Genomic DNA, 57,671 nt, shown 5'->3' with positions numbered 1-57,671 from the left:
GGAAACTGGACTTCACGTTTCTAATTTAATTTTCAAGGGGTTAGACGAATATGTAAATCCGAAAGAAAATGTTCGATATATGGTATTCAATTATTGGACAGATTCGTTTGATGGTGAACTTCTTATAAACCCTCCTGAGGGCGAATTATTATGGGTGCCAATTGATGAGGCACTAAATCTTCCTATGCAAAATTGGTTTAAAGAGAGATTCCCATTATTTTTTGAAAAAGGTACGTTTGAAATTCAACGTGTTTGGGATCGGGACTTAGATAAACAAGTTGCTATGACAATTACGCATACGTAAAAAAGCTTGGTATCTCTCCAAGCTTTTTTTACTTTCCTTCTATTTTCTTAATCTCATAATCAATTTCTAAAAACTTAACTCCAAATATCCACATTCTATGGTTAGCTTTTAATATGTGATTCGTGTTCTCTTTTATAATAAAAGTCTCTGCTAACGGTAAACGAATTGTAAAGAAACGAGTATGTAAATAAATCCCCTCATCTCCTTTACCGTTTCTTCTCAGCTTACTAGTAATGATTAAATCATTACTCTTATTACATAATTTTAAAACCCCCGTCATATTCGAATATGGTAAAGGTAATGCAATATTCATATATGTCTCGCTCTTATATGTGTGCTTTGAGTAAAGAGCTACAAAAATAGATTCTCCTGCTTCATTTTTTCTTAGCCAAGCCCTTACATTCTCCCTTCCATCTTTCTCATCTATTATCCCAACGATAGAGCCATGCATCGTTTCCCACTTACCGCCCATTCCTAAATGTATTTGTCCTACACGCTTACTCATTTTCTCATAGCAAAATGCAACCGGACGAAACCAACGAGCCCACTTAATATGCGATTGTAACTCATACTCTTTTGTATTTTCATAAAAACGAGTAATACTTAAAGGAATCTTTGCCATGTCAAATCCCTCACTATGAAAATCGTTCATATTATCAACTAAACCTTTGTATTCCTTGCTATCTATTAAACTTCTGTTATGTAAAAATGCTTCACCAACTGTCGTATTTCCTCTTAACCTGCTCATTGGTTTCCCGTAATATTTATAATTCGGAGCAGTCTTTTCAATCATCCAGCCGACAAATGCGGGTAACGCTACTCCAATTCCATTGGCAACACCGTGAATCCAAACCATTTGAGCAATTGTAATCGTCAGTACATGTTTCAAATTCCCATATGAATATATAAGCGAAAACATAATTGTTACCATGAGTGTACTAGACGATATGATCAGAAGAACCTTTGCACTAATAGCATTAAATGTCGTACGCCAAACATAAATCCCATAACTATAAATAGCGCATAAATATAGGAACACTGCAAAAAATTCAAATACTCTTGAGTACGTAATTCCTATTGCAACTGTCATAGGTGAAATGACGATGACAAACATAATAGCATCATATACTTTACTTCTCTTTTCTCTTTTCCTACCAATTAAACCAGCTGATAACGGCAATAGAAATGCCGAATAATGAAAGTGTGCAGCTGTAAGCAAAACAATGTCGGAACTAAAGTGCATAATGGAAAGCTTTGCTACAGAAGCAAAAAACCAGAAACCACCTAAAAACAAATACATAAACGCACTATCGATAGCTGTCTCCTCTAACGGTTTCCATCCTCTTTCTAGCACTCTACTTACATCGAATAACGCAACGATTCCTGTATATACAAACCAAAGTAATGCAAAGAAATAGTGATTTGTTACGAAAGCTAACATTGCACTAATTGCTGCGATTGGATATAAAAGCGATACTAGTTTATAAAAGGATACATATGATCCACTTCTTGTCTTTTTATCAAGAATGCAAAATGACATCGGTATAAATAACAAAATAGATAATAAAATAATTGCTTCAACTGGGTTTACATTTGTCCACTCACATATTAGAAAAACAATATAACAAGCAAGCCCAACTATTATATTTTTCATATCATTTATTTCCTCTCCACAAATGTTCCCTTATATGAAAATAATGAACCGATTAACGGATTGCGTACTTGTACATGAATTCGAAAGCATTGTCGTGTTTCATCATAACTTTCTACAATGTTGGCCTCTCCGTATAAGAATCTAGGTAACGGGACTTTTCTGCCAAACATGTAAAACCATTGTTTCTTTGAGGAAATATGCATTGCCCCCACCTCATCAATATGAAAATTCAATGTAGAAACAAGTATGTGTGGTTCACCAAAACAATCTACAATTTCATTATTCTCTTCATCCAACTGCATAACGGCGTTAAAATATCTTTTCTTATTGTGAAAATAAAAAGTACGATTCCACCGCACAAGTTCATGTCCATGTTCATCCCGCTCAGCGGTATTATGTATTGTAAATGGCACTTCCTTCCCCCGCTCAGAGAAAAACATACGGAACTTTGATGCAATTTTTAATATGAATTTTACGAAAAAAGAACCACCATAAATCTCATCCATCTTTCCTTCTCCAGTAAAACTATTTTCTTCTGTAATTTCATAGCGTTTCTGTAATTTTGGATGTAGTTTTTTATAAGAATCCCCTAATAGTCTTTCATACATATTAGCCATACATTATCCCTTTCTCTTCCTCTTGCAATTTTTTGAGCTTGGCAAGTTCGTGCTATTTATATAACCGACAATTGATAATCCCATGATTAGAACGTTTAATGTAATTGGATTAAACGGCTCTGTAAAACTTGCAATATTCGTAATCCCTGCCGCTATCGTTAAGGCTATTAACATAAAAATATGTACGATAAATACTTTTCGTTTTGGAAATGGCAACAGCCATATGACACCAAAAATAATTTCTAACAATCCAATTATTCTAAGTACAAAAATACTATGTTCAGTTGAACCAATTATCACAGATAGCATTTTTACTTCTTCTGAATGAGTAAACACTAGTTTCGGTACTATTCCTTGATACATCCATACAAATGCAAATAAAAAACATACGAGCCAATATGTCATTGTTCTTCTAATTAGTAACTTAGGATGAAGTCCCTTTTCTATCCATAATTTTAACGCATCAAAACTCCAAGCAGTCGCCCAGCCTAATAAAGGCCGAAACATATAGAAATCTATTACATTTCCTATACGACCAAACCTCGTATCATAATCATATTGTGTCTCAAAATAAATGTGTTCTTCACGCGGTGTATACTTCCAATAACCACGCCCTATTTGAATAAGTGATAATTTATTATCCGTCCAAAATTTTAAAGAAGAAATACGTTCACCCGTTTCTTTTCTTATTTCACCTATCGATTCTCCTTCCCCAGCTATTTCAAGTCCAAATCCGATCTTTGTTTTATATAAAAACTTCTGTGGTTCTCCTTCTTTTTTCTCTAAATATGAAATTTCAGTAAAGCGAGTATCCCATTCTGTATGTATATGTGGTTCTTGCGTGTATTCCCATAATTTCTCCATTGTTGTGTTCATTTCTGCCGAAACATAAATAGGCTTTTTCCCCTTCATTCTTCCACCTCCAATGCACTATAATTTTAATGTACATGCAATGAATTTATTTTGCTACATTTTTCACAAACTTTCTCAGAAACAGAAAGAATTTTTAAAATATATATAAAACACTTGATTCCCCGAAAAATTTAAATTATTATAAAACAAATGTTACCAACAACTTCATAAATCAAACACTCTCGCCTAAAACGTGAGATAGAGGTTGCGATACTTATGAGTATTCTAATGGAGACACAGAGATGTCTATGAAATTAGATGAAAGGAAGTATTGCCGAAATCGATACATTTCTCTGCATTTATCGATTGGGGCTGTTTTCGAATAGAAACAGAACTGTCATATGTACAGACGTGTATGTATGAAGAGCTATCTACAAAAAAGAGATATCATTTTTATGGTATTCCTTTTTTGGCGGTTTTTTTATTAGCTCCGTTTTCTGTTTCCCTTTTCCTGTAACAGCACCATCCTCACTTATTTGAGATGGTGTTTTTTGTTTTTTCTCTGGTAACTACAGGAATATTGGGATCTATATATGTCCTAATCTATTCTTAAAAATGGATGAAAGAAGGAATTCGTAATGGAAACGATTGTACAAAAATTTGGTGGCACTTCTGTTGGAAGCGTTGAGCGCATTCAACATGTAGCAAATTTAATTATTGAAGAATATGAACGAGGACATAGCATCGTCTCTGTCGTTTCAGCAATGGGAAAAAGCACAGATGAACTCGTAGCACTTGCTAACGCGATTTCAGAAAATCCGAGTAAACGCGAAATGGATATGCTTCTATCAACAGGAGAGCAAGTGACTATTTCATTATTAACGATGGCACTACAAGCAAAAGGCTATAACGCGACTTCATTAACTGGATGGCAAGCTGGTATTACGACAGAATCTGTACATAGTAGTGCACGGATTACTGAAATTAATACTGATCGAATTCAGTCTTATCTTACTGAAGGCACGATTGTTATTGTAGCTGGCTTCCAAGGAGTTAGTGAAAAGCATGAAATTACAACACTTGGCCGCGGTGGTTCTGATACAACTGCTGTTGCATTAGCTGCTGCACTGAAAGCAAAAAAATGTGATATTTACACGGATGTGACCGGTGTTTATTCGACGGACCCACGAGTTGTAAAAAATGCTTATAAATTAGATGAAATTTCTTATGATGAAATGTTGGAACTTGCAAATCTCGGTGCTGGTGTATTACATCCGCGTGCTGTTGAGTTTGCTAAAAATCACAATGTCATGTTAGAAGTTCGCTCAAGTATGGAACGAGAAAACGGAACAATTGTAAAAGGAGAATGTAACATGGAACAACAATCAATCGTTAAAGGTATTGCATTTGAAGATAATATTACACGCGTCACAATGAAAGGATTAGAACAAGGTGCACTTTCAACAGTTTTCTCTTCATTAGCAGCGGCACATATTAATGTAGATATCATCATTCAAAGTATTACAAATGAAGGAACTGTTCACCTCTCCTTCTCAATCCATTCTAATGATTTAAAAGAAACATTAGAGGTATTGGAACAAAATCAAGAAACACTTCACTATGAATCTGTAGAATATGAAAATCATTTAGCAAAAGTATCCATTGTAGGATCTGGTATGGTCTCTAATCCAGGTGTTGCTGCAAATATGTTCACTACTTTAAAAGAAGAAGATATTCATATTAAAATGGTAAGTACATCAGAAATTAAAGTGTCTGTCGTTATTGACCGCCTTCATTTAGTAATAGGTGTCGAGGCGCTTCATCAATCATTTATGGCGAAAATTGAGCCTTTAGTGCAGATGAGTTAATTTCCACCAGTAAAACTTAAAATAAATTATATAAATCTATTTCCTTCCTATATTAATAGCAATAGGGTCGGAATATTTTGCGGGCAAGTCGAAGTTATATTATCGAATAGAAACTACATTATTGAATTCTTAAAATGATAGCATTCTCGAAATAAAGTTCGCGCATATTTCAATAGTAGAGGGTTTAAAAAGTGTTGTTCGTTAACAAAATGTTTTATACTATACCCGAAAACACCTTGTCACATTTTCCTACACTGTGACAAGATGTTTTTTGTTTAGAAGAGATTTTAGTATAATTATGAGGATAATTAAATAATAAATTTATACATAAAAGGAGATAAAAACTATGGCAAACAACCGATTACTACGAATGGACAATGTCAGCATCGTTGTAGAATCACTTGATAACGCAATCTCTTTCTTCGAGGAGATTGGCTTGAATCTCGAAGGGCGAGCTACTGTTGAAGGTGAATGGGCTGGTCGCGTAACTGGACTCGGTTCTCAGTGCGTAGAGATTGCTATGATGGTTACGCCAGATGGCCATAGCCGAATTGAACTTTCGCGATTTCTCACCCCACCTACTATAGCAGATCACCGGACAGCTCCTGTAAATGCCCTCGGTTATTTGCGCGTCATGTTCACCGTTGAAGACATTGACGAAATGGTATCGAGACTTACAAAGCATGGTGCTCAGCTCGTTGGCGAAGTAGTTCAGTACGAGGACTCATATCGACTCTGCTACATTCGTGGAACCGAAGGTATTTTAATCGGTTTGGCGGAAGAACTCGGTAACAAATAAGTAATGTTTTATATGAAGTCTTTGCCGAAGTAAAAATACTTGAAAGAACTTTACGCTTAATAAAACTTAGATTTTGAACCCCGTCCTAGCTTTAGAACGGGGTTATACTTGTTTGAGCTTTTTAACATACTATCAACATCCCGAAATCATTATAAAACAATTCAATTACTTGTTATACTCTTTCCTAGGAAATATAACGGACTCTTCTCACTTCTTATCATATATATCTTTTCTTTAAAAAAATGATCTGAACTCATTCAAAATAACTTTCTTCACGTCAGAGTAAAAAACCATCATGAATAGTGCAATTCCTAATAAAATCTCTTGCATTCCTTCATAATCAAGGAAAGCACTCACAATTAGCAAACCACATCCAATGTAGAAACCAAATTCATTCTCTTTCTCAAAATCTTCATCAATATGTATTTTCTCTTTTAAATTTTGGTTCCCTTTTATTAGCTCATCGAGCGTAACATTATACATTTCACTCAATAAGATCAAATTTTCAATATCAGGGCAACTTTTATCATTTTCCCACTTATATACCGCTTGCCGCGTTACACCAATTTTCTTAGCAACATCTTCCTGTGAAAACCCTTTTGACTCTCGTAATCTTTTAAGTTGTTGTCCTAAGCTCATAACGTCCCCTCCTTTAACAAATTATTACATAAAAGGATCCAAAAAAGAAAGAAACCATTAGTAAAACTCACTGTAAACCATTCGTTTACACAATAAAAAAGAGAGAATAACTCTTTGAGTTATTCTCTCTCCCTTCTATTAAAACAGATGAATGTTTTCTTTCTTGCAAGCTTCACGTAAATCGTCAGGCCATACAGAAGATTGAACTTCACCAATATGTGCTTTACGTAAGAAGTACATGCACATTCTTGATTGTCCAATACCACCGCCAATTGTTAACGGTAGTACGTCTTCTAAAATACCTTTATGGAAATCGTACTCACGTTTGAAGTCTTCACCTGTTTTCGTTAACTGCTCATCAAGTGATTTACTATCAACACGAATTCCCATTGATGATAATTCGAATGAAGATTGTAATACTGGGTGCCAGAATAAAATGTCACCGTTTAATTTCCAATCATCATAATCAGCTGCGCGTCCATCATGCTTTTCACCTGAACGAAGTGCATCACCAATTCCGATAATGAAGACTGCACCGTGTTCTTTCGCAATTGCATGTTCACGATCTTTCGGTGTTAATTCTGGATATTTATCTTCTAGTTCTTGGGAAGTGATGAAAACAATTTCTTCTGGTAAATACTTTCCAAGGAACGGATACTTTTCAAATAAGTGGTCTTCTAAATCTTTGAATATTCCATAAATTGTTTGTACTGTTTCTTGCAAGTAATCTACAGTACGCCATTCTTTTTGAACGATTTTTTCCCAATCCCATTGGTCAACGTAAATGGAATGTGTTGCATCAAGTTCTTCATCACGACGTATCGCGTTCATGTTTGTATATAAACCTTCACCAGCTTCATATCCGTATTCATGTAATGCGAATCTTTTCCACTTCGCTAGTGAGTGAACAATTTCTAATTCTTCTCCTGAATGTAGCATATCAAATTCAATTGGACGTTCTACACCGTTTAAATGATCGTTTAATCCTGATTTTTTCGTTACGAATAATGGTGCAGATACGCGGAATAGTTCAAGGCGTTTTGCTAATTGATCCTCGAAAAATGTTTTAACTTCCTTAATTGCGATTTGAGTCTCTCTTACTGTCATTAATGATTGATACATGGTGGTTTCCTCCTAAAATGTTTGGATGTTGTGAAAAGAAGCCAACAAAAAAAGCCCTTCTTTCCCAAAAAACTGGGACGAAAGACTTTGGTTCCGCGGTACCACCCAAATTAGCAACAGAGGTTGCTCACTTATACAATACGGAGATGAAATATCTCGATACTGTTCTTCTTGTAACGGCGAAGTTCCCGGCTAAGTCTACTTTCCTGTAAAGGATTTCGGTTAGCAACTCCAGGAGGTTCTTCATAATAGGCTTCGTATCAGGCTCACACCACCCCTGACTCGCTTAAACTACTTCCTACTACTACTCGTCCTTTCATAGTCGTTTTGTTGTCACATCTCTGAAACATTTTATTAATGATTATTCTATACAAAAAATAAAGAAAGTCAACAAAATTTTAAAAATATTTTTCAATTCTTTATTTTACGGCTTTATTGATTGTTTTCAATATAACGTCTTCACTTCTTTTGTCTTGTCAATCCAAAAAACGTTTCACTAACCGAAACTAACATATACACAACAAGTAATGTAATCGTTCGAAATATAGAATCCGCAGTATTTCGTATTATTTTCATTTTCTTTGTAATTCCTTTCAGTTTACTTGCAAATTCGTGTTATACTATAACATTCAAGCAGTTTATTTTTACTTAAAGCAATCATAGTCATTTATAAAGAGTATGTTCTAAATCATTGACTATTATCAAATAAGATTTTTATATAACGGAGTGATCATATGAGTAAAACGAAAGCAAAACCGAAAAAAGGTGTAGGGCAAGGTACAGGAAGTAAAGGATGGAATCGTTGGCAATCAAGTGCAAAGAAAAAGGCAGCTGCCAAGCCATATAAAAGTAAAGGGACTAAAAAATAAATTCTGTATTATCTCTTTACTTTGTTCAAAACAAATTATAATTATTACACTAAAAAAGCTATGCTCTCATACATGTGAAAGCATAGCTTTTTATATTAAATCATTAAAATATCTCGTATTTCTTCCTCCGTGATTGATGATAATTTCTCTTCTCCTGGCTCAATCACTTCAGCGATTAAATTTTTCTTACTCTCTTGCAGTTCATGCATTTTTTCCTCAATTGTTCCGTGGGCTACTAATTTTATAACTTGTACTGTATTTTTTTGTCCCATTCGATATGCTCTATCAGCTGCTTGTTGTTCAACAGCTGGATTCCACCATAAATCGTATAATATAACCGTATCGGCACCCGTTAAGTTAAGACCCGTACCACCAGCTTTTAAAGAAATGAGAAATAGATTCCCTTCCCCCTCGTTAAACCGATTACATAGCTCTACACGTTCTTGTGATGGTGTACTCCCGTCTAAATAAAAGTATGGAATCGCTTGACGATTTAACTCACGACCAATAATAGACAGCATCTTCGTAAATTGAGAAAAGATTAAAATTCTCTTACCAGTACTTCTGCATTCCTCTAGTATCTCTAATAGTTGTTCAAATTTAGCTGAACTACCCTTATAATCATCAACGAATAAAGCCGGATGATTACAGATTTGGCGCAGTCTTGTTAAGCCAGCTAAAATTCTAATTTTATTTTTACGTAACGTATCTTTATCTAAATGTTTTAACGTTTCTTCCCTTAATTTCGCTAAATAAGCAGCATAAAGTCTCTTTTGATCTGGTAATAACTCCGATGACTGTAAGTGCTCTATTTTATCTGGAAGCTCCTGTAATACGTCTTCTTTTAATCGTCTTAATACGAAAGGTTTTACGCGCTTCGCTATATCTTCGCGCCTTAAATCACCGAATTCTTTTCTTCCTGGTAATAATTCCGGAAATACAACATGGAAGATAGACCATAGCTCTTCTAATGAATTTTCTACTGGCGTTCCCGTTAGCCCGAAACGAAATTCAGCTTGAATTGTTTTCACTGCTTTTGCAGTTTGGGTTGTAGGATTTTTAAACGCCTGTGCTTCATCAAGAAACAGTGTATGAAACGGCCTCGCATACGATCTTATATCTCTTCTCAGTAATGGATATGACGTAATTACGACATCAAATTCCACTATGTCTTTTAATATTTTTCGCCGCTCTGTTTGATTTCCATCTGCAATAACCGCTCTAATATGCGGGGCGAATTTTTTCAATTCACTAAACCAATTGTAAACGAGAGAGGACGGTGAAACGACTAATATAGGTAGTTTCTTTTCTCGAATTTCAGGCAACACAGAATCTATGTAAGCAATACTTTGCAGCGTTTTTCCAAGTCCCATATCATCTGCTAAAATACCACCAAAACGGTAATAGGCGAGTGTTTTCATCCACTCAAATCCGTATACTTGATACTCTCTCATTACAGCATTTAAAGTTTGCGGCACTGTAAACTTTAATTTTTTCGGATTTTGAATGCTTTCTACTAAATCTTGAACAGACTCATCTAAACTTAAAACATTACCTTCGTGAAATCCGTTCATCCATTTTACACTCCGGATAAGCGGAACGTTCACTTCTTCTCCGTGTAAAAACTCTTTCCGAATACCCGATTCTTTTACAAACTGATTAATTTCATTAAATTCTTTGCTCTCTAGTGATAATAAAGAACCATTCGCTAATCGGTAATATTTGCGTTTCTCTTCCAGAGCCACTAATACACCTTTAATTTCTGCTTCCGGTATTCCTTTTATATCAAAACGAAATGATAACCAATCAATTCTTTCTTTTCTTCTCACTCTAATAAGTGGTGCTGTATCCCCTTTATGAATACGTAATTTAATTGCTGTCGTCGCATAAATATCAACTAAGCCTTTTAACGACGGAACGACGTGATATAAAAAGTTATACTCAGCCTCTTCATTATGCATAAAGTAACCACCTTCTGTTTTCGCGAAGGCACTTTCACTCATAATGTCTAAAATCTCTTTTTCCTTTTTCTCATCACGATTAAAAACAGACGGCTGTCCGTCTTCTTCTAATGGATTGATCATGACGTTTCCATAATGAAATTCAAGACCTGCTAACAAACGATTTTTCACTCGATCTAAATACAGTTTTGCTTTTAGCGACGGCGTTTCAACACGATCTGATATTACTTCATCAATGCGTACGGTTCCCAGTTTCATTAATCCTGGCACAACTTTCGCTACAAAATGTTCCATCTTACTTTCAGGAATATAAAACTGATTGCTATTTGAGCGACTCATCATCTTTTGCAATTCAATAAGTCGCATACAATCTTCCATAGGTAAATGATATAATTTCCCATCGTAAAGAGCGTTGTTATACATTTCCATCACTTGAACACGATTTAGGCCGTCTATATGAAGTGTGAATCCACCATTATTTCCTTTCGTAAACTCAAAATGTAATGGCAATAAACCGTTTGAAATTTGTAAGCCCTGAAACTGTTGTTCATTTTGTTTCAGCTGTACATACTCAACTTTAGAAAGTGAAGAGAGCATATCTTTCCACGAAGCTGGCGGTATGAATATCATACTTTCATCTTGTTTCGCATGTACTTCTAACGCATCTTCATACATTTTTTCATTATGATACATTTTAATAAGCTTCTGAATAACCGCATCTGTTTCTTGCCTGAAGCTATGTACATCTGGTGTGTATGTAAATTCATTAGAACAATGAAAAGTCTCTCTTTTCTCCACTTTAGAAAGAAATTCTCTAATATGCTTTATAAAATATGTTTGCGCAAGTTTTAACTGAATTCCAAGAAGGGCCCCACCACTTTTCGTATCCACTGGTGAACATATAAAAGCCACATCTAATATTTCACGTGTATCAAAACGGTGTTGTTTACTTTTTGGCCTAAGTGGTTTGTCTGCAAACAACTGAAACATCCCGCTCGTTAATTGATCATTTCCGCTCATATTTTCGGACATGCCGCCCGTTTGCTGGTTATAATTTATTTGTATTAGTACGGCTGCAACATGTTGACAATACGTTTGAAAAGACGCTAATGAAGGACAACTACATCTCGCAACTACATCACCTTTTTTAGCTTTTTCTACTGTAACATGAAAATCCTCATTCCCTTTTACCGTCGCCTCACAAATTTCTTTCGTTTCATCATAATGATTCACGATTACTTTATTTGCTTTATAATAAGCTTCGCCTCTTTTATATGAGGTCTCTCCGCATACTTCTTTTATAATCGATTTATTTAATGTAAAACTCATTGTTTTGACACTTCCTTAATGTAAAACCATTTTCTCTTACTTAACATTTTACATGCTCTACGAGAAAATATAAAATATTGATTGAACAAAAAAAGATGCTTATTTATAAGCACCTTCTTCACTCTATCTCCATCAACCGTTTCGCCTCAAAATATAACACTTGAATAAATTTTTTCGTATTAATTCGTATATGGCCAGAAGTTGCTACTTCATCCTTTGTCATTTCTGTCATCCGTTTTCTAACTACAGTGAAATCAAAAAACTTCGGAGCATAGCTTTCAAATTTTGGATTTGAAAAGTCTGTTAGTCCGAGGGAGGCTAAATGATTCAATGATTGATAAATTGCTCTGCGCACTCTTTGTTCAGATGCTTTTTTCTCTTTATCAATATCCGTATGTAAAGCTTCATCCCCTAATTTTTTTATCGTAATATAGTGAAAAATATCTTTTAACGCAGGAAAGCCAAATTCAAATGTTTGCGCCTTTTCTTGTCCGTATAAATATTCCAGCATACTAAGTAAATCTTTACTTCCGTTCTCTCCCGCAATACCAAGCTCTGCTAGTAAGAAGCGTCCTGAATCTGATATCTTTTTTCCTTCTTGTACTGTTTCACTACGCATTGGCGGCTTTTCCCACTGAAACACATTATTTAATGATTTTTGAATGTCATGTATAGAACGTTCCAAACGAATACGCTCCATCACTTTTCGTACAACAGATACTACTTCTATTTTATTTAGTGGTTTTGTAATATAATATTCCACACCAAGTGTATACGCCTCACCAATGAGCTGTTTCGATTCAACTTGGGAAATCATAATAATTTTCCCAGTAAATGAAGACGCTATATGACGAACTGTTTCAATGCCGTCTCTCATCGGCATTAGTAAATCAATAAATAAAATATCTACTTTTTTATAATTTAGCTGTTCTGCTTCAATAAACGCTCCATCTTCCGATTCTCCAATTACTTCCCCAAGATCGCCATCCTCAATAATTTGCGAAAGCATTGAACGGAAAACTTCATCATCATCTACAATATAATAAAACAAACCTATTCCCCTTCCCGCTTTAAACTGCACTCCGGTAAACAAACGATAAACTTACACCCTTTTTCAGTTTCATTGTCTTCTAACCTTACTTCTCCGCCGAGCTCTGTTACCATTTCGTGTATGTAAGAAAGTCCAATACCTGTTGACGGTGTTCCTGTTTGATCATACTTGGAAGTAAACCCTGGCTTAAATACTAATTTCTTATACTTTTGTGCAATACCAGGGCCATCGTCAATTACTTCAAAGATTACATGTTGCTCTCGTTTATATAACTTAATACGAATGAGACCTCTATCTTCAATTGCTTCCACTGCATTGGCAACTAAGTTATTAAAGATTGATAGCACTGTATACACGTGATATGCAGCGTGTTCACCTTCTATATGTTTTGAAAAACGTATATCTTTCCCTAGCATTTCAGCATATTTCTCATTTATTCTTACGATCATTTCTGTAAGCTCATGTCCTTCTACATACTCAGTCACATTTTTATCTAATAACAGTTTAGATAATCCTGCAAAAATCCTTTGATTATCCTTTTTTATTTCGTGCACTTCTCCTGCTATTTTCAATGCTGTTTTACTACTGGAATCATCGTCTGTCTGTAAATTTCGATATAGTTGATATGCTTCTTGTGTAATCAATTCTGCATTTTGTAACGTTTTTTTCAAGTGAACAGATTCTACATATAAATTTGAAAGGTGCATGAACATTTTTTCATTTTCTTTTCGGACTTGTGACTCTTTTAATTTCGTTTCATATAAAATCATCATATTTAAAAAGCCAAGTGCAAAGAAACTACGAAAAATAGCAATAATAATTAATTTATTCACTTCAGAAACTGTTATTGTTGTACCGAGTACTACCATATGATAAATCGCAAGTTCTGACATACTTGCGATAATTTCAATTGTAATTCCAAGGCACCCAATAACGATTGGTTTCTGATGAAACTTATTCACCCTACAAAGTGAAAAAAGACTTCCATAAATAAAATAATAAAAGAACACAGGATAGCGCAAATAAAATGATTCCGTCATATGAAATGAACCTTGCATGATCCAATCAAGGCATACACGGAATAAAACGACACATATACCGACAAGAATACCTGCAGCCGCTGCTGGTATTCTTCTTAAAAATAATAATAAAAAGAAGAAAAGCGGTGTCCCAAAGCTAACGCGAAACGTATCGTTAAAAGGATGAAAATTAAGCTCTCCAGCAATCGGAACAACAACCATTAATATAATTAAAAGGGATATATCTTTCTTCCATAATTGATTCCAATTCAAAGGTGCCACTTCCTATACTTTTTTCGGTAATAAAAGTGAAAGCCCGCTTATTTTTATAAACGGGCTTTATTTCTATATTCTAACCTTTTCTACCGCTTTTATTTGGCGATACTCTGGTTCCCAGATTGCTTCTTTCACTACAATCTTAATATCGTTATCACTTAAGTTCTCTCTAGCAACACCTTCTGCAACGGCAACTTTCGCTACTTCAATTGCAACCATTTCCGAGATATTACGTAACTCTTCAACCTCTGGCAAAATAGGTGCTCCTGGCTGACTTGTGTCTACCATGCTTGCAACTGCTTCAGCAGCTGCTGCGAACATTCCATCCGTCATGACGCTTGCACGTACAACAATTGTTCCAAGACCAAGACCTGGGAAAATAAGTGCGTTATTTGATTGTCCAATCACATACGTTACACCGTTGTATGTAACTGGTTCAAATGGACTTCCTGTTGCAACTAATGCTCTTCCTTCTGTCCACTCGATTAAATCAGCTGGTTTTGCTTCAGCAAGTGGCGTCGGATTCGACATCGGTAAAATAATTGGTCTTTCTACGTGAGAAGCCATTTCTTTAATAATCTCTTCTTTGAATGCTCCTGCAACAGTTGATGTACCGATTAAAATTGTCGGTTTTACATGCTTCACAACTTCAGCAAGTCCGATCACATCATTTTGTTTCCACTCACTTACTTCCGCTTCTTTTCTTGCATATGGAATTTGGAAATCAAGAAGATCTTCCATATTATCTGTAACTAACCCGTTACGATCAATACACCAGAAACGCTTATATGATTCTTCTTCTGATACGCCAACGCGGACCATTGCATCTCTAACTTGATCTGCGATACCGATTCCAGCCGTACCAGCACCAAACACAACAACGCGGTGTTCACTTAAAGGTACACCCGAAACTTTCACTGCCGATAACACAGCAGCAAGTGAAACTGCACCTGTACCTTGAATATCATCATTAAATGTACAAATATCATGACGATATTTATCTAAAATTTTTCGTGCATTTCGAGAGCTAAAGTCTTCCCAATGTAAAAGTGCTTTCGGGAATTGTTTATTCACTGCTTGTACAAATGTATCAATAAATTCATCGTAAGCTTCACCAGTTATACGAGGGTGACGATTTCCAATATAAAATGGATTGTTTAATAGTTCCTCACGATTTGTACCCACATCTAAAATTACCGGTAATACACGGCTAGGATCGATACCAACTGCGGCCGTATAAACAGCTAATTTCCCGATTGCGATGTTTATACCACCAACACCCCAGTCACCAATTCCAAGTATGCCTTCTCCATCTGTTACAACGACTAAATCAATGTTTTCAGCTGTTGCACCGATATTCGCAAATGCTTCTTCAATACCCGACGGATCGTTAATTGATAAATACACACCACGCGGTTTACGATATTCATGACTATATCTTTGAATCGCTACACCAACAGTTGGTGTATATACGATTGGTAACATTTCACGTAAATGATTTGTTAATATACGATAAAATAACACTTCGTTTCGATCATGTAACGCTGTTAAGTATACATTCTTTAATAAATCGTCCGGCTGAGAACAAAATTGTTCATACGCTCGGCGTGCTTGTTCTTCTAATGTTAAAACCGCTGGCGGTAATAACCCTTTTAAACCTAATTCTTCTCTCTCTTCTTGCGTGAAAGCGACCCCTTTATTTAAAAGTGGTGTTGATAATACTTCTACTCCTCTTAATGTCGTTTCTAATGAACCATTAGAAGCTACTGTAAACTTACTCATAACATCCCTACCTCTATTCATATATAGCATTTCTATATTGTAAACAAAAAAGAGGGGATTGTCCCCCCTCTTCTTTTAATTTTTCTTTAAAAGAGTTGCTCCTGCAATCCCTGGGTGTGTCATTTCGAATGGATCTAGAATTAACTCTAAGTCTTCTTGTGACAGTACACCGTTTTTCACACAAAGTTCTCGAACGGATTGACCTGTTGCAATTGCTTCTTTCGCAACGCGAGCTGCTGCTTCATAACCGATATGAGGGTTCACGGCTGTAATAATTCCTACACTCTTCTCAACATACTCTTTTAAGCGATCTTCATTCGCTTCAATTCCTTTTAAGCAATTATCTGTAAAGGCACGGAAACCGTTATTCATAATGCTAATAGATTGAAGTAAGTTGAAAACAAGTACTGGTTCCATAACGTTTAATTCTAATTGTCCTGCTTCTGAAGCAAGGCAAATTGTATGGTCGTTACCAATTACTTGGAACGCAATTTGATTAATTACTTCTGGCATAACAGGGTTTACTTTCCCTGGCATAATAGAAGAACCTGGTTGACGAGCTGGTAACATAATTTCTGCTAAACCAACACGCGGACCTGATGCCATTAGACGAAGGTCATTCGCAATTTTAGACATATTCATCATACATACTTTAAGTGCTGCTGATACTTCTGTGTATGCATCCGTATTTTGCGTTGCATCTACTAAGTCTTCTGCACCAACAAGTGGTAATTCACTGATTGCAGCTAAATGTTTTACAACTGCTTCAATATATTCTGGATCTGCATTTAAGCCTGTACCAACTGCAGTTGCTCCCATATTTACTTCATATAGATGTTGACGTGATTGCTTGATACGTTTCATATCACGTTCAAGTACGCGGGAATACGCTTTAAATTCTTGTCCAAGACGAATTGGCACAGCGTCTTGTAAATGTGTACGACCCATTTTAATAACATGATCGAACTGCTCTGCTTTTAATTCAAATACATCATGCATATACCCCATCGTTTGTAATAAACCTTCTAATGCGTTTAATGTTGCGATATGAATCGCCGTTGGGAATGCATCGTTTGTTGATTGCGCCATGTTTACATGACTATTTGGACTAATATAATGATAGTCTCCCTTTTCCATTCCTAATAATTCAAGAGCACGATTGGCCATGACTTCATTTGCGTTCATATTCATTGAAGTACCTGCTCCGCCTTGGATTGGATCTACGATGAAATGATCATGCCATTTTCCATCAAGAATTTCTTGAGCAGCTTCTGCGATCGCGCCGCCCTTGCTCAATTCCAATCTTCCTACATCTGTATTAGCAAGCGCTGCAGCTTTTTTTACAATTGCGAACGCTCTAATTAAACCTTCATGGATTTTATATCCTGTAATTGGGAAGTTTTCAACTGCACGCATTGTTTGTACGCCGTAGTATGCATAATTCGGTACTTCTTTTTCACCTAAAAAATCTTTTTCAATTCGAACACCATTTTTAACTTCAGTTAATGTTGCCATGATTATTCACTCCTTAACGATTTCTTATGCTGCTTTTGTTTCTTTGACTGTTTCTACATATTGTTTTGCTTTCTCATCATCGAATTCGCCTTCCCACTTCGACATAACAATGGCCGCTAATGCATTTCCTAATACATTGACAGATGAGCGAATCATATCTAAAATGCGGTCAATTCCCGCAATTAACGCGATACCTTCTAGTGGTAACCCCATTGAACCTAACGTTGCTAATACAACAACGAACGATGCACCTGGAACTCCCGCCATACCCTTGGATGTTAACATGAGAACGAATAATAACGTTATTTGCTCTGTCAGTGACATGTGCACACCGTACATTTGTGCAACAAACAATGCCGCTAACGCTTGATAAATAGCCGATCCAGTCAAGTTAAATGTATAACCTGTCGGAATTACGAAAGAGGCAACTGCCTTTGGACAACCGAATTCTTCCATTTTTCTCATTATATTAGGTAAAACAGCTTCTGAACTTGCTGTCGTAAATGAAAGAATGAGTTCTTCTTTTAAAATTTTCATTAATGTAAAAATGTTTACGCCAACCATTCGTGCATTAATACCTAATACAATCACAACGAATAGTATAACAGTTACGTATACAGCTAGCACTAGTTTTCCTAAAGGAAGTAGTGTTGCTACACCAAATTTTGCAACCGTAACCGCAATTAATGCGAATACACCAAATGGTGCAAATTTCATAACTTGATTTGTAACCCAAAACATCGCTTCGAGTACACCTTCAAAGAAGTTAAAGACAGGCTTCCCTTTTTCCCCAATTGCCGCAACTCCTAAACCGAATAATACGGAGAAGAAAATAATCGGTAATAAGTCACCTTGTGAAATCGATTCAAATACGTTTTTCGGTACAATATGAACAATCGTCTCAGCGAATCCTTTCTTCTCTGTAGCATCTGCCGTTTGTTTATAAGAAGAAATATCACTTTGCTGTAAATTACTCATATCAACGCCAGTACCTGGTTGGAATATATTCGCCGCAAGTAATCCCATTAAAATAGCAATCGTCGTAATAATTTCGAAATAAAGAATTGTCTTACCACCCAGTTTCCCAAGCTTCTTCATATCTCCTACACCAGCTACTGCAACAATTAATGCTGAAATAACAATCGGTACTACAATCATTTTAATTAAGTGAATAAATATATCCCCAATTGGTGTGATATAAGAAATCGCCGTTTTATTGCCATAAAAGACTGCCCCTACTACAATCCCTAAAACAAGCGCGACAAAAATTTGTGTTGCCAATCCGAATTTTTTCATTTATGTTCATCCCCTTCATGCGAACGCTTTCAATTTGAATTTATAAAAGCTACTCACACATCTTATAAGCGAACCTACAAAATCATACAAAAACCTACAAGTTCGTCACAAAAAATTCGAAAATTTTTCTTTTCTTTTTCATTGACACCTTTTTATTAAAAAGAGATACAATATACTTGATAAGTAATCAGATTGTTTCGTATAATCAAAAAGATATACACTTACAATAAATCGAAATGAAAAGGAGTGGATGGTATGAAAAATTATGTACAAAAATTCGTCCTATCTTCTTCTTTTCTTTTTCATTTTCTTAAAAAGGAACAAAGGCATTTGCCTTTGTTCCTTTTTTATTGCGATCTATATAGGGGGAATTGTTATGAAGCCATATAAAAGAGTCTTAATTAAATTAAGCGGCGGCGCACTTGCTGATCAATCCGGAAATAGCTTTAACTCCAAAAGATTAGAACATATCGCAAACGAAATTATATCCATTATTGACTTAGGTATCGAAGTATCCATTGTCATCGGCGGCGGTAACATTTTCAGAGGTCATCTAGCTGAAGAATGGGGCATTGATCGAGTAGAAGCTGATAATATCGGTACGTTAGGTACAATCATTAACAGCTTAATGCTTCGCGGCGTCTTAACAAGTAAAACAAATAAAGAAGTACGCGTTATGACTTCCATCCCGTTTAATGCAGTAGCAGAGCCTTATATTCGCCTCAGAGCAGTACATCATTTAGATAACGGTTATGTTGTCATTTTTGGCGGCGGTAACGGGCAGCCGTTCGTTACGACAGATTATCCAAGTGTTCAAAGAGCCATTGAAATGAATAGTGACGCAATATTAGTCGCAAAACAAGGAGTAGATGGCGTCTTTACTAGTGATCCAAAACATAATAAATCAGCAAAAATGTACAGAAAACTAAACTATAACGATGTTGTTAGGCAAAACATTCAAGTCATGGATCAAGCCGCTTTATTACTTGCTCGTGATTACAATTTACCAGCACACGTCTTTAACTTTGATGAGCCTGGTGTAATGAAAAGAATTTGCTTAGGGGAGCATGTGGGGACATTGATTAATGATGATGCTTCATTGCTTGTGCATGAAAACTAATTATCTCTCATTAAAAAAGGGTGTCTATAAAAGACATCCTTTTTCATTAACCTTTATAAATAAAAATCCACTAATCCTGCCACTTTCTCCTTACAACGCTCCCAAAACGATAACTTCTCAAAAAATTGTTTCGTCATCTCTTTCGAATCACGAAAATCTTTTGTTAATGCCTCATTCACTTCTGATATGATAGTCCCACCGTGAATATACAAATTCATCTCATCATTCATATAAAAGCTACGTGCAGTCATGTTCGTTGTACCGATAACAGTTAGTTCATTATCAATTATCATTAACTTCCCATGAAACATTCCTTTTTTATAACCATATACTTTAATTCCATTATTAACAGCTTGACGAATATAAGGATACGCTGCCTCTTTAATGAGAGGAATATCTGGTTTATATGACCAAAGTATTTTCACTGTAACACCACGTTTTTGCGCTTCAATTAAAGCATTCATAAATTCTTTATTTTTCGCTATAAAATAAGGTGTTGTAATTACGATTGAATGCTTCGCTTGTTTTATTAATTCGATATACTTTTCAGCGACGTAATGTCCATTGTAGCTGGTCATCGTATGTAATGTATTCCCTTTACTAGCTTTATTCGTACTTCTTTTTATATTTTCTTTCGTATCTCGTTTCCAATCTGAAGCGAATTGCTCTTCTAAATCTTTTGCTCCTTCTCCTCTTATCCGCACATGATAGTCACGCCAATATCCAAAATGCTTATCTTTCCCTAAATACTCATCTCCTATATTAAAACCACCTGTATAGCCAATCTCCCCATCAATCGTCGTAATACGGCGATGATTACGATGGTGAAGTGAATAAAATCCGAATGGCAATTCAGGTTTTCTACTATATGTAAAATGTACACCACTTTCCCGCAATTCACTTATCATCTTGCTTTCAAATGATAAATCATTAATGCGATCAACGGATAAATAGACGTTTACTCCTTCTTTTGCCTTCTCTTTTAATAAGTTTAAAAAAGTATGGCTACTTTTATCATCCGACAAAATAAAAAAGTACGTGTAAATAGATTGCTTCGCTTCCCTTATATCAGTAAATAACTGTTTATAAAATGACTTTCCTTCTACAAATAATTGAAAATCACTATAATGAGGTGCATACTCTGTCGGCATGTTTTTCCCAGCTTCCATTTTCCTACCTAAAGTAACATCGATATGCATCCAAATTAAAATAAAAACAACAATAGCAATAATAATAGAAGTAACTCGCAATATTTTTTTAATCATTTTGATTTCCTTCCGCTCATTTTCTTTCTACCCTTCTATTTTGTCATTCCAATTTAGATTTCATGCTTCATACAAAAAAGGATGTGACTTAACGTCACACCCTTTTCATATTAAACAAAGTTTCTCGCATCATTATTTCTTCCAAACTTATAAATAGCAATTAAGAAGAATGCTACCGCAAAGGCAATTAAGATTAATATATTTAAATACAAATCTGAAATCGAAATTCCTTGTTGTAGTTTTGATACCGTATCTAATAGCCATCTTTGCGGAAGAAAATCAGCTACTTTTTGCACTGCTTTCGGCATAATGTCATACGGAAAATAGCATCCAGCGAGTAAACATGTCGGTACAATGATCATATTTTGCAGTGCATTTGCCGATGCTGAGTTTTTCGAAAAAGCGACAAGCACTAACGATATTCCAATCGCTATTAAAGCAAATAGCATGAGTACGCCAAGCATCACTATGAAAGGCATGTTGATATTCGTATGAAAAACATTCGTTAGGAATAGGATTGTAATCAGAATTTGTACTGTTAATATCATCATATTTACCCCGACATTAGATAATATGAATTTCTTCCCATCTATTGGCGTTGATAAGAGTCTAAAATACGTTCTATTTTCTTTTTCTTTTAAAATATAACCTGATAAGTTCGCTGCTGAAAATAGCATAAACATAATAAGATAACCCATCGTTTGGTTTGTCATATCTTTATTTTTCGAAGTATCTTCTAGCGTCTCAGTTTTCATTTTAAATGAACCTTTTTGATATCCTGCGTACATACTATCAAATGCACTTTGATCTGTTCCTGCTACTTTACTAATAGCTGCTACATTATCAATATAATTGTATAAATATGATTTTATAAATCCTGTTACTTGATCACCTTTAATCGATGAAATTTCAATATGATTTGGTTTCCCTTCTCGAACACTTTTTGAAAAACCAGATTCTAATGTAATAACTCCATCAAGTTTTTTGGAAGTAAGTTTATCTTCTACTTCAGATTCTTTAATTTTACTTACCTTTACATGATTTAATCCTTCTAAAAATTTCACCGTATCATTTGCTATAGATTGATTTTCTTTATTTATAACCCCGATATTTAACGTCCCTTGCCCGACATTCCCATACATTGAGAAGGAGATTAATGTTCCAATTATCGGCAAACTAATAATAATGAATAACCCTTTTTTATTTTTCAAAAGTACAGATAACGTTTTTTGTATGAGCCATAAAATATCTTTCATACTATAGCCCCTCCCGTCTACGTAATGCAATAATTGCAATTAATAAAAAGAGTGCCGAAATGCCAAGATTTAAACATATTACTGGCAGCGCTGCTCCTACATCATTTGCATAAATAATTTTCATAACAGCTGTGTTTGCCCACGTTAATGGTGATAAATTCGTAACGAAATTTTCTTCTATTACGAAATATGCACCACCAAAAATAGAGGCTAATTGCACAACTACAAGAATAATCGCTCTCGATGATTCAGCTGTTTTCGTAATATATCCAATCCCTAAACCGAAGCTAATTGCTAGAAAGATTTGTGTTAATAAAATAATAAATATGATTCCAAGATGTTCGCCCCAATTCGCTTGAAAGACAAATTTACTAAATAACATGACAAGTAATACGCAAAGAGCATTTGCTACTAGGCTACCAAGTACTTTTCCAATGAATATTTCAGCCTTACTTATAGGCGCAGCAATGAGGCGATCTCCTGTTTTACGTATTCGTTCTCCACGAATTAAAGAACTCGCTCCCATCGCAGCATATAGTGCAATCATCGTCGTCATTACAACCGCATAGTAATCCATAGAACCTGGCTTTTTCGCAGCTTGTAAAGATGTTTCTTTTATATAATCATTATGATTTCCGCTTGAAATAACCGCGCTCACCTTACTAGGATCAACTTTTGCAACTTCGGCCGCTACATTGTACTTATCAATAAATGTTGTAAGCATGCCTTCCACAATACTTCCCTCAATACTACTTTTGTCACTTCCGTAAAATTTCGCACCATCTTTATTTAATTCTACATAAGCAGCATATTTATTTTGCTTCACTTCTTCTTTCCCATCTATACTGCCTGAAGCTTTTTTAAAATGAATACCCGATTTATCGACTTCTTTCGTAAATGCTTCGAACGTTTGAGAAAATGTGCTACTTGCTTCATCTTTGTAGAGCACTTGTATATCTTTAATCGCTTGACTATCGCTATCAAATGCATTCGTTAACGCTGTTCCTAACACAAGCATTAGTACAATCGGAAATGCTAACATAAAAACTAAAGTTCTTACGTCTCTGAAATCTCTTTTAATATGCATAACTGCAATATTGAAGATGTTCAATTGATGAACCTCCCTTTACCTTTTCTTCATTTACCTTTTATTTATCTCGTAAGTTTCTTCCAGTCAACGTAAGGAATACTGTTTCTAAGTTCGGGGCCTGCTCCTCTAATGAACGAATTTCAATGTCATGATTAATGAAATGCTGAATAATTTTATTTAAATTATTTACTCCTGCATCCGAGTTTACCTTGATTACGTTCTCTTCAACTTGAACAGCTTTCACACCGTTTATCTCTTTTAACTTTTCTACATCTAAATTTTCTACTGACTTCACTTCAACCCAAATGTCTTTCGTATCAGTAATAATCGCTTTTAACTGTTCTTTCGTTCCTTCTGCAATCACTTTACCGTGATCTACAATTGCTATTTTCGTACAAATCTCTTCTACTTCTTCCATATAGTGGCTCGTGTAAATAATAGTGCTGCCCATTTCATTTAATTTTCGAACCGACTGGAGAATATAGTTTCTTGACTGTGGATCAATTCCAACTGTCGGCTCATCCATAATAATTAACTTCGGTCTATGAGCAATCGCACAAGCAATATTCAGTCTTCGTTTCATCCCGCCTGAAAAGTTTTTCGGGTAACTTTTATGTTTATCACTAAGTCCCACAAATTGAAGTGCTTCCTCTACTCTCGCTTTTAGTTCAGCTCCTCTTAACCCGTACAGTCCAGCAAAGAATTTCACATTTTCATAGGCAGTTAACTCTTCATAAATCGCAATATCTTGCGGAACGATACCGATATTCATCTTCGCAAATCGATTATGTTTCTTTATATTTTTTCCTAATATGCTAATTTCACCTTCATTACTTCTTAACAACCCAGCAATCATATTTATCGTTGTACTCTTACCAGCACCATTTGATCCTAAAAAGCCAAATATCTCTCCTTCTTTAATAGATAAAGACATATTATCTACCGCGATGAAATCACCAAATTTTTTCGTTAAATTTTTAATTTCTAATGTATTCATCATTTCACCCCTATTTCGGTTTCTCTGCTATTCATTATAAACAAAAAAAATGAACCTGCTCAGTGCAGAAGTTCATTCTTTTTACATGAGATTATTCACTTTTTTCATATGAGATGATTCATCTTCGTCCCATTTTCTTATATCGGCAACAGCATCGTTACTGAAAAGCCACTTGTTCCATCTACAATAATTTTTCCGTTTACTGATGCTGTTCGCTCCTCCATCCCCATAATCCCGAGACCTTTCTTAACGAGAGCTGCACCTTTTCCGTTATCCTTCACTTGTACTTTCACCATCTTGTTAAGTACATGAATATCGATTGAAATGACTGTCGCATCAGCATATTTCATCGCGTTCGTTAGTGCCTCCGTAACATTCTCACCGATAATCTTCCACTGAATCGGTGAGATCATATCTAAATTCCCTTTATATACGAAAGGAATATTTATATCATGCTTACCGGCAAATTCCTCTATGAATAATTTCATACGATGAATGCCAATTTGCTCCGTTGGTGGCTTCATATTTTTTAATGTAACTCGAATACTTTCAATTCCATCTTTCGATATATGAATTGCATTTTGTAATAACTCGGCAGATTTTTCTTTATCTATCCCCATTAATCTCTTTGCTGCTTCCATTTGAATTAGCGCCCCTGTCATCGAGTGGCCAATTTTATCATGAATTTCTTGTGACAACCGATTTCTCTCTTCTAACTTAAATGTGTACTCTGATTGCTTTATGTACTCTTTATTTTCATTTAAGCTTTTCGTCAGCCGCTGCATATCTTTTCGCATCTTATCATTTTGTGATTCAAGCTTTAATACACGCGATATATACCGTTCTGCCATAGTTAATACGATGAAAGAAAATGTAACAATTAATCCATATGTCATTCGAATACTTTCTTCTGTAAAGATAATGGGAATCATCATAATGATAAAGAGCTGCCATTTCTTCTCTATATAACGAAATATAACTTCATATAAGTTCAATGGTAAAAATAAAATAAAAAACGGATGAACCTTCCATGTAAATAACATAACTATGCCAATTGACAGACTAGATAATATATTTTTGTACGTATCTTGTTTAAATATAGAGATCAGCACATTTACAGAAAGATATAAAAGCAAAGTAAGTATAATCCATGGTAAGTTCACAACATTTAAATAAATGTAACTAAACACAATATATATAAAGACAATTAATTTACTTACAATTAACCAAAATTCCATATCTTTAATCTACTTTCCCTGTTAAATAATAAATCGCAATTTGTGTGCGATGTTCAAGTCCAGTTTTCCCTAAAACTGATGTAATATAATTTGCAATCGTTCCTTCTGATATGAAAAGTTGCTTTGAAATTTCTTTATTCGAGAAACCTTTCGCAATTAATGCGATAATACTAAGTTCTCTTTCTGTAAAAAGACTTGTATCTATTTTACATTCGTCCTCTTTGCTTTCCATTAAATTGCACTTAATTTTATCAAGCACTACATCTTGCATAACAGTTTGACCGTTATATACTCCTTTTATTGCATCACGAATACGCTCTGGATCATTATTTTTTAATAAATAACCTTTCGCCCCGTTTTTTACTGCGTCCAAAATATATTCATCATCATCGAACGTCGTTAAAATTAGCGGTTTCGTTTTCGTCCCTTCACAAATGAATTTCGTTGCCTCTACCCCGTTCATATTTGGCATGCGGACATCTAAAAGAGCGATATCAACGTCGTTCTTTTTGCAATAGTCCACTGCTTCTTTCCCATCATTTACTGTATCTACAACTTCAAACTCTTCATATGTATTTAAAATAATTTTCATGCCTTCTCTAATAAAAGAATTATCATCTGCTATTAATATTTTAATTTTCATGTTTGTTAGTGTGGACCTTCCCCTACTAACATTCACATCCTTTCTTCACGTAACATTTCCTACTTGCTCATTATATACTTCTCTTTACCATTTTTTCACACCTTTTTTCATATAGCTTCCTTCCTAAAAATATATTATTCTTTTTTTACAACATGTGTAGGGTGACCGATCATTTCTTACGTCTATATAATAGAATGCGTCAAAAAGGAGGGAGAGACCCATTGAGGAAAAACAATTAATTGAAAAAGCACAGCAAGGAAGCGAACACGCTTTTCGTATCCTTGTGCAAACATATCGTCATTATATTTTTCAAGTTATCTTTTCTATTTTAAGACATGAAGAAGATACGAAAGATGTTACACAAGAAGTATTCGTAAAAATTCACGCCTCTCTCCCTAATTATCAATTTCGCGGATTAAAAACTTGGATGGCGCGTATTGCCACCAATCACGCTATTGATTATAAGAGGAAAAAAGCTAGAGAAAATGAAGAACTCTCCTTATGTAAAGAAACTGAGGAAAATATAAAATCCTCTCATAACGTTGAGGATTTATTATTGACGAAAGAGCAAAAATTACTCATTGCTCAAAAACTGAGAGAACTTCCCGAGAATTACCGTGACATCGTTCTCTCACATTACTTAGAAGAAAAAAGCTATCAAGAAATTGCTTTGCAGGAAAACATCGAAGTGAAAACAGTCGAAATGAAACTGTATCGGGCAAGAAAGTGGATTAAAAAACATTGGAAGGAGGAAGAGTTTCTATGACGCATTATTCAAAAGAAGATTGGCGCAATTATACTTTAGATTTTATAGAAAGCAATGAACGTGAATCTATGGAAGAACACCTTTATGAATGTGATCATTGTTTAGCACTTTATATGGAAAGTATCGATGAACAACATGAAAACCTTCCAATGATAAATGATGATTCATTTACGAATGAAGTTATGACGCAAATTGATTTTGAAACGCTACAACCTAATGAAAATATAAAAACAAACTCATTAAAGCGAACGATTATTCACTACATAATTGCGACCGCAGCTACAATTATTTTTATGGTAAGTGGTTTATTCCAGTATATTTTCACAGCGACATCAAATTTCGAGAAATCTTCAAAACATAACGAGTCTTCTATTTCACAACAAATTGTAAACAAATCGGTAGATACATCAAAAAAGGACGGAGGTTCAAAGCATGAATAAAAATCCCTTTTTAGCACTTGTATTAGGGCTAATTCCTGGGCTTGGACATTTATATTTAAAGAAGTTTGGACGGCTTATTTTATATAGCGGAGGGGCTTTATTACTATTTTCTTTTGCAGTTTTTTGCGTAGTAGAATTAATAGCGCGTGAGTTGGCTTTTATCTCTCTATTTTTACTAGTCGTGTTATGGGTGGTCAATTTACTAGATTTAGTTATCACTATTATTAACCAATCAAAAAAACAAGCAGCCGGAGAATTAACAGATTCCTCTAAAGAAAGCGAACGATTTTATATCATTCTCCTATCCATCATACCTGGACTTGGTCATTTCCAATTAGGGCTTATGCAACGTGGACTTACATTTTTAGTAGCTTGCACAGGGATCGGAAGTATGATTATTTTCGTTGCACTTTTAACATCACAAGAAAGTTTCCTTATCTTCCTTATAACATTACCTGTTTTATGGATTTACAATTTCTTCGATGTTGTTCAGCAACTCCAGAAAAAAGAACGTGGCGAGCAACTAGATGACCGTACTATTTTCGAAGAGTTTGAAGAGCATCGTGAACAAGGAAAGAAGAATAAAACATTCGCTTCTATTTTAGCGATGTTCCCTGGAGCGGGACATATGTATTTAGGCTTACAACGCCGCGGTCTTCAGCTTATGGCAGCCTTTTTACTTTCCATCTATTTACTCGACTTATTAAGACTTTCAGCGTTTTTATTTTTAGTACCAATCATTTGGTTCTATAGCTTCTTTGACGCTTTACAGCAAACTGCAAAGTATGGAAAAGAACGTGTACATGACGAACCTATCATTGATTATTTTATCAATCATCAAAGATGGATCGGTATTGGGTTAATTACACTCGGTGGTTATTATTTATTAGATCAAACACTCCTTCCTATTTTGAATGATTACTTTGCAACTATATTTAACATTCATCTTAGCGAGCTATATTATCGCTATTTCCAAACATCTATCGTTGCACTCCTCTTAATTGGTGGCGGCTTTAAATTGTTACTTGGAAATAAAGAAAACAAAGGTGGTACAAAAGAATGAGAACATGGCGCGTTGGAACATTTTCAATGGGGCTTTCTATTATTTCATTAGGTTGCTTCTTACTATTTTCAGTTGTAAAAGGTACTGAGGTATTAGATTCCTTAACAGCATGGTGGCCTGTTTTACTTATTATTCTTGGCGTGGAAATTTTACTATACCTTCTATTTTCTAAAAAGGAACAATCCTTTATTAAATATGATATTTTTAGTATTTTCTTTATCGGCGTTTTAGGAAGCGTTGGAATTGCTTTTTACTGTTTATTATCAACTGGATTACTAGATGAAGTTCGTCATTCTATTCATACCACTCGCCAAACGAGCAATATTCCAAGTGGACAAATTGATATACCTGAATCTATCAAAAAAATTGTAGTGGATGCAGGACAGCACCCTCTAACAATAGAGGGAAATGATACAAATCAAATTCACCTTCTTGGAACATATGAAATGACGACGAAAACTAATGAAAAACTTAATTTAAAACAAGAAGATTTCCTTTCGGTTCAAACAGCTGGGGAAACGATGTATATTACTTTAAAATCATTACCCGTTCAACATACGTTATGGAATTCAGCACCACAAGTCAAACCGACACTCGTTCTTCCGCAAAATAAAAATGTAGAAGTTCGTGCTTCAAATAACGAACTATCCCTTTATCCTGGTCAATTACAAAATAATTGGTTTGTACAAGAAAGTTCACATGTATCTGTTCATTTAGCAAAAGAAAGCGATGTATCTTTAATCGCCATAACAAACAAAAAAGAATCCCACGGAAACACACCTTGGGAACAAGTTGAAGATTTAACGAAAAAAGAAGAGAATACTTCAGAAGAAAATAAAGAATTCAACGAACAAGAACATTGGTATAAAAATTCAATTAAAACAGGCAATGGGACGTACAAGTTAAATATTGAAAAAGCTTATAATATCAATATGAGTATTATTGAAAAATAAAAACCTTCCACAATTGTGGAAGGTTTTTCTCATATAATCGCTTTAATTCCTTCTAACACTAATCCAATCATAAATCCGCAAACAGCCCCGTTTACTCGGATCCACTGTAAATCTTTACCGACGTTATTTTCAATCATTTCAATTAACGTTTTATCATCTAACTTATCAAGGTTTTCTTGTACAAGTTTTCCGATTTTCGAATGATTCTTTTCCACAAGTGTGACAACTTGTTTTTGTAACCAATCTTCTATTTTTTGAACAGTCTGTTCATCTTCTTTTATTTTATTCATTTGTGTTTGTAAAAATGGAATAACATATTTATCCGTAAACTCTTCGTTTTTCACAAAAGTAATTGCCCTTTGTTGCACTTGCTCCAGCATCTCTTTAATTTTGTCAGTAGCATTCCAATTGGCAATCCATTTTTCTTTCCAATTTTCTAATTCTTGTAGTAAAGCTTCATTTTCTTTTACATTTATAATTTCTTGACGAATTTTCGATAATATAAGTTGTCTCGTACTATTATCTGCATCTTGTAAGCTGTTAATATTGCTAATAATAAATTTCTGCAAAATGCCGCCAATTTTATCTTCATCTACAATATTCATAAACGATTTCAAAGTAAACTGTAAAAATCCATCTACTTTTATGTTTTCCATCGCCTTCATACCTAAGCTTCCGAGCTGGTAACGTGCTTCATCTTGCGCTGTCCAATCTTTCACTTTTACTAATATGTAATCCAGTGTCTTTTCATCGTACTCTTGCACTACCAATTGATCAACAAGCACTTGTAATATGTTACTTGTATTAATTGTATGCAAATACGTTTTTAATTCTTTTTCAATAATAACCGCTAACTTTTCCGTATCTATTGTAACAATCGCCTTCTCAGCAATTTTTACAATTCCCTTTTTCACAGCGTCAGACTGCATTTCTCTCTCAGCGATTTGCAGTACCATTTGCGCTAGCTGCATTTCTTTTACTTTATTCGTAATACTTTCTTTCGTCAGCCACTCATTTTCTAACGTATGAATGAGCCCTTTCGTTACTCGTTTACGATTTTTAGGTAATAACGCTGTATGAGGAATTGGAATTCCCATCGGATGACGGAATAATGCTGTAACTGCGAACCAATCCGCAAGTCCACCAACTAATCCAGCTTCAAATCCCCCTTGTATAATCTCTCCAGCTACCGTTCCTTGAAAAGGGATAGAAGCCGCAAAACCTACTCCCATAACCCCAAGCGAAATACCCGCTATATATTTAGTCTGTAATGACATCGTATACACATCCTCTTATTATGTAAAATAAAGCTTTTTTGTTATGTTTATTTGCTATTCGTTCTTTATATCTATACTATAATGAACTAATGCGAAAATAACAAAGAATTTATAATAATACATATGTCATATAAATAAAAAATGAGGCCACAATTAGCCTCATTTTTCTAATATTATTAATGACTCACCTGTTTTATAATATCCACTCATCACATCTTCTGGAACCATACTACCGCCAGTTCCCCACACAATATGAGTACCTTTCTTCATCTTCTCTGTTAACTGTTGTTTTTGTAAATACTCATCTTCTTTGCATACTTTCACTGGCCCTATCATTCCCGCTAGCGCAGAAGGCTCTAAATAAATATTTTCCGTATCAGCTAGTTCTTTTAACAATCTATATAACTCTTCATCACTTACTGTGTAATTTCCACTCAAAAATGGTTCCATCGTTTTACCGACAAATCCAGACGGTCTTCCTACCGCTAGTCCGTCCGCGTCTGTTACATTATCAATCCCGATATCTTGAACGGCAATTTTATCATGAAGTCCTGTCATTAAACCGAGTAACATACATGGAGAGTGCGTTGGCTCCCCAAAGAAACAGTGTACGTTGTCTTTATACAATAACTTTAAACCAAATGCGACTCCGCCAGGTCCGCCACCTACTCCGCAAGGAAGGTAAACGAATAAAGGGTGCTCTTCATCTACTACAATCTCTAACTCTTCTAATTGCTTTTGTAATCGCGATGCTGCTACTGCGTATCCTAAAAATAAATCATGTGAGTTTTCATCATCTACAAAATAACAGCTAGGATCTGCATCCGCTTGCTGACGCCCCTCTTCTACTGCTTTACTATAATCAGCTTCATATTCAATAACGTTTACACCTTTACTTCTTAATAAATCTTTTTTCCATTCTTTTGCGTCTGCTGACATATGAACAGTTACGTTAAAACCTAGTTTTGCACTCATAATCCCAATGCTTAGTCCTAAATTACCTGTAGAACCTACCGCAATTGAGTATTTTGCAAAAAACTCTCTACATGTATCACTGTCTAAAATGGAATAATCATCTTCTTCTGTTAACATTCCATACTGCAAAGCTAATTTCTCCGCATGCTTCAGCACTTCATAAATGCCGCCTCTAGCTTTAATTGACCCTGATATCGGAAGCCCGCTATCACACTTTAATAGTAATTCACCTAATATAGGTTTCCCGTAATTTTTCTCTAAAGACTGTTTCATAGTAGGTATCTTCACTAAAGGTGATTCTATAATGCCGCCCGTTTCTTTCGTTTCTGGAAAAACTTTCGCAATGTACGGTGCAAAACGCTTTAACCTCTCTTCCGCATCTTTTACATCACCTTCATTCAATGGGGAATCTTTTATTGCCGTTTCATACTTTTCCATGTTCGGATTCACCCAAAACACTTCTTCTGTTGAGATTAATTTATTTAATAGTGGATATTCCTCTTTTAATTTCTCTATTCCCTTCATTTCTCTTCCTCCTCATAACCTTGTAGCTTACGATTCAATAAATTATAATTAAATTAATTTTAATTTAGTTTAACATAAATTATTTACTTTAGTTAATTTTAATTTAATTTATTTAAATATAATTTAATAATTAGTTAGGAGCCTTTCATTATGGAAAATATAGATATTGGTAAAAAGATTGAAAAGCAAAGAAAAGAAAAAGGTTTAACTAGTAAAGAACTAGCAACGATGGCAGGTATTACACCATCTATGTTAAGTCAAATTGAGCGTGGGTCTGCTAACCCTTCTATTCAAACATTAAAAGTACTCGCTAAAGCTCTTGATGTTCCAACATTTAGCTTTTTATTGGAAGATACAAATACAGACGATTTAATTGTACGTTCTCATAAACGAAGAAAAATGATTATCGATAATTTATCATATGAATTGCTATCACCTGATTTTACAGGAAATTTAGCAACAGCAATTATGACTGTTCCACCGAATACAGCTTCATCAGAAAATGTACTAGAACATAAAGGTGAAGAGTTAGCATACGTATTAGACGGGAAAATTACATTACATTTAAATGAAGAAGAATACATATTAGAAACGGGTGATAGCGTAAAAATACCCGCTTATTTAAAACATAAATGGGTAAATCAATTCGAGAAAAATGCAATTGTTTTATTTTCTGTTACTCCGCCGATTTTTTAATATATTTAAGAAAAACAGGATAATCCTCCTCATATTAATAAAACTCTATTTACAGTAGAGGTCTATTTTGTTATTCGTAGAAAACTTGTTATATATAATTTAAATTGAGGTGTTATGAAATGAACATTCACAAAAAAACGAAGCCCCGCATTCATGTTAGTTCGTCAATCTCATTAATTGATTCTCCCATTCAAATTTATATAACCGGATTAGAACCTTTACAAGAAGTAACAATAAGAGCCTCCAGAATTGCCGAGGGAATAAATGATATATATTTAGAATCAAATGCCACCTTTATTGCATCTAAAAATGGGAATGTAAACCTTACCGAACAAGCACCTATTACTGGCTCTTATACAGGGATTGATGGAATGGGATTATTTTGGTCCTTAGACATTATTAAAATAAACGAACATCACGATTCTATTCGAAATTATAAGAATCCATTGTCGCCTCAAAACTTAACTTTATCACTTGAAATGAATGGATCTACTATCGATGAAATAAACATCTCAAGATTATGGAAATCCAAACAAATCGTTCGGTATCCAATTAGAGAAAATGGATTGATTGCCACCTTTTTCTACAACGAAAATAAAAAAGCGAATCCAGGAATTATTGTACTCGGCGGTTCGGAGGGGGGATTAAATGAATACCTTGCCGCTTTACTTGCATCACATAATTTTTCAGTACTCGCCCTCGCTTATTTCGGAATCGATAATCTACCAAAACAACTTGTAGAAATCCCCCTTGAATATATAAAAACAGCCATTGAGTGGATGAAACAACGAGAAGAAGTCACCAAAAATTGGTTAGGTATACATGGTACCTCTCGAGGAAGTGAACTAGCCCTTTTATCAGCATGCTTTTTCCAAGAAATAAATGCTGTCGCCTCTCTAAATGGTTCCGCTATTGCATTAAGTGGTATTGTACCGTGGTCCGATGCTACAACATTACCTCCTGCTTGGACATATAAAGGGAAAGTATTACCGTATGCGTCTCCAATAAATCCCATCTCCGTCGCACTCGAATGTCGTAAAATGTTTGAAGAACATAGGGGAATGCCATATAGAAAGTGGTATAACGCTTTAACTTCAGATTCTAAAGTTGTTGAAAATGCTACTATACCAGTTGAAAAAATTAATGGAGATGTATTGCTAATTGCTGGTGAAGAAGATGAAGCTGATATTGTAAGATTATCAAAAAAAGCAATTAATAGATTGGATACATTTCATTCTCCTCATTTTTATAAACAACTCGTATATAAAGGGGCTGGTCATTCTATCGGCATCCCCTATTTAAGAATAAATTATAACCAAGGGAGCAAAAAAGATAACGCTTTTGCTAGTATTGATTCTTGGAAGGAAACCATTCATTTTTTTCAGAAAAGCGCTCAATCCTAATGATAAAGAGGTATGCGTGTATGAAAATCTCATACATGCATACCTCTTATTTTTTCGGCACCAACAATATCCCTAAACTAATAAAAAAGAAGCTCATTATTTGCTGTATTGATAAACCAAATAAAACCGAATTTTGTTCACTAACAAGCGAAATAATGATATGAGCAAATCCCTCAACTATTAGAAAAACACTTATATTCTTTCCATTTTCTAGCCTTTCATTTTTCATCCATAACAAGCCGATTATACAAAGGGCGAGGATGATCTCGTATACGAAAATAGGGTGATATAAAAATTTAGATTCATATATTTTCACACCCCAAGGCAATATCGTTTGTACACCTATTTTGTGGTTGAATAGAAAATAAAAAATAATGCTCATACATAGTCCAATAGGTAATGCATCAAGTAAAATACGAAGCGAAAATTGTCCCTTTTTACTTTTCCAAACAATGTATATACTCGCAATTACACATCCTGCTATAATATGCTGCATACTTCCTACAGCTAATAGTGCCTGCAATGGCGACCTAAAGGCCCATACTGGATTTAAAATTGCCGGTGCAAATTTCCATACAAATACGATGATAAGAAAGGCATTTGTTACTGCATCCATCATTTTTTCATATGGTACACTTTCGTTCTTCATCTTTCGTTTCATCAACATAAATCCAAATAAACTTCCAATTATAAGAGATACGGGTTGTAACCTCACGATCCACTCCATCAATACAAAATCCCCTCTTTAACTCTCAATTAATTTCTTAAATTTCTCTTCTAATTGATCTGGAGGTAATACGCCTCGTACTTGCTCTACGATAATTCCATCTTTATTAACAAAAAATGTCGTTGGTAACGAAAATACTTTATAATCTAATCCAGCTACTCCGTCCATATCTAGTAAAACAGGAAACTTAAATCCGTGACGATCTGCAAATGCACTCGCTTCTTGTACTGGATCTCCAATTGTCGCATTTACCGCAAAAATTTCAACATCCTTTTTATATTTATCATACATACGAACTAAGTCAGGTGCCTCCATTTCACATGGGCCACACCATGATGCCCAAAAATTAATAAGGTATGGCTTGCCTTTTGCATCATTTAACGAATACAGCTTCCCGTCTAACCCTTTTAATGTTATGTTTGGCGCTTTAAATCCTACTTGTGGTAATACTTCTGTTTCTTGTAACTCCGCTTGTTTTGCTTTTTCTTCTTTCTTTGTATTATAAAAATTAACTCCGGCCCAAATTAATGCCCCAGCCAGTATAATCGCAATTAGTTTCTTCACTTTTCTTCCTCCTCATTTTTAAAAGCCTGTAAATCCACCGAATAGACGAATAAAGAATGCGGTAATTTTCGTCATTTGATTTGTATACAATAAAACCCCTGTTACAATCATCATTCCACCGCCAATTTTCATCATGACATTGGCATATGTAACAATCCATTTTACTTTCCCAATAAAGAATGCCATCACGAAAAACGGAACCGCAAACCCAAGAGTATACGCGGTAATATAAAGAAGTGCCCCTTCAGGATTTGTCGCACCAAGCATGAGTACAGCTGAAAATATCGGTCCAACACATGGCGTCCAACCCGCTGCATATGTCATACCGACTAAAATCGAGCGAATATATCCAGTCGATTTACTTCTGTATTGTACTTTTTTCTCTGCCATAAGCCACTTAGGTTGAAACAAACCTGTCATAAACAGTCCCATCAAAACAATAAAAACCCCACCAATTTGTTGAATCAATTTTTGGTTAGATGAGAATGTTATTCCAATCCAACTTACCGATAAACCTAACGCATAAAATATAACCGAAAATCCGATCATAAAAAATACGGTATGTATAATCGCTGATTTTTGCATAATTCCACGATTCTCTTTTAAATCTTGAATAGACACACCTGTAATATATGATAAATAAGATGGATATAGCGGTAAAGAACATGGTGATATAAATGACAATACCCCTGCCCCAGCTACAAGCCAAATTGTTAAATCTGCTGCATTCATTTTACTCCCCCTAAAACACTACAATAAGTAGTGTTAATTCTTAAAAAAAAGAGGCTATATGCACTCTCCGACAATAAGTACAATCGACATACAGAATAAACCTAATGTTACATATACCGAATTCGTATGTAATGGAATATTGAGCTTAACAACTTTTTCATTTAACACTTGCTCGATTCGTAAATTTATTGCTGTTTTTGCAAATGAAGCTGTCACACATCGATTTTCCATTGTCTTTATTTTAATTAATTTTAATAACGCACTACCTAATTCGAATGAAGATTTCATCTTTTGCATTGCATATTTATCTGCTGCTAGCTCCTGATACACATGATAGCGCTGCAATAACCCTTTTAATATCGGGATGTACACCATTCCTTCTGCTAATAACGTAAAACAAAATAATTTTAATGGATCTCGATTAGTTTGATGATATTCTTCATGGAAAATAATCGCATCCATTTCTTCATCTGAAAATGTTTGAAGCATGCCTTCTGACATGACAACTTTCGGACGAAATAACCCAATTGTAAATGCCGCAACTTCTAAGGTCGGCAATATATATATTTGTTTTCCTTTTCGAATGAAAGGGATAAGTACTTTTTGTAATTTTTTACTATAGAAAAATTGTCGCCAAATTCTTTTGCACACTATGAGTACTGTAAGTAATAGTAATCCAGCAATTATAATACGAATGAGCGATAATTCCTTCATATGCTTTTCTAATTGAAACAAGCAAAAATTTGAAAAAAAGAACGCCTTATTTTGAAACAGAAATGGATATGTAACGTAATACACTAACATACTGAAAAAGAGGGTACTAACAATTACTGCTAACAATACGATTTTACGCATTTGCCATTTCATTTCATTGATCCTCTTTTTTTAACTGACTCAATTTGTCTTCTAATTTTTTTATTAAAGTCGGATCAGCCTGCTCTAACTCATCTAGCATATGATTTACTACTAAATCTCCAAATTCCCCCATCAATTCCTGTGTCATTTTCTTCGTTTGATTGGATAAGAATTCTTCTTTTGTTTGTACAGTACGATATATGCCACTTCTTTTCACCGTCTGTTTTTCTAAGTGTAATTTCTCTACTAACCTGTTCATAACTGTCATAACAGTGTTAAAATTCACAGGTGATTCTTCACTTAATTTCTGCTGCACTTCTTTAATCGTAATACCCTCGGTAGACCAAACAATCTCCATAATTTTTGCTTCAAGAGGTCCAAAAAAGTGATTTAATCCTTGCTCATTTAATTTATAGTTTTGAGTAAACATAGTATGGCTCCTTTCACACTACAAATTGTAGTACAAATTAAATGAAAGGTCAAACAAGAATGATATACACTAAAATTCACTACCTATAAATACGTAGGCCATTCCATTCATTTTAAACCTAATTTCTCTCCAAATGTCTCAAAGAGATACTGCTCTAATATTTGTACATTAAACTTCTCATTGCGCCCAAGTGCAAATAATTCCCGATCCTTTGCTACGATAGTATCTAAAGGAATAACGACATTATCCACTATTTTTGTAATTTCAATGATGTTACTTTTTACATTTACCTCTGTTTTAAATTCAACATTTTCTAATACGATATGTGAACGTCTTCCTGATGTAAAAAAAGTAAAATTAGGATTTTTCACAACGCCAATTTCAGCCTCTAACGCATATAAATAGTGAAAAATTATATCTCTATGTCCATCTTTTATTATTTTTTCATCCTTCTCATCATCTAAGTATTCTTTCACCTTCGCTGCAAACTCAAATCGAAAATCCACCTTTTTCACGCTCCCTCTTTGTATTTTTATATTAAATAAATATATTGAAATAATTTTACCATATTGTAATACAAGTTCCTATTAAAAGTAAAAAACGATTTGTGAAATCTCTATTATTTCCGATTCCTTTTTAAAATATAAACACTAATTCAATTTGAATTAATGCTTTGTTATATCCATTTAAACATATTGTTTCCATATTTTGAAACAATAGTATGAAATATTATATATCGATAAAGTGAAACTTTAATCAATGGGAGTTTCGTTCATCCCCCACTGATTATCAGCCCTCACCAATTAAGATTTTACGGGCAGCCCGCAAATAGCCGGTTAATTTGTTTCAAATTCATTTTTCTATATAGTTATCACTACCTTTACTATTTCGATATACTTAAACTATATTTTCTACTTATTCATTACATGAGAGAAGGAATGTTACTCTCTTCTATCGAATTTTTATATAACAAAAATGATCAGGTGGTGCTTTACTATGAAATTAGCTGTCATTGGTGGCGGTGATTTACAAGATTCAAATCACTCGCCTATTAATGAGCGACTTATAGAATTAACAAATAAACAGTATCCAAAAGTATTATTCATTCCTACAGTTAGTCATGATGATGAAAGCTATATAAAGCTATTTTTAGACACGTTCGAAAAACAATTACACTGTGAAGTACAAATTTTACGTACTATAGCTGATACACCTTCTAAATATGAAATAGACGAAATGATTCAGTCTGCTGATTTAATTTATCTCGGTGGCGGGAACTATATTCAAATGGTTACAGAATGGAAAGAACTTAGACTCGATGAAAAATTACTATTGGCTCTGCAACAAGGAACGCTCATTGCGGGGTATAGCGCCGGTGCTATGTGTTGGTTCACATCTAGTATCCGATCAGATTATGAAGGTTCTGGTTATATAGAGTGTAACGGTTGGGGGATTGTTAACAAAAGGTTTTGTCCACATTATAATCAATTAAATAGAATGAACGCCTTCCATTCCTTTTTACAAAATCATCAAGGTAATATAGAAGGAATTGCACTAGAGGATAATTGCGCTTTATATATTACAGAAGAATCTTTTGAAATTATCGGTGAACCTGAAAAAGCGTGGGAGTTTTATATGAGCGATAACAAGCTCATTAGACAACATTTTGATATCACTTTAAAAAGCTATTTGTAAACATACACTTACAAAAAATGTCCCTAAGTATAATAGCTTAGGGACATTTGCATGATTTAACTCACTAGTCGTGTAATTCGTTTCTTCTGCCATGAAAGCTTATAATATGCATACTGTAATATTAAGCTGACAATAAATGCTGCTGGGTACCCAATCCATATCCCTTCTATGCCAAGACTTGTATGGTAAGAAAGGTAATACGCTACAGGTACTTCAACAAGCCAAATTGATACAACTCCGATAACAGTTGGCCATAATACTGTACCACTCGCTCGCATTGTCGCACTAATAATTTGCGCATGCCCGAAAATTAAATAACTCCATAACGTAATCATAACTAGGCTATGAGCAATTTCAATTGTAGTTTGACTCGTTAAAAATAGTGATAGAATGTCTCTTGAGAACAAGTAAATAAGAGATATTAGCACACCACCGATGACGTAGTTCATAATAATTCCGGCCTTCACAACTTTCTGCAATCTATCAAATTGATTCGCACCAATTGATTGTGCTGCAAAAATGGAAACTGTAATACCAAGGCTAACTGCTGGCATTTGTACATAACTTGCAACCTGGTTCACAACGCCATAAGCTGCTGTTGCATCCGAACCATAACGATTCACAAACGCGATTACCGCAATTTCAGATAATGAAACTAATATCATATTAATACTCGCTGGAATTCCGAGTCGTAACAATAGCTTCAATAATTCCCTATCCATGCGAAGATATTTCCTTACCGTACTATCTAATTGTAGTGGGTGATTTTTCTTCTTTAAATACACCAACATGACAATAAACGTAATAACTGTAGATATAACAGAAGCATAGGCTGCTCCATACACATCTAATTTCGGAGCTCCTAACCATCCAAAAATAAGAATTGGTAATAAGATCATATTTAGCGCTGTACTTACAATTAAAAAGTAAAATGGCGTTTTAGAATCTCCTGTACCTCTCATAAATGTTGTGTATGCAAAATATAAAAATAATACTGGCATCGATATAAATAAAATACGTGCATAATGAACACTTATATCAATAATATTTTCTGGCGTTCCCATTAGGCGCATAATATCCATCGCAAAAATACTACCTATAATCGCCAACACAACTCCAATAATAAATGTAAATGTCAGTGTCGTACCAACGATAGCTTTTAAACGATCTTCGTTTTTAGCACCAAACGCCTGACCAATTAAAATAGAACTCCCTGAACCAATACCAATTACAAATGAAACGAGTAAGAAAAATAGTGGAAAGAATGCTGATATAGCCGCTAAATCATTAACGCCAAGCCATCTTCCTACTACTACCATACCGAATAATTGTCCAATCGATTGTAATACATTACTTAATAGTAACGGTACTAAAAACATGGACATCGATTTCCAAATCGGTTTACTCTCACTTTCTAACTTATGTGACTCCGCACCTTCTTTATTATTATCTGTAGGTGGTTTCAAATTTCATTTCTCCTTTTATTAAAAATCTGTTTTTCAACTTCTATTTCTTTGTATAGTTGTTATAATAATGTGCCTCTATTTATTTTCTTTTCCATATTATCATAACTTTACCCAATATTGGCTTCCATCTGCTGTTCTATCTAAAAACCCATATTCGATTAAATACCTTCTTAAAGTTACAAAATCCGGGTATACTCTTTCTATGATAGTATTTACTTCTTTTTCAGTGTACTTTTTATTACTATCAAACTTCGTCACTAAATGGCGTAATATAATTAATTTGCGCTTTTGCTTTTTCGGAAATGTAGAAAGTGGTCCATCTAATCCTTCTGTAAAATGCGCTTTTAATACTTCATCATTTTCTTCTTCCGTAATATTGTAGCGATCATCTACCATCGTTGCGGTTCTATGGATTGGTACAAATTTCGTTTGTACTTTTGATTTTTCTTCTGACAGTTCCATTAATGCTAAAAACACTTTCGCTTGCTTCATTTTCTCTCGAAGTGTAAATCGATGATTACGAATGGTTGATGTACTTCCACCATCCATCTCTTTTACAATCTCTTTATCATTCAGCCCCATATGGAAAAACTGAACCATTTTCTTTTGCAAATCCGTTAAACCCGTATACTTTTTATCAAGGTTTAATAAATAATCAAACATAGACGTATGTTCATTTTGCACATGCAATTGCACAAACTTCTCTGCTTCATACAAAACTTGATTATCTTGATAAATAACCCCCTTAATAAACGCTTCTCCACAAGCTAAACAAATATACTCCTCTGCTTCCACTTCAAATACATACCCTTTCTTCAATTCTTCTACCGAAGCATCCCAAAACTTCTCTGAAATATCACTCATACTAAACACTCCTTTAAAATGTTTATCTAAAAACAGACGTTTCCCAATAACGTTTACTATCTCTTCATCATCTTAACATACAGTAAATAAACATTTCAACATTCCGTTTACCCATTTTACGAACTTTTATAAAAAACGTCTACTAAATAATTTTATAAAAAGAATTAAAGTAACAAAAAAGCGAATGTATTTAATACACTAATGAAGATAGGATGTGAAACAAAACATGACTATTCTGCAAGATCCTTGGTTTACTGTTAATCAAATTTACGGTTCACATCATACTCTTGGTCTCCCCCTACTATACTGAAAGAACTAAAATACGCTATTCAATATTTGAGTGATAACAACCTCGTTCTACACGGAACTGGTACTCACTCATTCCAAAACTTCAGCATTCAATTTTAACTACAAAAAAGGTATTTCCGTATATGGAAACACCTTTTATCCATTATATATTCTATTTATAACCTCGACTAAAGCCTTACTTACCTGTACAAATATATGCTTTCGATTTCCATCCTCAACAAATTTATTTGCACAACTACCCATGACCGTCATACAACTAATTATGACTAGCGCTAACTTTCTATTCTTGTAAGTCACTTCATACCTCTCCACTATTACAAAATTCCATTTAAATTTATCCCACTTTAATGGGCAGTAAGATCCCCACCTCAAAATTCAGCGAAAGCAAAGAAGTTAGGTGGGGGATCAACTGCCCATAAAAGTCCGATTGGTTTAACTAATAATCAGTGGGGGATGAAGAAAACCCCCACTGATTAAAGTTTCACTTTATCCCATCAGGAAATTTTACATGAATAATAAAACGTGTGAATATGCAATTATGCATATATACACGTTTTATTACGATGTTGTGATTTAATTTAGTTAGAGTACACGTAAACCGAGGTGACTAACTTGAAATTCAAAGCGAAAAAGAATCCATTTCACGTCATTTTCATTACATTATTTATCACTATTTTTCTCGTTTCGCTATTCTTCCAAAATGAAAATTCTATTTTTTTCACTCTCATGATGCTGTTAAATATCGTGAATCTTTCTTCATTCTATTTCTCTCACTACGACGTAACGGAATCATCTCTTGTCGTAAAACATGGTTTCATACTGCGTACTGAAATTCCATTTGAAGATATTCGCCATATTACATACTCTGGCAAAACACTTCGCTCAGAAAAGTGGACTAGGCAGCAATTAGAAGTCCATTACAATTTATTTGATTCTGTGACAACTTTCGTACCTCAAGAAGAAGAAAAGTTCATTTCACTCTTAAAAGAAAACTGTCCACAAATGAAAGTATTGAACATGCCTGCTAACAAATAATATATTTTGGCACTTGTAGTAATACAAATGGAAGTCATAAAAATAAATATCAAAAAAGCCAAGATTCTAAAGAATCTTGGCTTTTTTATTACTCTTTCGGAGCAATCATTTTTTTCGGATCGACAATTTCATTAAATTGTTCTTCTGTTAGTAGTCCAGATTGCAGTGCTGCTTCTTTTAACGTTAACCCTTCTTTATGAGCATGCTTCGCAATTTTCGCTGCATTTTCATATCCGATATGCGGGTTTAATGCTGTAACAAGCATTAATGAACGATTCACATTCTCTTTAATTACTTCTTCATCTGCTTCAATACCAACTGCACAATTATCATTAAATGAAACAATTGCATCCGCTAATAGATGAGCAGATTGTAAGAAGTTATATGCAATAACAGGTTTAAATACATTTAATTCAAAATTACCTTGGCTCGCTGCAAATCCGATTGTTGCGTCATTTCCCATTACTTGCGCTACAACCATCGTTAACGCTTCACTTTGCGTTGGATTTACTTTACCTGGCATAATAGAACTTCCTGGCTCATTTGCCGGAATAATAATTTCTCCTAGACCACTACGCGGACCACTTGCAAGCCAGCGCACATCGTTAGCGATTTTCATTAAATCAGCTGCTAATGCTTTTAATGCACCATGCGTATATACAACTTCATCATGACTTGTTAATGCGTGGAACTTATTTGGTGCAGTAATAAATTGCTTACCTGTAAATTGGCTAATTTCCTCTGACACCATCTCCCCAAACTTAGGATGAGCATTAATACCTGTTCCAACTGCAGTACCACCAATTGCAAGCTCTTTCATATATGTATTGCTCTCTGCAATCATACGCTCTGTTTTTTCAAGCATACGGTGCCATCCGCTAATTTCTTGCCCTAATGTTAATGGTGTTGCATCTTGTAAGTGTGTACGACCAATTTTTATAATATGTTCAAATGCAGTTACTTTTTCTGCTAATGTCTCTTTTAATTTCGTAATTGCTGGTAACACGTGATTTTCTACTGCGATTACACATGCTACATGAAGCGCTGTTGGAAATGTATCATTTGAACTTTGAGACATGTTCACATCATCGTTCGGATGAATATGTGCGTCAGATCCCTTCTCTTTCAAAATTTGATTCCCACGATTTGCAATTACTTCATTCACATTCATATTTGACTGAGTACCGCTACCAGTTTGCCATACGACAAGTGGAAAATGTTCATTCCATTTCCCTGCGATCACTTCGTCAGCTGCTGCCACAATTGCTTCTGCTTTTTCTTCTGATAGCTTTCCTAATTTTTGATTACTAAGTGCTGCACTTTTCTTTAAAATGGCAAATGCTTTTACAATTTCAAGCGGCATTTGCTCTGTTCCAATCGGGAAGTTTTCTTTACTACGTTGTGTTTGTGCTGCCCATAATTTATCAGCTGGAACTTTTATTTCTCCTATTGTATCTCTTTCAATTCTGTACTCCATTTTTTCATCCCCTTGAAAATAAAATACCTACATTTCTCATTTTAACAGACTTTCACCCAGATGATAAGGATTCTCACTCGTATATATAAAAAAATACCTTCCGCCATCGCAGAAGGTATTTTTTTATGATGCTTGCTCTCCTTTTTCAACGTCATCTACATACCAAATGAATTTGCCTGTGTATCCGTAAATAACCGCCAAAATTAATGAAACAAAGCTTAACCACATAAACGGAACGTATGAGAACGTTGCTACACCTAAAATACCAGCCATAAAAATACCATTATCAGACCATGGAACCATACCTGAAGTTAACGTTCCACCTACTTCTGAGTTACGTGCTAATACACGTCGGTCTATTTTTAATTTATCATAGCTATCTTCCATAATTTTCGGTGTTAAAATTAGTGATACGTACATCGCACAACCAAATATATTCGCTAAGAATGCTACGATTAATGTAGACAATGTTACATTACCTGCAGAATTTAATTTCTTCTCAAATTTAGATACGATTACTTTTAAAACTCCTAGTTTTTCAAGTAATCCACCAAATCCTAAACCGAAAATAATAACGGCTACTGAGCCAAGCATACCGTTAATTCCACCACGGTTTAATAACTTGTCAACAAATTCAACACCAGATTGAATTGAGAATCCATTATACGCTGTTCCAATCGCCTCTCCAAAGTTCATTCCTTGGAAAAGAGTTGCCCAAATTGCACCAATTAAAGCTCCCATTGCAATTGTTGGCATAGACGGTTTCTTCATCGCTAATAGAGCGATAACAACGACCGCCGGAACAAGCATCCATATTTTAATATCAAATTCCTTTAATAAAGCTTCTTTTAAAAACTCTACTCGATTCAAATCTACATTATCGCCGCCATACATCCAACCAGCTACAGTAAACATAATGCTAGTAATAATATAAGCCGGAACATCTAATACGAGCATAGCTCGAACGTGAGCAATAACGTCTACTTTTGCCATAGACGCTGCAAGAACTGTACTATCAGAAAGTGGTGATAATTTATCGCCGAAATAAGCTCCTGAAAGAACTGCACCAGCAACAAGCGGAAGTGGTAAGCCAAGTCCTTCACCAATCGCCATCATAGCAATACCTGCTGTTCCTACTGTTCCCCATGATGTTCCTGTTGCGATAGAAGTAATTGAACAAATAATTAATGTTGCTAATAGGAATATGCTAGGGTGAATAAACTCTAATCCATAATAGATTAATGTTGGTACTACGCCACCAGCAATCCAAGTTCCAATTAAAGCACCTACCGCAACTAAAATCAGTATTGCTTCTAATCCGTTAGAAATCCCTTTCGTAATTGCATCTTGCAATTCTTGATAACGAAATCCTAATCTTAATCCAAGCGCAATTACTAAAAACCATGAAATAAATAGCGCTAATTGAATTGGGAGATCAAAAATCGTTTGGAAGGAAAAGACAACAGCAAGAAATAGTAATAAAAGAACTATGATTTCTAGCATCGATGGTAATCTTACACTTTTCATTTTTTTCTCTCCTTACAAGTCGATAACATGACGTATGTCGTCTTACATGTATGTAATATACAATTAGCGAAGACAAAACAAAATTTTCATATTATTTCGATTTATTTTTCCAGTATAATATAACACCTTTTCTATTGTAAAAGTAGATGTTACTTTTCGCAATGGAAAATATAAAAAATGTTACATTTTTATATAGAACAATCCAAAAATAACTTTTTTAATATTTGCCACAACAAAACTTTTTACTATTATCCCCCTTTTAAGGAATACCATTTTTCTCCACAAAAAAGCACACATCATTAAAATGATGCATGCTCCACTTTTATTTATACATATTTTGTATTTCTTCTTTATTTTTAAGTATTTCCACAAATTTATCACTACAGCCTTTCGGAAATAACACTCCAAGCCCGTATGAATGCTCAAACTGAAAATGGGGGTACTTCGCTTTGACCTCATCCCAAAATTTATACACACCGAAGTTTCGATCTTTCACCTCAATATCGTGAAATAACACGATACCGTTATTCGCAAGTTTCGGTAACCATGTTTTATAATCATGAGAAACTGCTTCATACGTATGATAGCCATCAATATGCAACAAATTTATCGTTCCATCTTGAAATTGATCAACGGCCTCATCAAAAGTAGAGCGAATCAAATTACCTATATTTGGATAACTCATATTTACCACTTTATCTACGATTTGGAAAACACCTTCTCCATATGGACCTGTATGCCCGTCTCCTGTCCAAGTATCTACAGCAAAACATTTTGTAGCTAATCCTCCATCCTTTACCCCTTGACAAAAACTGAAAAAAGAAGCACCTAGATGTGTACCTAGCTCAACTAATATTTCTGGTTTTTCAAATCTTACTAAATCATATGCGAACTCCAAATGCCCAAGCCACGCAGTATTCGCACGAATAAATGGACTAAAATTATCAAATTCAAATATTGGTTTATGAGTAACCCAGTTCATCGCGTATCTCCTTCTACACATATTTTTAACAAACCAAATTACTCTTATCTTTATTTTTTTATCGTCATGATTATGATTTAATTTTATAATTTTATCTCGCGTTACTTAACCTACATACTTGTATCGTACAACATAACTCAAACTACTCAAATTCCTACCGTAAAACACAGAAAATTCATTTTATTTTTATTCATTTCGTGATATATTGCATATTGTATCCAAAACTTATTTTTAGAGAAGGAGAATTAAAACTATATGGATCCAAATCGTTTAAAAGGAATCATTATGGTTGTAATTGGTGCTTGTTTATGGGGATTGTCCGGGACAGCTGCACAACAACTTTTTCAATACGAAAATGTTTCTACTGAATGGTTAGTTACAATTCGATTGCTTATATCCGGCGCTATCTTGCTCATTATTTCATCATTCGGAACAAGAAAAAAAGAAATATTCGGCATTTGGAAACGCAGATCTGATGCTACTAAAATGATTTTGTTCGGCCTATTCGGTATGCTTGCTGTACAGTACACGTACTTCGCTTCTATTAAAGAAGGCAATGCTGCCGTCGCAACACTATTGCAATATTTAGCTCCTATATTTATTACTGTATACTTACTTTTCAAATGGAACGTTCGTCCATCAAAAATTGATTTCATTTCAATTGCCCTTTCATTAGTAGGCACTTTTCTCTTATTAACAAACGGGTCTGTTCATAACTTGGCTGTTTCTACACCGGCTATTATTTGGGGTATTTTATCTGGATTATCTCTTGCTTTTTATAGTTTATATTCAAAGGGATTGCTAGAAAGATGGTCTTCCTCTGTTATCGTTGGATGGGGCATGATTATTGGGGGTATTGGTGTAACGATTCTACACTTTATTTCTACGAAAGAATTCATTTTATTATCGACTATGAAATATGTAAAACTAAGCACCCTACCGCTCATCACATTTGTCGTCATTTTCGGGACGCTGATTGCATTTTATTTATACTTAGACAGCATACGATACCTGACTCCGAAAGAAACGACATTATTCGGTTGTACTGAACCACTCGCAGCTATTATTTCTTCTGTACTTATATTACACGTACCCTTTCAATCTTTTCAGTTATTAGGGGCTTTTTGTGTCATTGTAATGGTGCTCATCTTAAGCCAAAAACCGGATGAAGGGAAACAGGAATTAAAGTTTGTTCATGAGAAAAAAGAAAATATACAATGAAAGGATTGAATTCACTATGCCTATCCCTCAAAATTATAAAAAACAAGGAAGAGTTTCGGCAAAATCACTCGTTTTAAATCAACTACAAGATTGGATTATTGAAGGTGTACTGCAGCCTGATGAAAAAATTAATGATGGGGAATTGGCTGAAGCACTAGGAGTAAGCAGAACACCTGTAAGAGAAGCACTTCAAATATTAGAGCTTTCTGGATTAGTGGAAATGGTACCTGGGCAAAAAACAAAAATTGCTCCTATTAAGTTAGACGACATTCCTATCATTTATGAAACGATGGCTGGTCTTCACTCTATTATAGGAAAGCAAGCTCTTCAAAACATTACAGACGCTGATCTGAAACTACTTTCTGAAATAAATGCTGATTTTCAGCGCTCTATAGAAAAGAAAAGCGCAAAACAAGCTTTAAAACTAGATATACAATTTCACAATACAATTTCTTCTATTGCTAAAAACCAATATATTGAACCCTTTCTAGAAAATATGCAACTTCATGTTCTACGCCTTGAATATTTGTTTTTCCAAAACTTTGTTCCAGCAAGTCAATCTATTGAAGAACATCACTCTATCATTCAAGCATTGCAAAAGCAGGACGAAAAACAAATGGAACAAATGATGTCTCAAAACTGGCTCCGTCCAATGAAAGAAATATCAAAAATAATTTCTACGAAATAATAATAGAGCTGGTTACACAAAATCGTAACCAGCTCACCTTTTACTAATCTATATAGTTATGCCTGAATATCTGCATATTCTTCCATATCTTCGTACTCTTTTTCCAATTCCTCTAAAGACAGCTCGTATAATTGTCGGTCGCGAATTTTAAACACACCTGCTCCAATTAACTCATCAATTAAATGCCTCTTACGATTTTCAACAGCAAAACGGAGTTGACTACTCATCTTTTAAAAAACTCCTTTCTACAATCATTGAAAATGATAATCTTTACCAATTACCATTTTTGATTATAAAAGATGACTCTTTATAAGTAAAGTAATTTCATGAAATATTTACCTTACAAAGTATTTGTGGCCACATTATATATATGTATGCCGTGCGAAAAATGTTATGACACATTTTCTTATCCTTTTTCTTTCATACTTTGCAAGTTGTCTCAATATGATTAAATTCACCATCTATTTCTACTTGAATAGTGACATGTTCTACATGAAACTTCTCCTTTAATACATCCGTAGCCTCTTTTAATACATTTTGCGTTTCATCACCTTTAATAATCAAATGGCAAGTTAATACTTGAAAATCAGATGTGACAGACCATATGTGCAAATCATGAACTTCTTTTACAACCGTAATATTTAATAATGTACTTTTTACCTCTTCAACATTTATGTGCTGGGGTGCACCTTCCATTAATATATGGACGGTATCACGTGTTACACGCCATCCACTAATAATGACTAAAATAGACACAAGAATACTAGCAATCGCATCAGCAACAGTCCATCCGAAAAATTTAATACATAGCGCTGCAATAATCGCTCCGACTGATCCTAATAGATCGCCTAATACGTGTAGGAAAGCACTTCTTAAATTCAAGTTACCCTTCACATCTCCGCCTCTCATTAATATCCAAGCTGATAAAATATTAATAAGCAGACCAAGTACAGCAATAATGAGCATCCCATTACTAGCAATCTCAACTGGTTCTTTAAAACGGCGAATTGCTTCAATAAAAATGTATACTGAAATGACAATAAGAACGACACCGTTACATAATGCCGCTAACATTTCGACTCGCTTATACCCGTATGTTTTCGCAGCTGTTGCTGTTTTTTCTCCAAGCTTAAACGCAAGTAAACTTAATGCTAAGGATACTGCATCACTTAACATATGCCCCGCATCAGATAGTAGTGCTAAACTATTTGTTACAAATCCCCCAATAACTTCAGCAATCATAAAACTTGTCGTTAATACGAAAGCAATTAGTAACGCCTTTTTATTGTTAGAATGACCGTGATCATGTGAATGCCCCATACCAATACTCCTTTAAGTGCAATATCTGTACATTAGTATGAAACAAACTCCCCGTCTTTATCCCGTATTAACTGCCCGTAAACGCCCGCTTCCTCTGTATACACACTTCGCTTCTTTTTAAATAAGTCCTTTTTCTCAACAAAAAATAAGACTACTTCTTTTTCAGCTTCATATTGTTTACTAATGAAAGAATTTTTAAGGAGGTTACTAAAATGAAACGTTTATTTCTCTGTATGGAACGTGAACTAGTTGTAGTGAAAGAACAATATGGTAACTATGAAACAACGTATCACTTACAAAATATGCAACCTACCTGTATCGCAGTTGATCCATTCCAAAAGAATCGTGTATATTGCGGCACATTTGGACGAGGTTTATGGCTAAGTGACGATGGCGGGGATTCGTGGAAACCGATTGGAGATTCATATCGTTACTTTGATTTCCCTAAAGAAGATGGTATTTTACACTCTTCGATAACTTCCATTACGATAAGTCCTACTGAACAAGTTAACGGCTATGGCGTCGTTTATGTCGGCTCAGAACCGAGCGCTTTATTCCGTTCTGAAAATGGTGGTGAAACGTGGACTGAACTTAAAAATATGAAATCATTATTATCTTCTTATACGTGGGCTTTTCCGCCTAGACCTTTTACCCATCATGTACGCTGGATTACAGTTGATCCAAACAATCCAAATACAATCCATGTTTCAATTGAAGCTGGTGCTGTTATTCAAAGTAATGATAGAGGGCATACTTGGATTGATAAAAAATTCGGTGCTCCTATCGATGCGCATCAATTGCTTATGCACCCTGAAGCTCCAAATCGCCTTTATGCATCATGTGGTGATGGTTTTATGGGCGGACCTGATCGCGCATACCTTGAAAGTTATAACAGTGGAAACAGCTGGATCTCATGCAGTGAAGGACTTGAACACCATTATTTATACAGCATGGCTATCGATCCGGCTGATTGTGATACAATTCTCGTTTCTGCCGCACCGAGTGCTGACCTCGCTCATCACCGTATTCCTTATGAATCTTATATTTATCGTAAAACGAAAGATACTCCGTTCGAGCAAGTGCAGCAAGGTCTACCATCTGCAATTGGTACAGTCATTTCAATGTTTGCTACAAATCCAGCAGAACCACATACGTTTTACACTTTAAATAACAATGGCGTCTTTCAATCCAATGATAGCGGCGAATCGTGGGAACAACTAAACATTCCGTGGAAAGATGAGTATAAAACGCAGCATCCACATGCATTACTCGTTACTAGTTCTTAACGAAAAAAAGACTGCCTACTTGTTTTAGGCAGTCTCTCTTTTATTTCTTTAAATCAATTACGATATCATCTAGAACAATATCTTTACTCTTCGCTTCTTTTTTCGGCACTTCAATTTTCTTCTCTTTTCCATTCACATATTCCACTCCACCATGATTTTCAGGTGTATGCACTCGCAAGTGTACGCAAGGTGTAACGATAAGCTTTGTTGCATTTTCGTTTAGTTTTTGGAATGTGGCACTCCATCGAATATTGTAAGGATCGTTGCCACTTCCCCCATTTCCTTCACCCGAATAATCATTCCCTAAATCATCCTTAACCGTCAATTCAACATCTACACTATCCCATTCTTCCCTCGCACCCTTAGAAACTTCTTGATTGTAATAAAGAATAAATGAAACCGGCGACATTGCGACCTTTTCCATATTTGCTTTTATACCTTCTTTTTCCGAACTTCCACCAATTGTTCTCTCTTTACTATCCATTGATTTTACAGTTAATGCGAAATTCCAATTACCTTGTATTGATTTTTTCCTATCTGGCATCTCTATTCCCTCTATATTCCATCTAAAGTTTACTTTGTCCTTTTTATTAATATCATGGTGCGTCGTTGTTACCATACCTACATACTTTTTTTCAGTAACTTTAGTCATTTTCCCACTTCCTGAACTACCATGAGCGTCCATTATATCCAATCCCCCTAATATAATAGGATCATCCCCTAAGTCTTGCTCACTTTCCAGTGAATACGTTATAGATAATGTTCTGCCATCAGAAATTACATCATTAATTGTAACCTTAACCCCATTACTCTCTCTCGTCATATTCAATTCAGTCGAAAACTCTTTATAATTTTCATATAACCCTGTTCTACCATTATCTAAAAATCGGAATATGTCACCTACAATTGGCAATCCCCCGGCATATGTAGGAAACCCGATACCAAGTGTTGCAACTGATAATCCTACTAAAATAGATGCAGCAGCAACACCTTTTTTCCAACTTTTCATCTTTTTCTTCGTACGTATCGATTGTTTTACATTACGTTTCACTTTTTCTTTTTCAATTTCAGAAGCCTCAATTTCCTCAAGTTCTTTTTCATCTATATCAATATCATTTAATAGTTCATAAATGTCTTTCATATTGCACTACCTCCAAAACTAATTTTCGTAGCATTTTGTTGTAGTTTCTTTTTTCCACGGTACACACGATTATCGATCGCTGCCCGAGTTAACCCTAACTTATCTCCTATTTCTTCTGTCTTCATACCGAGAAGATATTTCATAATGAACACCTTTTGATCTAACGGTTCTAATTGATTAATAAGCTTCAATAACTCTTCCCTATCTTCCATAACGATTAATTCATCTTCCGCTGACTTTTCCGTACTAATATGAAACTCATCTGAAATAATTTCTACTTTTCTAGTCGCTTTCCGGTAATAATCAATCGCCTTAAATTTTGCAATCGCCGCTATCCATTTTTTAAAGTCACTCGGCTCTCCATGAAATTTATTTGCGTTACTCCAAATGGAAAGAAATATATCGTTTACACATTCCTCTATTAATCCATCATTTTGAACCGGAAGAAGGACTTTATGCGTTATTCCTTTTATAAGTGGTAAATATGTATCGACAACGAATTCTAGCGCATCTTCTTTTTGCCGTTGTAATCTTTTTATAAAATTTTTCTCATTTGATTTCATGTAGCGATTCCCCTTATTTTTTTGTAAAAGCTTTTACACCCTATATAACGTCTTACAAAATATTTTCTCTCATCTCTTTTTATTTTTTGTATGTTATGGAATACTTTCCCTACGCCATTGTCTCACATAACTATGTATTACAAGAAAATTTTCTCAAGTCTGCAATTTAATTCATGTAGTACACTATTTATATAGTCATTCTTTAACCTGGTGTACATTTTACCCCGCATTAACGGGCAATAAATCCCACCTCAAAATTGGGCGAATGCGAAGAAGGTAGGTGGGAGATAACTGCCCGTAAAAGCCCGATTGGTTCAACTAATAATCAGTGGGGGATGGAAAAAACCCCACTGATTAAAGTTTCACTTTATTTCATTAATCTACTTTTCAACATTTTAAACTAGGAGATGAGATGTGTATGTGTGGAATTACAGGCTGGGTAAATTGGAATAAGGATCTTTCCAATGAACATGTTATTTTAGAAAAGATGGCAAATAGTATCCAGCATCGCGGTCCGGATGCTGAAGGATTTTGGTTTTCACCTCGTGCGGCCTTTGCACACCGTCGGTTAATCGTAATTGATCCAGAAGGCGGGACACAACCAAAAACATTTCGTGCTGGTGATTATACGTATGCTCTTACTTATAATGGAGAAATTTATAATTTCCGCGAGCTTAGAGAGCAACTTCAAAAATGTGGTCATGCATTTGAAACACATTCGGATACAGAGGTGTTACTACATGCTTATTTAGAATGGAAAGAAGACTGCGTACAACATTTAAATGGTATTTTTGCCTTTGCAATATGGGATGATCAGAAGCAACAATTATTTCTAGCACGTGACCACTTAGGCGTAAAGCCACTTTTTTATACAGAAAGAAATGACAGTATTATTTTCGGATCTGAAATAAAAGCGCTATTGGCTCATCCATCTGTTCCTGCTGAAATTGATTCGGATGGCATAAACGAAATATTTGGATTAGGATTATTTCGAACTCCAGGATGTGGCGTCTTTAAACACATTCAAGAAGTGCGTGCTGGACATTCTATAACATTTACACGTGATAAAAAAGTAGTTCAGAAGTATTGGAATTTAGAAAGTAAGGTCCATACAGATTCTATAGCAGATACATCATCACATATTTTATCTATTTTACAAGATACGGTAAAAAGACAATTAATTGCCGATGTCCCTCTCGTCTGTATGTTATCAGGAGGATTAGATTCTAGCGGCATTACTGCACTAGCGGGGAAGGAATTTGCTGCTGAAAATAAAACCCTTCATACGTATTCCGTTGACTTTGTAAATAGCGCAAAAGATTTTGAGCTGACATTTGCTCGCACTGGTTTAGACGCTCCTTGGGTAAAACGTGTTTCCGAACATGTAGGGACATCTCATCATGACATTATTGTGAATGCTGAAGAATTAGCAAATCACTTATTCGTCCCTCTCCGTGCAAAAGATTTACCGAGTGCTGGTGAAATGGAAACTTCACTATATTTACTATTTTGCGAAATGAAAAAAGATGCAACTGTAGCTTTATCCGGCGAATCTGCTGATGAAGTATTCGGTGGGTACCCTTGGTTTCATCAAGAGGATTTACTATTTGTCGATAAATTTCCTTGGCTAACAAATTGGAAAAACACTTCCCCTCTTCTACTAAATGAAGTAAATAACCAATGCAACTTAGAAAACTATATTGATACACGCTTCCAAGAAGCGATTCTTGAAGTACCTACTCTTGAAGGGGAAAGTAAAAAAGCCGCGAAACAACGCCAAATGTTTTATTTATTTTTAACGAGATTTCTCCCGTTCTTACTTGATCGTAAAGATCGTATGAGTATGGCTGTAGGCTTTGAAGTACGTGTACCGTTTTGCGATTATAGATTAGTTGAATATTTATGGAACGTTCCTTTCAATATAAAAAGCATTGATAATATTGAAAAAGGCATTTTACGTAGAGCACTGCAACCTGCTTTACCTGACGATGTACGCAATAGAAGAAAAAGTGCTTATCCAACTTCACAAGATCCACATTATTTACACACAATCCGTCATTTATCACTCGACTTGTGCAGTAATAAAAACAATCCTATTTTCTCACTTATTAATCATTCCACATTACTTGCCATTGCCGATGAAAGCAATAAAGAAATTAACAATTTTGAAGCAAGAAGTGCTATGGAATATATGCTACAAGTAAATGAATGGTTGAAAACGTATCATATTCATATTGCTTAACAAAAAGGAGTTCAAGGATAACAACCTTGAACTCCTTTTATATTAATTAGCGCATTTTTTATTTTCAGTATCAATGGACCATCCAATAATTGTGGCACAATCTCTACCTTTCCACTGCAGTACATTTGTTAATACTGGCTCAATCTGTAAGCAACTTCCGTCGTGCAATATTTCTACTAAAGATTGATCATCATCAAATTTTCGTTTATCACACTCTAAAATACCGTCCGTTGCCATTACAATGTGATTCATTCCTTTTTCTAATCCTCTGACACCTGATGTAAAGCAAGGTGTATTTGCAGCAAAAATATTTTTCCTACCAATATATTCGTAATTCTTCCGTTTATTTAACCGCCCTTTACCATTCTTCGTTTTTTCAGAATGGAATAAATATGCGAAGCAATCACCAACTGATAGCCAATATAAAAATTCGCCTTTTCGCAAACAAATTAAGCATGCAAGTTCCTCATCATCTTGATCACATTTTTCAATAAACAATTCATCTGTAAATAACGCTAATAAGTACATATGCGTATGATGAAAAGCTAAATGTATCGGGTAAGAAAATAACTCTTTTAGTTTCTCTTTTCTTGCTGAAATTGCTTCTATTATATAATCAATATTTTTTGTTTTGTGGTGTGTATCAAAAATCATAACAAATTCAAATTGTAATTCAGGATCCCACCAAGCAAGTACCGCATCTCCTCGTTCATATGCATCACTCTCTTGATTTCCCCCATATACGCCGACTGAAAGAGGACCACATTTTTCAACATGTATTTCATCTACATACATCTGTTCATGACTCATCCATTTGAATGTATTCACAGCTATCATCCTCTCTCTTGCTAAATGTATACCTTTACACATAGATTACCTTATATTTCAATAAAAATAAACTTTTTCAACATTTTTTATCCAAATAAAAGGATTTTATTTCTACGTTCACGAATATATCTTACTATACGATATAAAAACAGGGGGATTTATCATTATGAAAGACATCAATCAACATTGGGAAAGCATTTATTATCACTTACGATATGAGTATGAGGACAACCTTTCTCACCAAGCCATTCGTATTTTACAACTCATTTCTCGTGAGAAAGATATAACAATTGGAAAAGTCGCTACTGAGCTTAGTCTCTCTCATAACACAGCATCAGAACACGTAAAGCGCCTTATTCAAAAAGGATTTATTATAAAAGAAAGAAACAAACAAGATGAAAGGGTCGTAAACCTTACTTTAACGAAAGAAGGCATTGAAATATTAGAAAAGCATACTTTACTAGATAAAGAAAAGATAAAAATATTAGAATCACAGTTATCAAAAGAAGAACAACAATTAATTGAAAAAGCCTTTTCGTTATTAGCGAAGGAGGCAAAATATGCATTTCCTCGTTAAAGTAATCGTTTCTGCACTTATTATTGGCGTTATTACTGAAGTCGCTAAACATTATAGTACGATAGGCGGCTTTATTGCTGCCCTTCCTCTTGTAAGTTTACTAAGCCTATTTTGGATTTCTTTAGAAGGCGGGAACAAACAAGAATTAAGTCAATTTGCTATAGGCGTATTATATGGATTTCCTGCATCCGCACTACTACTATTTATCGTCTATATTGGTCTAAAAAACTCATTTTCACTTAGTACATCTGTCCTGTTTGGTATAGGTGTTTGGTGTATCGTTTTTGCTTGTCAAAAATTATTTCAAGCTTAGTTAGGAGGGTTTATTATTTATAAATTTGTAGAGGTATTGGAGCAAACTATAGAAGTATATACAAAAGGAAGTAGTAAACAAACGGTAGTTATTCAGACCGGAATGGGTTGCTCATTTTATGATTGGCTCCCTATTATAGAAAAACTTTCACAACATTTTACAGTCATTT

At 34.8% G+C, this 57,671-nt stretch carries 55 protein-coding genes, 1 pseudogene, 1 riboswitch and 1 other annotated feature (2 of these 58 cut by a window edge); of the genes and pseudogenes, 21 read left to right on the top strand and 35 right to left on the bottom strand.

Annotated elements, in window-relative coordinates; genetic code table 11:
* On the top strand, positions 1 to 304 hold the 3' portion of the coding sequence (locus tag ACU8YW_RS08905) for an 8-oxo-dGTP diphosphatase (protein WP_098133621.1). The gene continues 182 nt to the left of window position 1, outside the view; only the last 304 of its 486 coding nucleotides appear in the window; the start codon falls outside the window, past its left edge; the stop codon is at positions 302 to 304.
* A 28-nt stretch (positions 305 to 332) separates the two neighbouring features.
* On the opposite strand, the gene ACU8YW_RS08900 is transcribed toward ACU8YW_RS08905, so the two are convergent.
* The 3 genes from ACU8YW_RS08900 to ACU8YW_RS08890 are packed head-to-tail and all read right to left on the bottom strand — an operon-like array spanning position 333 to position 3,487.
* Entirely contained in the window at positions 333 to 1,958 is a 1,626-nt protein-coding gene (locus ACU8YW_RS08900) for a YndJ family protein (protein WP_426933780.1), read from the bottom strand.
* 5 nt (positions 1,959 to 1,963) lie between these two features.
* Positions 1,964 to 2,575 (bottom strand): DUF4166 domain-containing protein, encoded by a 612-nt coding sequence (locus ACU8YW_RS08895; RefSeq protein ID WP_098091026.1) that lies wholly within the window; start codon positions 2,573 to 2,575, stop codon positions 1,964 to 1,966.
* 3 nt (positions 2,576 to 2,578) lie between these two features.
* Entirely contained in the window at positions 2,579 to 3,487 is a 909-nt protein-coding gene (locus ACU8YW_RS08890) for a DoxX-like family protein (RefSeq protein ID WP_426933781.1), read from the bottom strand.
* A 191-nt stretch (positions 3,488 to 3,678) separates the two neighbouring features.
* Positions 3,679 to 3,865, top strand: a riboswitch (Lysine riboswitch).
* 200 nt (positions 3,866 to 4,065) lie between these two features.
* Between ACU8YW_RS08890 and ACU8YW_RS08885 the strand changes: the two genes are divergently transcribed.
* Positions 4,066 to 5,295 carry an aspartate kinase gene (locus ACU8YW_RS08885; RefSeq protein WP_426933782.1) on the top strand — a complete coding sequence of 410 codons (1,230 nt, stop codon included), beginning with the start codon at positions 4,066 to 4,068 and terminating at the stop codon, positions 5,293 to 5,295.
* Between the two features lie 346 nt (positions 5,296 to 5,641).
* Positions 5,642 to 6,094 (top strand): VOC family protein, encoded by a 453-nt coding sequence (locus ACU8YW_RS08880; RefSeq protein ID WP_098092805.1) that lies wholly within the window; start codon positions 5,642 to 5,644, stop codon positions 6,092 to 6,094.
* Positions 6,095 to 6,328: 234 nt separating this feature from the next.
* On the opposite strand, the gene ACU8YW_RS08875 is transcribed toward ACU8YW_RS08880, so the two are convergent.
* A complete protein-coding gene (locus ACU8YW_RS08875) occupies positions 6,329 to 6,733 on the bottom strand; it encodes a helix-turn-helix domain-containing protein (RefSeq protein ID WP_088062962.1) in 405 nt (134 codons plus the stop codon).
* Between the two features lie 138 nt (positions 6,734 to 6,871).
* On the bottom strand, positions 6,872 to 7,855 hold the full coding sequence (gene asnA, locus ACU8YW_RS08870) for an aspartate--ammonia ligase (protein WP_000284898.1): 984 nt from the start codon (positions 7,853 to 7,855) through the stop codon (positions 6,872 to 6,874).
* Between the two features lie 70 nt (positions 7,856 to 7,925).
* Positions 7,926 to 8,184 (bottom strand) — a binding site (T-box leader).
* Positions 8,185 to 8,589: 405 nt separating this feature from the next.
* Here asnA and ACU8YW_RS08865 point away from each other — a divergent pair.
* Entirely contained in the window at positions 8,590 to 8,724 is a 135-nt protein-coding gene (locus ACU8YW_RS08865) for a DUF3934 domain-containing protein (RefSeq protein WP_000047588.1), read from the top strand.
* Positions 8,725 to 8,819: 95 nt separating this feature from the next.
* Here ACU8YW_RS08865 and ACU8YW_RS08860 read toward each other — a convergent pair whose 3' ends face one another.
* The 6 genes from ACU8YW_RS08860 to ACU8YW_RS08835 all read right to left on the bottom strand — a co-directional run bounded on the left by ACU8YW_RS08860 (position 8,820) and on the right by ACU8YW_RS08835 (position 18,953).
* Positions 8,820 to 12,014, bottom strand: a complete 3,195-nt coding sequence (locus ACU8YW_RS08860) for a DEAD/DEAH box helicase (protein ID WP_088062961.1) — start codon at positions 12,012 to 12,014, stop codon at positions 8,820 to 8,822.
* 118 nt (positions 12,015 to 12,132) lie between these two features.
* The gene (locus ACU8YW_RS08855) at positions 12,133 to 13,065 is read right to left on the bottom strand and encodes a response regulator (RefSeq protein WP_048543316.1); all 933 of its coding nucleotides are present in this window, start codon (positions 13,063 to 13,065) and stop codon (positions 12,133 to 12,135) included.
* Between the two features lie 2 nt (positions 13,066 to 13,067).
* Complete coding sequence (locus tag ACU8YW_RS08850; RefSeq protein WP_079998372.1) at positions 13,068 to 14,366, bottom strand: sensor histidine kinase; 1,299 nt, start codon at positions 14,364 to 14,366, stop codon at positions 13,068 to 13,070.
* A 63-nt stretch (positions 14,367 to 14,429) separates the two neighbouring features.
* Complete coding sequence (gene malS, locus ACU8YW_RS08845; protein WP_142310779.1) at positions 14,430 to 16,142, bottom strand: oxaloacetate-decarboxylating malate dehydrogenase; 1,713 nt, start codon at positions 16,140 to 16,142, stop codon at positions 14,430 to 14,432.
* A gap of 75 nt (positions 16,143 to 16,217) precedes the next feature.
* Entirely contained in the window at positions 16,218 to 17,657 is a 1,440-nt protein-coding gene (aspA, locus tag ACU8YW_RS08840; RefSeq protein ID WP_048543319.1) for an aspartate ammonia-lyase, read from the bottom strand.
* Positions 17,658 to 17,681: 24 nt separating this feature from the next.
* Positions 17,682 to 18,953: a cation:dicarboxylate symporter family transporter gene (locus tag ACU8YW_RS08835; RefSeq protein ID WP_048543320.1), complete on the bottom strand. Its 1,272-nt coding sequence runs from the start codon at positions 18,951 to 18,953 to the stop codon at positions 17,682 to 17,684.
* Between the two features lie 376 nt (positions 18,954 to 19,329).
* On the opposite strand from ACU8YW_RS08835, the gene pyrH reads away from it, so the two are divergent.
* Positions 19,330 to 20,073, top strand: a complete 744-nt coding sequence (gene pyrH / locus ACU8YW_RS08830) for a UMP kinase (RefSeq protein WP_048543321.1) — start codon at positions 19,330 to 19,332, stop codon at positions 20,071 to 20,073.
* 53 nt (positions 20,074 to 20,126) lie between these two features.
* On the opposite strand, the gene cls is transcribed toward pyrH, so the two are convergent.
* From cls to ACU8YW_RS08800, 6 genes are all read right to left on the bottom strand, one after another.
* Complete coding sequence (gene cls / locus ACU8YW_RS08825; protein WP_142310376.1) at positions 20,127 to 21,338, bottom strand: cardiolipin synthase; 1,212 nt, start codon at positions 21,336 to 21,338, stop codon at positions 20,127 to 20,129.
* A gap of 110 nt (positions 21,339 to 21,448) precedes the next feature.
* Positions 21,449 to 22,594 carry an ABC transporter permease gene (locus ACU8YW_RS08820; RefSeq protein ID WP_106382802.1) on the bottom strand — a complete coding sequence of 382 codons (1,146 nt, stop codon included), beginning with the start codon at positions 22,592 to 22,594 and terminating at the stop codon, positions 21,449 to 21,451.
* 1 nt (position 22,595) lies between these two features.
* A complete protein-coding gene (locus tag ACU8YW_RS08815) occupies positions 22,596 to 23,705 on the bottom strand; it encodes an ABC transporter permease (RefSeq protein WP_087983105.1) in 1,110 nt (369 codons plus the stop codon).
* 37 nt (positions 23,706 to 23,742) lie between these two features.
* Positions 23,743 to 24,681: an ABC transporter ATP-binding protein gene (locus ACU8YW_RS08810; RefSeq protein ID WP_001093813.1), complete on the bottom strand. Its 939-nt coding sequence runs from the start codon at positions 24,679 to 24,681 to the stop codon at positions 23,743 to 23,745.
* A 137-nt stretch (positions 24,682 to 24,818) separates the two neighbouring features.
* Complete coding sequence (locus tag ACU8YW_RS08805) at positions 24,819 to 25,919, bottom strand: sensor histidine kinase (RefSeq protein ID WP_097857306.1); 1,101 nt, start codon at positions 25,917 to 25,919, stop codon at positions 24,819 to 24,821.
* Between the two features lie 4 nt (positions 25,920 to 25,923).
* The gene (locus tag ACU8YW_RS08800; protein WP_088082901.1) at positions 25,924 to 26,562 is read right to left on the bottom strand and encodes a response regulator transcription factor; all 639 of its coding nucleotides are present in this window, start codon (positions 26,560 to 26,562) and stop codon (positions 25,924 to 25,926) included.
* A 283-nt stretch (positions 26,563 to 26,845) separates the two neighbouring features.
* Here ACU8YW_RS08800 and ACU8YW_RS08795 point away from each other — a divergent pair, with 283 nt between their 5' ends.
* From ACU8YW_RS08795 to exsE, 4 genes are read left to right on the top strand one after another with little or no spacing between them, the layout of a single operon-like run.
* Positions 26,846 to 27,328 (top strand): RNA polymerase sigma factor, encoded by a 483-nt coding sequence (locus ACU8YW_RS08795; protein WP_242015944.1) that lies wholly within the window; start codon positions 26,846 to 26,848, stop codon positions 27,326 to 27,328.
* A complete protein-coding gene (locus ACU8YW_RS08790) occupies positions 27,325 to 27,768 on the top strand; it encodes a hypothetical protein (protein WP_088082902.1) in 444 nt (147 codons plus the stop codon). Before ACU8YW_RS08795 ends, ACU8YW_RS08790 begins: the two co-directional genes overlap by 4 nt.
* A complete protein-coding gene (locus ACU8YW_RS08785; protein WP_098230232.1) occupies positions 27,761 to 28,831 on the top strand; it encodes a hypothetical protein in 1,071 nt (356 codons plus the stop codon). Before ACU8YW_RS08790 ends, ACU8YW_RS08785 begins: the two co-directional genes overlap by 8 nt.
* Positions 28,828 to 29,784: an exosporium protein ExsE gene (gene exsE / locus ACU8YW_RS08780; protein ID WP_098230231.1), complete on the top strand. Its 957-nt coding sequence runs from the start codon at positions 28,828 to 28,830 to the stop codon at positions 29,782 to 29,784. The genes ACU8YW_RS08785 and exsE overlap by 4 nt, the downstream gene beginning before the upstream one ends.
* 29 nt (positions 29,785 to 29,813) lie before the next feature.
* Here the strand turns inward: exsE and ACU8YW_RS08775 are convergent, their stop codons facing one another.
* Positions 29,814 to 31,061 carry a DUF445 domain-containing protein gene (locus ACU8YW_RS08775; RefSeq protein WP_087983120.1) on the bottom strand — a complete coding sequence of 416 codons (1,248 nt, stop codon included), beginning with the start codon at positions 31,059 to 31,061 and terminating at the stop codon, positions 29,814 to 29,816.
* Positions 31,062 to 31,220: 159 nt separating this feature from the next.
* A complete protein-coding gene (dsdA, locus tag ACU8YW_RS08770) occupies positions 31,221 to 32,561 on the bottom strand; it encodes a D-serine ammonia-lyase (RefSeq protein ID WP_097889336.1) in 1,341 nt (446 codons plus the stop codon).
* Between the two features lie 150 nt (positions 32,562 to 32,711).
* On the opposite strand from dsdA, the gene relB reads away from it, so the two are divergent.
* Entirely contained in the window at positions 32,712 to 33,257 is a 546-nt protein-coding gene (gene relB / locus ACU8YW_RS08765; protein ID WP_426933783.1) for a type II toxin-antitoxin system RelB family anti-toxin, read from the top strand.
* Between the two features lie 119 nt (positions 33,258 to 33,376).
* Complete coding sequence (locus ACU8YW_RS08760; protein ID WP_098133614.1) at positions 33,377 to 34,660, top strand: acyl-CoA thioesterase/bile acid-CoA:amino acid N-acyltransferase family protein; 1,284 nt, start codon at positions 33,377 to 33,379, stop codon at positions 34,658 to 34,660.
* A 46-nt stretch (positions 34,661 to 34,706) separates the two neighbouring features.
* Here ACU8YW_RS08760 and ACU8YW_RS08755 read toward each other — a convergent pair whose 3' ends face one another.
* The 6 genes from ACU8YW_RS08755 to ACU8YW_RS08730 form a co-directional block, all read right to left on the bottom strand.
* The gene (locus ACU8YW_RS08755) at positions 34,707 to 35,387 is read right to left on the bottom strand and encodes a prolipoprotein diacylglyceryl transferase family protein (RefSeq protein WP_446894051.1); all 681 of its coding nucleotides are present in this window, start codon (positions 35,385 to 35,387) and stop codon (positions 34,707 to 34,709) included.
* A gap of 18 nt (positions 35,388 to 35,405) precedes the next feature.
* A complete protein-coding gene (locus ACU8YW_RS08750) occupies positions 35,406 to 35,951 on the bottom strand; it encodes a TlpA family protein disulfide reductase (RefSeq protein WP_426933784.1) in 546 nt (181 codons plus the stop codon).
* A gap of 18 nt (positions 35,952 to 35,969) precedes the next feature.
* On the bottom strand, positions 35,970 to 36,683 hold the full coding sequence (gene ccdA, locus ACU8YW_RS08745; RefSeq protein ID WP_000990445.1) for a cytochrome c-type biogenesis protein CcdA: 714 nt from the start codon (positions 36,681 to 36,683) through the stop codon (positions 35,970 to 35,972).
* Positions 36,684 to 36,737: 54 nt separating this feature from the next.
* Positions 36,738 to 37,550 carry a M56 family metallopeptidase gene (locus ACU8YW_RS08740; RefSeq protein WP_088608722.1) on the bottom strand — a complete coding sequence of 271 codons (813 nt, stop codon included), beginning with the start codon at positions 37,548 to 37,550 and terminating at the stop codon, positions 36,738 to 36,740.
* Position 37,551: 1 nt separating this feature from the next.
* Positions 37,552 to 37,968 (bottom strand): BlaI/MecI/CopY family transcriptional regulator, encoded by a 417-nt coding sequence (locus ACU8YW_RS08735; protein WP_000495070.1) that lies wholly within the window; start codon positions 37,966 to 37,968, stop codon positions 37,552 to 37,554.
* 107 nt (positions 37,969 to 38,075) lie between these two features.
* Entirely contained in the window at positions 38,076 to 38,474 is a 399-nt protein-coding gene (locus ACU8YW_RS08730; RefSeq protein ID WP_002108594.1) for a DUF3942 family protein, read from the bottom strand.
* Between the two features lie 490 nt (positions 38,475 to 38,964).
* Between ACU8YW_RS08730 and ACU8YW_RS08725 the strand changes: the two genes are divergently transcribed.
* Positions 38,965 to 39,663: a peptidase E gene (locus ACU8YW_RS08725; protein WP_426933785.1), complete on the top strand. Its 699-nt coding sequence runs from the start codon at positions 38,965 to 38,967 to the stop codon at positions 39,661 to 39,663.
* A gap of 56 nt (positions 39,664 to 39,719) precedes the next feature.
* Here the strand turns inward: ACU8YW_RS08725 and ACU8YW_RS08720 are convergent, their stop codons facing one another.
* Both ACU8YW_RS08720 and ACU8YW_RS08715 read right to left on the bottom strand, forming a co-directional pair.
* Positions 39,720 to 41,129 (bottom strand): MATE family efflux transporter, encoded by a 1,410-nt coding sequence (locus tag ACU8YW_RS08720; protein WP_000804152.1) that lies wholly within the window; start codon positions 41,127 to 41,129, stop codon positions 39,720 to 39,722.
* A 99-nt stretch (positions 41,130 to 41,228) separates the two neighbouring features.
* Positions 41,229 to 41,993 (bottom strand): DUF2087 domain-containing protein, encoded by a 765-nt coding sequence (locus ACU8YW_RS08715; RefSeq protein WP_097889332.1) that lies wholly within the window; start codon positions 41,991 to 41,993, stop codon positions 41,229 to 41,231.
* Between the two features lie 256 nt (positions 41,994 to 42,249).
* Between ACU8YW_RS08715 and ACU8YW_RS08710 the strand changes: the two are divergent.
* Together ACU8YW_RS08710 and ACU8YW_RS08705 are read left to right on the top strand one after the other, a co-directional pair.
* Positions 42,250 to 42,401, top strand: a pseudogene (locus ACU8YW_RS08710) (MBL fold metallo-hydrolase); the annotation flags it as partial.
* A gap of 513 nt (positions 42,402 to 42,914) precedes the next feature.
* Positions 42,915 to 43,337 (top strand): PH domain-containing protein, encoded by a 423-nt coding sequence (locus ACU8YW_RS08705; RefSeq protein ID WP_097889331.1) that lies wholly within the window; start codon positions 42,915 to 42,917, stop codon positions 43,335 to 43,337.
* An 88-nt stretch (positions 43,338 to 43,425) separates the two neighbouring features.
* Here ACU8YW_RS08705 and fumC read toward each other — a convergent pair whose 3' ends face one another.
* The 3 genes from fumC to ACU8YW_RS08690 all read right to left on the bottom strand — a co-directional run bounded on the left by fumC (position 43,426) and on the right by ACU8YW_RS08690 (position 47,323).
* Positions 43,426 to 44,814, bottom strand: a complete 1,389-nt coding sequence (gene fumC, locus ACU8YW_RS08700) for a class II fumarate hydratase (protein WP_088062947.1) — start codon at positions 44,812 to 44,814, stop codon at positions 43,426 to 43,428.
* Between the two features lie 123 nt (positions 44,815 to 44,937).
* On the bottom strand, positions 44,938 to 46,341 hold the full coding sequence (nhaC, locus tag ACU8YW_RS08695; protein ID WP_088062946.1) for a Na+/H+ antiporter NhaC: 1,404 nt from the start codon (positions 46,339 to 46,341) through the stop codon (positions 44,938 to 44,940).
* Positions 46,342 to 46,663: 322 nt separating this feature from the next.
* Positions 46,664 to 47,323 (bottom strand): class I SAM-dependent methyltransferase, encoded by a 660-nt coding sequence (locus tag ACU8YW_RS08690; RefSeq protein ID WP_046955120.1) that lies wholly within the window; start codon positions 47,321 to 47,323, stop codon positions 46,664 to 46,666.
* Between the two features lie 255 nt (positions 47,324 to 47,578).
* Between ACU8YW_RS08690 and ACU8YW_RS08685 the strand changes: the two genes are divergently transcribed.
* Both ACU8YW_RS08685 and ACU8YW_RS08680 read left to right on the top strand, forming a co-directional pair.
* Positions 47,579 to 48,544, top strand: coding sequence for a DMT family transporter (locus ACU8YW_RS08685; protein WP_097889330.1), 966 nt, complete (start codon positions 47,579 to 47,581; stop codon positions 48,542 to 48,544).
* Positions 48,545 to 48,560: 16 nt separating this feature from the next.
* The gene (locus tag ACU8YW_RS08680) at positions 48,561 to 49,232 is read left to right on the top strand and encodes a GntR family transcriptional regulator (RefSeq protein WP_097889507.1); all 672 of its coding nucleotides are present in this window, start codon (positions 48,561 to 48,563) and stop codon (positions 49,230 to 49,232) included.
* A 56-nt stretch (positions 49,233 to 49,288) separates the two neighbouring features.
* Here ACU8YW_RS08680 and fbpA read toward each other — a convergent pair whose 3' ends face one another.
* Both fbpA and ACU8YW_RS08670 read right to left on the bottom strand, forming a co-directional pair.
* Entirely contained in the window at positions 49,289 to 49,459 is a 171-nt protein-coding gene (gene fbpA / locus ACU8YW_RS08675) for a Fur-regulated basic protein FbpA (RefSeq protein ID WP_000098304.1), read from the bottom strand.
* A gap of 193 nt (positions 49,460 to 49,652) precedes the next feature.
* A complete protein-coding gene (locus ACU8YW_RS08670; RefSeq protein ID WP_088062943.1) occupies positions 49,653 to 50,552 on the bottom strand; it encodes a cation diffusion facilitator family transporter in 900 nt (299 codons plus the stop codon).
* A gap of 212 nt (positions 50,553 to 50,764) precedes the next feature.
* Between ACU8YW_RS08670 and ACU8YW_RS08665 the strand changes: the two genes are divergently transcribed.
* Positions 50,765 to 51,838: a WD40/YVTN/BNR-like repeat-containing protein gene (locus tag ACU8YW_RS08665; protein ID WP_097889329.1), complete on the top strand. Its 1,074-nt coding sequence runs from the start codon at positions 50,765 to 50,767 to the stop codon at positions 51,836 to 51,838.
* Positions 51,839 to 51,878: 40 nt separating this feature from the next.
* Here the strand turns inward: ACU8YW_RS08665 and ACU8YW_RS08660 are convergent, their stop codons facing one another.
* Both ACU8YW_RS08660 and ACU8YW_RS08655 read right to left on the bottom strand, forming a co-directional pair.
* Positions 51,879 to 52,979: a DUF4179 domain-containing protein gene (locus tag ACU8YW_RS08660; RefSeq protein WP_097906914.1), complete on the bottom strand. Its 1,101-nt coding sequence runs from the start codon at positions 52,977 to 52,979 to the stop codon at positions 51,879 to 51,881.
* Positions 52,976 to 53,542 (bottom strand): sigma-70 family RNA polymerase sigma factor, encoded by a 567-nt coding sequence (locus tag ACU8YW_RS08655; RefSeq protein WP_097889327.1) that lies wholly within the window; start codon positions 53,540 to 53,542, stop codon positions 52,976 to 52,978. The genes ACU8YW_RS08660 and ACU8YW_RS08655 overlap by 4 nt, the downstream gene beginning before the upstream one ends.
* A gap of 418 nt (positions 53,543 to 53,960) precedes the next feature.
* Between ACU8YW_RS08655 and asnB the strand changes: the two genes are divergently transcribed.
* Positions 53,961 to 55,784, top strand: a complete 1,824-nt coding sequence (asnB, locus tag ACU8YW_RS08650; RefSeq protein ID WP_097907908.1) for an asparagine synthase (glutamine-hydrolyzing) — start codon at positions 53,961 to 53,963, stop codon at positions 55,782 to 55,784.
* Positions 55,785 to 55,826: 42 nt separating this feature from the next.
* Here asnB and ACU8YW_RS08645 read toward each other — a convergent pair whose 3' ends face one another.
* Positions 55,827 to 56,654, bottom strand: coding sequence for a PP2C family serine/threonine-protein phosphatase (locus ACU8YW_RS08645; protein ID WP_088062938.1), 828 nt, complete (start codon positions 56,652 to 56,654; stop codon positions 55,827 to 55,829).
* A 124-nt stretch (positions 56,655 to 56,778) separates the two neighbouring features.
* On the opposite strand from ACU8YW_RS08645, the gene ACU8YW_RS08640 reads away from it, so the two are divergent.
* The 3 genes in view from ACU8YW_RS08640 to ACU8YW_RS08630 are tightly spaced (at most 36 nt apart) and all read left to right on the top strand, a layout consistent with a single transcriptional unit that may run on beyond the window.
* Positions 56,779 to 57,189, top strand: a complete 411-nt coding sequence (locus ACU8YW_RS08640; protein WP_000651933.1) for a MarR family winged helix-turn-helix transcriptional regulator — start codon at positions 56,779 to 56,781, stop codon at positions 57,187 to 57,189.
* Positions 57,173 to 57,502: a DUF3147 family protein gene (locus ACU8YW_RS08635; RefSeq protein ID WP_000545644.1), complete on the top strand. Its 330-nt coding sequence runs from the start codon at positions 57,173 to 57,175 to the stop codon at positions 57,500 to 57,502. Before ACU8YW_RS08640 ends, ACU8YW_RS08635 begins: the two co-directional genes overlap by 17 nt.
* Positions 57,503 to 57,538: 36 nt before the next feature.
* A protein-coding gene (locus ACU8YW_RS08630; protein WP_142314798.1) for an alpha/beta hydrolase crosses the window boundary here: on the top strand, positions 57,539 to 57,671 show its 5' portion. 728 nt of this gene lie beyond the right edge of the window; the window shows 133 of its 861 coding nt (coding positions 1-133); the start codon lies at positions 57,539 to 57,541; its stop codon lies beyond the right edge, outside the window.

The organism is Bacillus pretiosus (assembly GCF_052947655.1).
The sequence above is the reverse complement of the archived record's forward strand: the minus strand, read 5'-3'. Positions and strand labels throughout refer to the sequence as shown.

Excerpts from the sequence above, each read along its gene's own strand:
- ACU8YW_RS08655 (WP_097889327.1), bottom strand. The coding sequence starts at position 53,542 with ATGAAATCAAATGAGAAAAATTTTATAAAAAGATTACAACGGCAAAAA.
- ACU8YW_RS08635 (WP_000545644.1), top strand. The coding sequence starts at position 57,173 with ATGCATTTCCTCGTTAAAGTAATCGTTTCTGCACTTATTATTGGCGTT.
- ACU8YW_RS08715 (WP_097889332.1), bottom strand. The coding sequence starts at position 41,993 with ATGAGTGATATTTCAGAGAAGTTTTGGGATGCTTCGGTAGAAGAATTG.
- nhaC (WP_088062946.1), bottom strand. The coding sequence starts at position 46,341 with ATGAAAAGTGTAAGATTACCATCGATGCTAGAAATCATAGTTCTTTTA.
- ACU8YW_RS08735 (WP_000495070.1), bottom strand. The coding sequence starts at position 37,968 with ATGTTTACTCAAAACTATAAATTAAATGAGCAAGGATTAAATCACTTT.
- ACU8YW_RS08895 (WP_098091026.1), bottom strand. The coding sequence starts at position 2,575 with ATGGCTAATATGTATGAAAGACTATTAGGGGATTCTTATAAAAAACTA.
- ACU8YW_RS08670 (WP_088062943.1), bottom strand. The coding sequence starts at position 50,552 with ATGGGGCATTCACATGATCACGGTCATTCTAACAATAAAAAGGCGTTA.
- exsE (WP_098230231.1), top strand. The coding sequence starts at position 28,828 with ATGAGAACATGGCGCGTTGGAACATTTTCAATGGGGCTTTCTATTATT.
- ACU8YW_RS08640 (WP_000651933.1), top strand. The coding sequence starts at position 56,779 with ATGAAAGACATCAATCAACATTGGGAAAGCATTTATTATCACTTACGA.
- ACU8YW_RS08665 (WP_097889329.1), top strand. The coding sequence starts at position 50,765 with ATGAAACGTTTATTTCTCTGTATGGAACGTGAACTAGTTGTAGTGAAA.
- ACU8YW_RS08875 (WP_088062962.1), bottom strand. The coding sequence starts at position 6,733 with ATGAGCTTAGGACAACAACTTAAAAGATTACGAGAGTCAAAAGGGTTT.
- fumC (WP_088062947.1), bottom strand. The coding sequence starts at position 44,814 with ATGGAGTACAGAATTGAAAGAGATACAATAGGAGAAATAAAAGTTCCA.
- fbpA (WP_000098304.1), bottom strand. The coding sequence starts at position 49,459 with ATGAGTAGTCAACTCCGTTTTGCTGTTGAAAATCGTAAGAGGCATTTA.
- ACU8YW_RS08820 (WP_106382802.1), bottom strand. The coding sequence starts at position 22,594 with ATGAAAGATATTTTATGGCTCATACAAAAAACGTTATCTGTACTTTTG.
- relB (WP_426933783.1), top strand. The coding sequence starts at position 32,712 with ATGGAAAATATAGATATTGGTAAAAAGATTGAAAAGCAAAGAAAAGAA.
- ACU8YW_RS08880 (WP_098092805.1), top strand. The coding sequence starts at position 5,642 with ATGGCAAACAACCGATTACTACGAATGGACAATGTCAGCATCGTTGTA.
- ACU8YW_RS08900 (WP_426933780.1), bottom strand. The coding sequence starts at position 1,958 with ATGAAAAATATAATAGTTGGGCTTGCTTGTTATATTGTTTTTCTAATA.
- aspA (WP_048543319.1), bottom strand. The coding sequence starts at position 17,657 with ATGGCAACATTAACTGAAGTTAAAAATGGTGTTCGAATTGAAAAAGAT.
- pyrH (WP_048543321.1), top strand. The coding sequence starts at position 19,330 with ATGAAGCCATATAAAAGAGTCTTAATTAAATTAAGCGGCGGCGCACTT.
- ACU8YW_RS08680 (WP_097889507.1), top strand. The coding sequence starts at position 48,561 with ATGCCTATCCCTCAAAATTATAAAAAACAAGGAAGAGTTTCGGCAAAA.
- malS (WP_142310779.1), bottom strand. The coding sequence starts at position 16,142 with ATGAGTAAGTTTACAGTAGCTTCTAATGGTTCATTAGAAACGACATTA.
- ACU8YW_RS08645 (WP_088062938.1), bottom strand. The coding sequence starts at position 56,654 with ATGTGTAAAGGTATACATTTAGCAAGAGAGAGGATGATAGCTGTGAAT.
- ACU8YW_RS08805 (WP_097857306.1), bottom strand. The coding sequence starts at position 25,919 with ATGGAATTTTGGTTAATTGTAAGTAAATTAATTGTCTTTATATATATT.
- cls (WP_142310376.1), bottom strand. The coding sequence starts at position 21,338 with ATGATTAAAAAAATATTGCGAGTTACTTCTATTATTATTGCTATTGTT.
- ACU8YW_RS08740 (WP_088608722.1), bottom strand. The coding sequence starts at position 37,550 with ATGAAATGGCAAATGCGTAAAATCGTATTGTTAGCAGTAATTGTTAGT.
- ACU8YW_RS08775 (WP_087983120.1), bottom strand. The coding sequence starts at position 31,061 with ATGTCATTACAGACTAAATATATAGCGGGTATTTCGCTTGGGGTTATG.
- ACU8YW_RS08685 (WP_097889330.1), top strand. The coding sequence starts at position 47,579 with ATGGATCCAAATCGTTTAAAAGGAATCATTATGGTTGTAATTGGTGCT.
- dsdA (WP_097889336.1), bottom strand. The coding sequence starts at position 32,561 with ATGAAGGGAATAGAGAAATTAAAAGAGGAATATCCACTATTAAATAAA.
- ACU8YW_RS08800 (WP_088082901.1), bottom strand. The coding sequence starts at position 26,562 with ATGAAAATTAAAATATTAATAGCAGATGATAATTCTTTTATTAGAGAA.
- ACU8YW_RS08810 (WP_001093813.1), bottom strand. The coding sequence starts at position 24,681 with ATGAATACATTAGAAATTAAAAATTTAACGAAAAAATTTGGTGATTTC.
- ACU8YW_RS08890 (WP_426933781.1), bottom strand. The coding sequence starts at position 3,487 with ATGAAGGGGAAAAAGCCTATTTATGTTTCGGCAGAAATGAACACAACA.
- ACU8YW_RS08660 (WP_097906914.1), bottom strand. The coding sequence starts at position 52,979 with ATGAAAGACATTTATGAACTATTAAATGATATTGATATAGATGAAAAA.
- ACU8YW_RS08725 (WP_426933785.1), top strand. The coding sequence starts at position 38,965 with ATGAAATTAGCTGTCATTGGTGGCGGTGATTTACAAGATTCAAATCAC.
- asnB (WP_097907908.1), top strand. The coding sequence starts at position 53,961 with ATGTGTGGAATTACAGGCTGGGTAAATTGGAATAAGGATCTTTCCAAT.
- ACU8YW_RS08690 (WP_046955120.1), bottom strand. The coding sequence starts at position 47,323 with ATGAACTGGGTTACTCATAAACCAATATTTGAATTTGATAATTTTAGT.
- ACU8YW_RS08785 (WP_098230232.1), top strand. The coding sequence starts at position 27,761 with ATGAATAAAAATCCCTTTTTAGCACTTGTATTAGGGCTAATTCCTGGG.
- ACU8YW_RS08860 (WP_088062961.1), bottom strand. The coding sequence starts at position 12,014 with ATGAGTTTTACATTAAATAAATCGATTATAAAAGAAGTATGCGGAGAG.
- ACU8YW_RS08835 (WP_048543320.1), bottom strand. The coding sequence starts at position 18,953 with ATGAAAAAATTCGGATTGGCAACACAAATTTTTGTCGCGCTTGTTTTA.
- ccdA (WP_000990445.1), bottom strand. The coding sequence starts at position 36,683 with ATGAATGCAGCAGATTTAACAATTTGGCTTGTAGCTGGGGCAGGGGTA.
- ACU8YW_RS08755 (WP_446894051.1), bottom strand. The coding sequence starts at position 35,387 with ATGGAGTGGATCGTGAGGTTACAACCCGTATCTCTTATAATTGGAAGT.
- ACU8YW_RS08790 (WP_088082902.1), top strand. The coding sequence starts at position 27,325 with ATGACGCATTATTCAAAAGAAGATTGGCGCAATTATACTTTAGATTTT.
- ACU8YW_RS08865 (WP_000047588.1), top strand. The coding sequence starts at position 8,590 with ATGAGTAAAACGAAAGCAAAACCGAAAAAAGGTGTAGGGCAAGGTACA.
- ACU8YW_RS08885 (WP_426933782.1), top strand. The coding sequence starts at position 4,066 with ATGGAAACGATTGTACAAAAATTTGGTGGCACTTCTGTTGGAAGCGTT.
- ACU8YW_RS08760 (WP_098133614.1), top strand. The coding sequence starts at position 33,377 with ATGAACATTCACAAAAAAACGAAGCCCCGCATTCATGTTAGTTCGTCA.
- asnA (WP_000284898.1), bottom strand. The coding sequence starts at position 7,855 with ATGTATCAATCATTAATGACAGTAAGAGAGACTCAAATCGCAATTAAG.